Genomic DNA, 57,671 nt, shown 5'->3' with positions numbered 1-57,671 from the left:
TTGGGTAGTCCTTCAACATTGTCCAACGAATCGTACTATATGTTTTTGGTTCACCACCTTGCATATTGATACCTGCATAGAGATATAATGGGTCACGATGGATTTCCTTAGCTTTCTCTACTGAGTTCTTCAACAACCATGTACGATTCCAGTTATAGTTAAGGAATAATGAAGCAGCCTCACTACCAGCTTCACCAAATATATTCTTATTAGAATCTATCAGCCCTCTGTCAAAGAGGAGACTACCATTTTCGTGTGTACCATCGTACCAAATATTCTCGAAAATGGGGTTGAGCGGCTTCATCGCCCTATTCAGATTAACATGAAATTCCTTAATTGCTTTAGTAATCCTGCCACGGGTATAAGTCTCATAATACTCTGAGTTGTAACCGAAACCATCATAGCCAAAGTAATTCATATAGGCTGCTGCCTTGTTAGCATCAACTTTAGAGAGGGTTTCTAAAGCTGATTTCCAATTACCTGAAAGATTATCATTAGGGATACCTGCAACCGAAGATACAGGCACACCATTCTTATGAGCAACGTCAAGCAGCGCAGCTGGAATACGACCTAAGCCACAGTTCCAGTCACCCCAATGGGTAACGTAAGGCCACATTGAGAACACCTCGGAATCGAAGACACCATCAGGAAGAGCATTCTTGCTCGGTACGTTCCATGGCAACCAAGCAATAAGTCGCTTGTCATTCTCCACTGTAAGGTTCTGTCTCACCTGTGTATCAGCATTGCGGAAACGCATCTTTGGCTTCACACGAGAGATAAAGAAGTTGTCATCATCATTAATCTTTGGACTGGTTTTTGACCAATCCCTCAATTTTGAGGGGAACTGTTGTGACTCGAATCCCCACGAGATGTAGCCATCCTTTAGTTCCTGCGCCATAAGCGTAGAAGGAGCCAAGCAACAGCCCAAAAGGAGCAGATTTAATTTCTTCATAAATAATTTAAGTTTTACGTTTATTGATTAGGTTTTCTATTAAAGACTTGTTTTCCTATGCGTCATCATCCATTTTTTCATCAGAGAAGATGGATGAGGGCATCGGTTTGTACCATAAAATAGAATAAGGCTAACCAACTTGTAGTGTGCAAGTCAGTTAACCTTATTCCGTTTTTATTACTTGATTGCTATCTTCTGTGTGCGGATAACATTCTTATTCAACATCTTAACAAGGTAAACACCCGGTACTAACTCGTTTGTATTGAACGCCTTTGGCTGAACCATACTCTTGATAGTCTGACCATCAGCAGAGAAGATCCATGCACGCTCAACATTGCTAAAGTTAACCTTACCATCGGCAACTACAACTGAAGAAGCCGCGCCGGCATTAGCTGTCTCAATGTTAGTTGAACCACCTTCAAGCATCTCTGGCTGTTCAGCATTACCCTTATCGTGGGTGTCAACCTTACCAGGACGAGGCGTATTTGTACCTGTGATCTCTACGTCAAAATCGATAGCAAAGCCCTTATTGAACTTACCCGTTGGGGTCAAACCACCTTGGAACCATGCGTCACAGAATACGAGGCGAATACGACTCTTACCCGGTTTAGCATCCTGAGGAACGGTGAACTCGTATTCATTAAGTTTTTCTACCTGTTCAGGAACACCAGCACGAACCTTGCCGAAGAAGACTACACACTCACCAGACTCTGGCTTATCAGTAAGGTTATCAGGGTTAAACTGATGGTCACCATTAAAGTCCATCCATGCTTTACCCATGCAGTAACGGAGATCATCATGTGATCCGTCAGTATATTCAGTTGCTTTGTAACCCTTGATCTTCACCTTGACTTTTGCACCTTGAGCCACAACCAATTTCTGATCAGTTGCATCAACATAGTTGGTTTCATTACCAGCAGGACCAGAAGCAGTATAATTGATGTTCTCTGTACCGCCCTCTGTTTGGAACTGCTGAACGTAACGAATCTTCTTAGCAGTGGCAGCGCCAGCAGCAGAATTATCCAATTCAACTGTGCCGTAAGAATCATCTTTTGCCTTAGGGAGGTCTGCTTGATTAGCACGAGGTACTTCTTTCCATACTACCTTAGAGTATGTCTTGAGGTCAGTTCCTACTGAACGAACACCGATAAATGGCTTATCATTTTCGTTAGTAAACTGAATGTTAGGAACGAAAGTAGCCCACTGTGAAGTACGACCGATCTCTGAAACAGTTCCGTTCTGTCCATTCTTATAGAGAATCTCGAAGTGATCAATGTTTGCATCATCGTTATATACGATTGGAGCCGAGTCTGCTTCCTTATCGATACCCCATACAGCCTTTACAGAAAGAGAGGTCTTGGTCTCTTCTTTCACTTGGATGGTCAGATCCTTAACATTTGCTGGTGTGGCTGTCACGTCATCATTGATTTCGAGCTTACCAACAAGAACTTTATAGTTAGCATCTGGATTATTTACACGCAAACCGATACGATCAATCTTCTGATTAGTAGTGATATCATTCAGTTCTACACGCTTTTCTGTCCAATTACTATTCTCTGTTTTACCCAGTTCGTATGCTTTCCAAGCACCATTCACACGTACAATCAAGGAAAGTTTAGAGTCTGTTGTTCCCTCTTTACCAGTCTTAATAGCAACTTTAGCTACGACCTTACCCTTAGAAGGGGTGAGGTTAGTCTTATAGAGAACAACGTCTGTTGGACCTGCATTGCTTACACCTTTCAAGCTCAAGCAAGCACCACCTGTATAGGCATCTTCATTGGTCAAAGATGGTTGAATAGCTGTGCTTGCAGCCTCTGTACCTGCATTAACAACCAACCAACGATAGGTTGGAACAACATCCTGACTACTCATGTTATACCATGAGCCAGCTGTCTTCTTACCTTTATAATTATAAAGTTCGCCATTACCCATGTTGAAGTGAGTTGCAAAAGGTAGTTTTCCAGAAATGGCAGTACGCTCCGGAATCCATGATGCAAGACCCGCAAATGCGCTCAATGCAGGTGTGCCATTATGTGCCTCAACCTCATTACCAGTGTTTCTAATCTCTGGACGTAACAAAGGATTACGATTACCGCCAGAGAAAGCACGCTCTAAATATTCTTGATAATTAGACATACGTGACAAAGCATCACCACCAGTATTATAGCTCCAGAAGCGACTCTCTGCATGTTCACCCCATAGGCAAATACCACAACGCTTAGTATCTTCGTCCTTATTGAGGTCGTTCCAACGTCTGTTCATACTAACAATCCAGACACCAGCATATAGACCATCAGCAGAGCCCATGGTGCTCTCTGCCACTTTTACAGAGCTGCCCATTTGATAACTGAAGTCATTACCCGAATAGTTCAGCATCAATTCAGAGATACGGTTGTCAGGGTTAGTACCCCATATATAGTTAGAATTATGCGATGTCAGCATTGGGCTGGTAGTATAGTACATGATCTTGAAATCATTAAACCCTTCAGCCTTTGCAATCCTGTAAAGCTCCTTGTGGAAATCTACATTGACCTGCTCATTATAGGCATTCGTGCTTTCCCAGTTATAATTGATACCATCGAAACCGAGAAAGCGCATGCAGTTGATGATTGCATGTGTATAACGGAAGTTCCCATCGGCATTGCGTTTCTTGATGAAAGAAGCCCAACTATCAGCAGCTCCACCAGTCGTATGATCGAAGAACTTGATACCTGCAAAGATGCTTGTACCATTGCGGTGCGCAGCGTCAGCCCATGAACCTGGAGCCTGGAAAAGCCCGTAGTTCCATGCACCAAATAGGTTGGTATAGTTCCACATAGAGAAGTTATCATTCGCAAAAGTCTTTGATGGATAACCGCCGAGGTTCTTTCCTGCACCGCCGGGAATATTCATAAAGAGGTTACGCTTCTCGTATGTGTCTTTGATAAGACGGTCTTCACGTGACTCAATAGCACGTTTCTTCACGTGAGAACGAATGAATTCCACCTCGTCTTTAATGCCCCATTTCTGCAGATCAGCATCTGTTGGATACTTCTTATTTTGATCTATAAGCTCTGCAAAATGCTCTAATAAGACCTGATCGCTAAGCTTAGAAAGATCATAAACTTGCGTTGAAGCAGTTGGAGACGTTTGTGCATTAGCACCACCAACAGGTGCCATTGTCATCATGGCTGCAATGAGCCATGCACTAAGAGTAATTTTTTTATTCATATAATTTAGGCTTGGTTATTAGCTTTCTATAATTTGGTTCCCAGCAGAGAGCCGATTCATGCTCTCTGCTAAGACGTTGTTTCAAGATAACGATACGATTAGAAGTTAGGAGTCTACTTATCCCAGAAGAGGCGAGTTGCCATCTTATCAGGACCACCCAAGGCAGGAATACCAGTGTTGTCAACATCCTGCTTGGTAGCAATATCACTTGTTCCAGGGAATGGCAAACGGCGCATGATGTCACCAGGAAGCAAACTACCGTCAGCCTCATCAATGTTAAGAACAGGCAACATACGTGGGAAGCCAGTACGACGAAGGTCTACCCATGCCTCGAAACCATTAGGATATGTGGCAAGATACTTCTGTGTGATAATCTTCTCAAGTTTGGTTTCTTGAGAGTCACCATCATTCCACTTCACACCAACATGGATAGGAGAAGCAGCGTCAGGGGTATCACCCGTAGGATCCTTATAGACGTAAGCAACAGGATTCTCTTGCTCCATGTACTTATGAATCCATGCGTCATACCAGTTGACACCATGCTGACCAGCAGGTCCTTCACCGTCATTCGACTTCATTTCTGGGTCTTCGCAGTTACCATGAAGAATACCTTCCTCATAGAAGTGCTGTGGTGTTCCGCCCATGTTCCAACCACGAAGTGCACCTTCAGCACGTAAGAAGCAAACCTCTGCATACTTCATAAGATAAAGCGGAGCAGTGGTGAAGTATTGTTCATTCAACTTACTGAATGCGATGTATTGGTTCTCATCGTAACCTTGTCCTTCACCTGGGTGTGTACCTGTACGTATACCACAAATACGAGTATTTGCTGGTGTCGTCTCACCCGTCTTGTTGTTCTTAATTACGTTATCGTTCTTCTTAAAGAGGTATTTCAACCATGGGTGATCGAAGGTCTTTAAGGTTATCTCCATCGTTGCACTCATACGGGCATCACCCCAATTCTCTACTCCTGGCAATGGATGACTGAATCCCATCACACCCGGACGGATAGAAACACTTTGAGACTCATTCTCAATGACACCATCAGTAACAGCCTCTTCCGCTAACTTCTGTGCACGAACTGGGTCGCTCTTTACCATGTGCATGGCAATACGGAGCTTCAAAGAGTTTGCGTAACGAGCCCACTCTTTCAATGTTCCGTCAGCAGTTCCACCATTGTTCATTACTACGAAGCGTTCAACGAATGCGTCCTTAATCTTCTGCTTATAAGCTTCTGGCTTCTGATCGAAGTAGTGGAAGCAAGCAACAGCGGTGTCAAGGTTGGCAATAACATCATTGTAAACATCCTCCACCTTATTATATGTATAAGGACCAACCTGTAAGTTCGTCTTCAACTCACGATAGGGCATTGGACCATAAACGTCAGCAACTTCTACAGCTTGCTGATTGAAAAGTGTCAAGTAAGCAGCCTTCAGCTCTGGAATAGCATTGATTTTCTCGTTATTCAAGATAGGTACAAGACTCGTCTTCATCTCTGTGAATGAACCCCATGCACCCCCATAACACTTCTGGTCAATAGCGTATGATGATGCTAAACGAATCTTAGAGTACTGGAAGAAGGTGTGTGGAACGACAGAATACTCAGCATAGTTGTCAACACCGAGAGAATACTGGTATTGATAAGCATGTGGACCTGGGTTCTCACCATTCTTACCTCCACGCATAGAGAACTGTCCACCAACACCTGCATCAAGCAAATCTTGCATAGCAGTCAATGCTGCACCAGCAGCCGCTGCATCAGTAGCTTGACGGAAAGGAATCTTATCCACATCACCACGGCTGGTAACTTTCTCAACGTTCTTAGTTGTTGAGTTGAACTCATCACCAGGGTTATCATAGTCGAGGCATGACTGTAAACCGAATGTAGGCAATGCCATCGCCATGAGTACGATTATATGTTTACTTTTCATTACTTTATTCTTTAGATTGTTAGTTTATTGATTTTCCTTATCTATAGAGAGTAGGAGTAAAGAGAGAAAGTACACGTAAAGGATAACATCTCTAATCCCTTCGGTTATCAAAGAAGTTTCGCAATCAGCACTATTATCTTAACTTCTTTCACTCCCTTTCGCCCCTTTAACTCCTAAAAACTCTTCTTCTCTCTTAGAAATTAGCCTTCACAGAGAAACCGAATGAACGTGATGATGGCATATTGAAGCTCTCAAATGCTCCGAGACCATTCTGTGTAGAGAGTGATACATCTGGGTCTGTTGGTGCATCCTTATACAGGAAGAACAGGTTACGAGCAATGAATGAGAGTGTCAAGTTGCGGTTCATACCGAAAACATCACGGAAGGTGTAACCCAATGATAGCTCACGGAGACGGAAGTTAGTACCACTATAGAGGTAGCTTGATGGGTTGCTTGAAGCACCCAACGCCTGATAGTAAGCCTGTATTGGAACAATGCGACCACTACCATCATTCAGTACCATTCCCGGAACGTTACCATAGTCTTTAGCAACAATATTGTTCTTCTCTGCTGCTAAACGTGCATCTGCTGTACGCTGTGAAGCACCGATGTAATCAAGATAAGACTCTGTCAATGAGAACACCTTACCGCCGATACGACCATTGATAAGTACTGAGAGCTGGAAGTCCTTATAGTTAAATGTGTTTGTCCAACCCATCTGCCACTTAGAATTCATATTACCGAGATAACGGTCATTAGAGCCTGTCTTATCAAATGTTGGCTCACCCTTAGCCGTCAAGACGATGTGACCATTGGCATCACGCATAAAGTCGCCAGCGTAAATATCACCAATAGAGCCACCCTTCTGATAAACAACTTTAGCCTCACCTACTGTCTGCTGATACTTACGAGAGGTTCCATCCTTATCGTAACCCGTCTCAAGAATCTTGTTATCATTGAATGAGAGGTTGTAAGAAGTACGCCAACGCAAGTCCTTACCGAGCTTGAAGTCGTAACCGATGGTGGTTTCAAAACCTGTATTACGAACCTTTGCAGAGTTCAACAATTCAGTGTTACCACCAAGAGAACCCAACTCCATATATAGATGTCTTACCACCGTATTATAGAAGGTGAAGTCGAAACTCAAACGATTATTGAGGAATAATGACTCAATACCCGTCTCGAAAGAACCCGTCTCCTCTGGTACTGGAGCGAAGTCAAGCAACTTGTTACCAGAAAGCGCACCTGTCTGAAGGTTACGAGTCATAGCACCGTATGCCTTATTTGGTATAGAGTTACCTACTGAAGAGTAAGATACACGATATTTCAAGAAGTTAATCCAATCTGGCAACTTAACCAACTGGCTAACAATAGCATTCGCACCGATACCAAAGTAACCGTAGTTATCAGTGTTGATCTTACCTAACTGCTTGAAGTAACGGAACGGACGATACCAGTCACGACGATAAGAAGCATCGAGATAGATCGTCTCTTTCCAACCTAATTGCGTAGTGAAGAGGTAAGAACGATCCCAGTTAGAACTCTTTGATGTACTGGTTGCGCCATAGCCACCGGCACTCGTTTCAAAGTAGTTAACCATAGTTGGGAGCTTACGCATCAAGCGATCATAATAGGTTGCAACAACGTCTGTACTCTTTGTTTCACCCTTGATGGTATGACCAACGAAACCTGCTGTTGCAGAAACAGAGTAGTCTCCGAAGGCTTTATTATATGATAAAAGGTAATCGGTATAGAACTCTGTTGTCTTCTCATCTGAATCCCAAAGGCGACCGTAGTCTTCCATTGATGCTGGTAAGAAGGTAGTTGCATAACGTGTAGCGTGGTTCTTGAAGCGAAGTTGACTGTAGTTGACACGTGCCTGGAAGGTCAAACCATCATAGATATCAACATTTGCTTGCAATGTACCAAAGAGGCGGCTCTCCTTCTGCTGACTGTTACCCATGTTCAACAACCAGTATGGGTTATTGTTTGGATGTGAGAGGAATGCCCATTCCTGCTGTGGACCTGTTAAGGTTGTACGCTGTCCTGCAGCCCAAGTAAAGTTTTTACCATCCAACTTATAATATGATGATGGATTAGACAACCACTTTCCTTCTGCATTTACATAATGGTCGCGATAATATTCCATATCGATATTCTGTGGTGCAGTGTACAAGTGATACAATGGGTTACCAACCGTACCACCACCCGGACGGTTTCTTGTCTTCGTCTCAGTATAGTTCATTGAAGCATCGATGTGAAGACGCTTAAAGAAGTTATAAGTCTGTCGGAAGCTGATAGAATTACGATTGTAGGAGTTGTTACGCATCATACCTGTTGCATGACTATTGGCTACTGAAACATAGGTACGTGATGTCTCTGTTCCTCCTGATAGTGAGATTGAATTGTTAGTGGTTACACCTGTACGGAAGAAGTTGTCTACATCATTTACAGTGCGATTACGCAAGTGTACGTCATGACGGCGTGCCATGATGGGTGCCCCCGTCATAGCATCGGTACCAATCTGCTCTGGTTCATAACCTACCCAACGATCGTCTAATGGAGAACGAACGATGAGATCGTTATCAGCACGGTCTGCCACTTTACCTCCCCAGTTATTCAATGACAATGCACCTGTTGCTGGGTCGTATGTTGAACCGTATGTCTTTTGAATCTTTGGTGTCAATAGTGGAGAATCGAAAGTGATGTTAGAGGTAACATTGATATCCACCTTTCCTTCACGACCACGCTTCGTTGTAATCATGACAACACCATTGGCTGCACGCGAACCATACAACGCAGCAGCATTAGCACCCTTGAGGACGTTGATTGACTCGATATCATCTGGGTTAATCAATGATAATGGGTCAGAACCTTCGGACATACCTGTTGAACCGAAGCCTTCACCACTCATACCCTGCTGACCACGAATACCATTACTCATTGGCACACCATCAACAACGATCAATGGCGAACTGTTACCAAGGATAGAACGGTTACCACGAAGAACGATCTTCGATGCACCACCGGCACCACCAGCACTTGGTGTAATCGTGATACCAGCTACCTTACCTTCAAGAGAGTTTGCGGCATTAGGATCCTGTACCTTCATAAGATCCTCAGCCTTCACTTGCTGGGTTGCATAAGTAAGTGATTTCTCCTTTCTCATAATACCCATTGCAGTCACAACCACCTCATTCATGGTGTTAGTCTCTTCTTTCATGGATACGTTAAGGGTTGACTTACCAGCCACAGGGATGGTCTGCGCAGTGTAACCAATGTACGAGAAGACGAGCTTGGCATTAGGTGTTGTGTTGAGAACGAAGTTACCATCAATGTCGGTAACAGTACCATTTGTGGTACCCTCAACCATTACGGTTGCACCAATAAGTGGTTCACCCGCAGAGTCAACAACTTTACCTGTTACTTTGTGATTACCATTCTGTTGCACTGACTGCACAGAGGTTGCTTGAACAGTACTGCTGTTAGCATAAACATTCGTTGAAGCCAACGACAGAGCACATGCAAAAGCAGCTGAGAAATACAGGTGCTTCTGCTTTGATTCTTTAAAGAATTTCATTAGGTTTAGGCTTTTAAACATTATTATTTAATATTCCTTTTCAAATGCTCAAATGGAGGATTCAAACACTTTCGTAGTTTATCTACATTTGTGTCTGATTCTATTACACCTTATATATATAAGGGATTTCACTGATTCAGATTATCCACTTATATTTTAAATACGGAACTTTTCGTCTTAGGTCTTGTTCACGTTAGGTTGTTATTAGGGTTACTTATCACTCTCCCATCACTCTGTAATCATACTCACAACGACTTATTTGTACATAATAACAGACTGACAATCAAAGAGATACTCATAACATCACCTTGTATAGTATAGGTTTGTTAATCCTCACGAGTACAAAATTAAGAAAATAATGGTAATAACAACACACTTTCCTTAGCTATTTAACTATTATAAGTATTTTTAACTATACAAGAGCATACAACTAATAAGCTGCTTACATATCCACTCCTCTACCCTATCAAAACACAAACTAAATTTAAATTTAAGTTGCTGTCACTTTTAACATTTACTGTAACTAACTCATTACTAAGCTTTTGCTATACTCAAAAGGGTGACAGGAGTGACAGCAAAAAAGAAAAAGAAGAATCAGTCCAAAATCCCTCACAGCCTCACCCCCAACCCCTCTCCGAATGGAGAGGGGAGTGAAGAGTACCATTAACAACAGAACAAACTACTCGTCCACCTGCCCACTCGTGAACTTGTCAACTTACTCCAACAACTCATCTACTTGTCAACTCGTGAACTTGTCAACTTACTCCAACAACTCATCCACTTGTCAACTCGTTCACTCGTCGACTTGACCAACAACTCATCCACCCGTCTACTCATGAACTTGTCAACTTACTCCAACAACTCGTCTACTTGTCAACTCGTTCACTCGTCGACTTGACCAACAACTCATCCACTTGTCTACTCATGAACTTGTCAACTCGTGGACTTGTCGACTTACACACTCATCAACTTACACACAAACCTTTATAAAAAAGAAGTAAAATTTGGTTGTTTGTTTTTTTTGCTGTATCTTTGCACTCGCAAGACCGCCGATATGGCTCAGTTGGTAGAGCAACGCATTCGTAATGCGTAGGTCCCCGGTTCGAGTCCGGGTATCGGCTCCATTGCGGAATTAGCATATCGGTAGTGCACGGGCTTCCCAAGCCTGAGAGGCGGGTTCGATTCCCGTATTCCGCTCAACCCTTTTCTCCACTGGAAAACATCAATCCGCAAGAATTTTACTTATTGTCAGCTTATATAGCAAAAAAGTGTTATTTATATCAGACAATCAATTTGTTTGATATAAACGGATCGTTTATCTCTTACAAAAGATATAGATGATAATAACGATAGAAGAAGTATCTAATTTTAGTTTCAGGCATCACAAAGAGGAGAAAGAATAGTATTTAAGCATACAAAAAGAGGAATCCTATAAAATAGGATTCCTCTTTGTGCGCCCTTAGGGACTCGAACCCTAGACCCACTGATTAAGAGTCAGTTGCTCTACCAGCTGAGCTAAGGGCGCATGCTAAGCGATAGTTCTGGGTCAAAAAACTATTAGTTGTGCGCCCTTAGGGACTCGAACCCTAGACCCACTGATTAAGAGTCAGTTGCTCTACCAGCTGAGCTAAGGGCGCTCATTTCGCTTTTGCGAGTGCAAAGGTATTGTTTTTTAATGAACTGACCAAACTTTTTTGATTTTTTTTTTGACGTTAGCTGTGATAGAGAAGACTAATGTTAAAACCTCCCCCACCCCTCCCAAGGAGGGGAGAAGAAGCCTCACCCCCGCCCCCTCTCCGAATGGAGAGGGGAGTGAATAGTACTGGTTGCAAACAAAGGGGGCGTTTCCTTGATGTGAAGAAAGCCTCTCCTTGATACGAAGAGACGCCCTCTTCATTGCAAGGAAACGCCCTCGTCAAATTGAAGAAGGCGTTTCTTTAATTAAAGATAATGCCAACCTGTAGGGACAGACGCCCTCGTCTGGAAACCCCACCCAGCCTCCCCCAAGGGGAGGAGCGCCTAACGGTAACCTATTTGAATGGTTCTTTCTATCCAAAGGGATGCCACAAAGTAGGGACAGACGCCCTCGTCTATCCGCCAAAGCACAGCAAATAAAAAGCCTCCCCAAGCCCCTCCGAAGGAGGGGATGTTGCCTAACGGGATGCCATATAAGGGTAAATGGGCGGACAGACAAGGGCGTCTGTCCCTACTTTGTGGGGAAGCTTCTGGTTAAAGAGGGCGTTTCTTTAATTTTAAGATCTTGTTACCAATGTTTCTGTAGAGTATTAGCTTGAATACAAGTGGTAGTATTCACGACCCTCTCCATTCGGAGAGGAGATGGGAGTGAGGCTGTATATAGTAGGGAATAAGGCTGTAGCAGGATGAGACTTGTGCACCTTCTCTATTTGAAACATGTGTTCGCACACATGTAAGATGTCATAAAAAAGTACTCGATAAGTTTGTTAGTTACAATTTAAATACATATCTTTGCAGTGTTATCCTGAACACAATCTTTTACCTTTTAGGAATGACTAATACCTATTAGACTGTAAGCGATCACCTGAGAAGGCCATCGCTTTTTTGTTGTCCATAGGTTATGACTTATCCTAAAGTAGCTCCCCTCCTTTCCTACAGATTGTAAAATAATATCCAAAAGGAGCCTTGTCCTGTTGGATGTGTAGTCACAAAGTAGGGACAGATGCCCTCGTCTGTCCGCTCTAACATTCCACGTTACATTACAAGCAGACTCCCTTATGCGGACAGACGAGGGCGTCTGTCCCTACAGGTTCTCCATTGTTTCCAACAGAACAAACAACTTGTTAACTCGTCAACTATCCACTCGTCAACTCTACCTAATCATAATTTTGAATTGTGAATTATGAATTTTGAATTAAAGAAGAGCCTATCCTAACTGGTTACCGTTAGGCGCTCCTCCCCTTGGGGGAGGCTGGGTGGGGTAACTTAAAACCTATTGCATCTCTCGAAGAAACCAATCTCCTCGAGTTCTTTCTGCATACGTGCTTCCTCTTCATCGGTCATGTTTTGGAAGGGAACACGGTTCGGTCCGAGGTCGAAACCGAGCAGTTTCATGATGCGCTTACCGCCTACGATGTTACCACGGAAGTGACAGATAACATTGATCACTGCCTGTGAGAAGTTCTGTTTCTCACGTGCTGTCTCGATGTCGCCAGCGTTCCATGCCTCGATGATACCCGTCAGCTCGCGCCCGTTATAGTTCGTTGTACCACCAATGCCACCACGTGCTCCACCCTGAGCAAGGCTTGGGAGGATTGTTTCGTCTTGACCATGAAGCATGTCATACTTACCTTCTTTATACAAACGACACTGATTGTACTCATAGAGACTCTCGAAGGTGTACTTGATTCCTGCAAAGTTTTCTATGCGTCCATCAACGGCTTTCAACAAGTCAAGCATAGGCAAGAAGGCTCCGTTGAAGGCTGGGATGTGATAATAATAGAACGGTAAGGAAGGGGCAGCCGAAGCGATGGTTTCGCAATACTTCACCAACTCCTCGATACGACCAATCTTAGGGAATGGAGGTGCCATTGCGCCTATTCCCCATGCACCAATGCGCTCGGCATGCTTTGCCAACTTAACACTCTCACGCAGACAACAGCTCCCCACGTGTACGATAACCTTAAACCCTTCGGGCGCTACTTGCACCCATTTCTCAGCTAATTGCTTACGTTCTTCGGTCGTAAGCATGTATCCTTCGCCTGAAGAACCATTGATGAATACACCTTTCAAACCATTCTTCTGCAACATAGCTGCATACTTCTCGATAGGTTCGAGATTGACATCGCCATTCGCATGAAAGGGTGTGAATGGTGCGTCGATAAGTCCAATAATCTTTTCCATAACTATATTTTAATGTATTACTATTCCATATTGTCTGTCGTTGGTCGTAGGCAAGAAAGCTGCAAGATAAGGGCTACAACCACGATAGCTCCTAACAGCATAAAGCCCAATCCGAGGTTTCCTCCATCTTTCCACTTGCCTAACACTTGTGTAACAGCAGCCCCGGCAAAGACGCCCGTCATGTTCATTATACCATAGGCAGTGCTTCGATACTTTGAAGAAATGAACTGGCAGAGGATCGGCATATTGTTCGCATCAAAGATACCATAGCCCACTCCGAAGCATAAACCAGCCCCGACGACAGCGACGAGACTGTGTCCAAAGCCCAAGAGGATCAATGCTGGGACTGTCAAACCAAGCCCAATAGCACTCGTATAGACTCTTCCACGGATGTTGCGCTGCACCCATCTGTCGGAAACGACACCTCCGAGAATGACGCCAATAAAGGACGATACGGCAATAGTAATCGTCGACAATGGACCCGCATTAGCCATCGGTATGTTCAAACTATCGGCAAAGAGCGTTGGTAACCAGTTCTTCGTTGCCCATCCGGGGAGGCTGGGTACGGCGAAATAGAACAATATTATCCAGAATGCCCACGTTGAGAAGACCACAGATAAGCCTCGGAATGGATTACGCGAGGGCTTTTCACCATTTGCGGCGGGCGTTTTCTGCGCATGTTTCGGATTCTCTTTGAGTAAGAGAAGGAGTACGATTGAATAGACAACACCGATAACGCCGAACCAATGGAATGCCGCATTCCATGAGAGCATGGCTGCGAGTGTGGCACCAAAGCCGCCTATCGCCTGTCCAACATAGAGTCCGGTCATGTGGATTCCGATAGCTAATGAGCGCGACTTACCCTCATGCCAGTCGGCAATTAACGACAGGGCGGAAGGGATATAGAGTGCTTCACTAATGCCCATAAAGGCTCTTAGCCAGTAAAGCTGCGTGAAGTTGTGAGCGTAACCCATAAGGAATGTGACCGCAGACCATACGAATATGCTACCGACAACGAGCCACTTACGGCTCATCCTGTCGGCTATAATACCTGCAAAGGGGCTTACGATGCCATAGATCCAAAGGAAGACTGCCATCAAAGCACCGAATGCTTCGGCTTGATTCAACTCACTGATGTCGGCTTTCATAGCCTCTTGCATGGTGGACAACATCTGTCGGTCCATGTAATTCAAGAGTGCTACGAACCATAAGAGGGCGACAAGCACCCAGGGATAATACTTCTTCATTGATAGGTTTTTACCCTATTCTCCATCCATCGTAACAATTTTCAAGGATGGAAGAAAGGGATTTTGTTATATTAAAATTAGGTTTCTTCTTATTTTATCTCACGTTCGTGTGGAGCTTGTTCGGGGTATTTTATAATCTGATTGCTCCTTACACGGGGTTTTAACTCACCTCCGATGACAAAGACACCATCATCGGTTTTGACCATGGCAGCACCCGCACGTGCTGTTTCCGTATGTTTCGACAATACTTGCCAACCACCCTCATTATATAATAAGGTGTAAGGGTTGAACTGATACCACGCTATCGGGTGAGAGAGATAGTCGGGTTGTGGATGATTGACAGCCGACAGGAAGATGTCTTTGTTTACTCCGCCCGTAACTAAGAGATGGTCGTCTGCAATGTTGATAGCTGCTCCGCCACCCACAAAGAGGGCTTCGCCAGCCTCATCCTTAGGGCTATCGAGCTTTTTCCAAGTGCCGCTCTCTTCATCAAAGAGATAGCCATCCATAGCCAACTGTGCCTCTTTCTCGCTTGTAGCAGGGGCAAATCCACCGAAAAGACAGAGTTTTCTTTCGCCTAAAGAACCGGCTACCGGCTGTACACGAGGTAGCCCGGGGAAGGGTTGGATGTCCTTCCATCCACGGTTGAGATGGTCTAAGTCGAGGCATAACACACGATTGCTTGCCTTTCCATCTACCATTCCGCCAACGATATATAGGTGTCGACCGACGAGTGCGCCAGCCATATTATCCACCTTGCAAGGCATAGAGGGGAGGGCTGTCACACGTGCTTGACCATCCTTAGCGAGCGTAATGCGATAGACACCATGCTTGCTTCCGCTCTCGTTCTGACCGCCTGCTATGATCATTCCGTCCGCACATGACACGGCAACACCATAAGCTATTGGCTCGGGCAGGGAGCCTATCTGCGTCCATGTCAGCTGGTCGCCTGTGGTGGAACATGCGCTGTATATACCTTTATAAAACTTCTTCTTGCTGTCGGGAGCGAGCGTGTTAACAGGGAAATTGCAGCCTCCTGCCATCACAATATACGCTCCTATATGTCCTGCGAAACAGGCTGATACACCTTGTTCGATACCCGTTTCGGTCGTAGGAAATCCTTTCATCTGTGTCAAACTATCGGTTGTGAACGCATTTGCAGATAGTCCCGATAGTAACGATAAACTACTCATTATTAGGTTCTTAATATTCATTATTTAGGTTGAAGGGGTCATTTAGCAAAAAAGCCGTCGCCCCCTACGGAACGACGGCTTATATATCTAAGTGCAAGCAATGCGCTTACTTATTGATTGCAGCTACTCCTGGAAGCACCTTACCCTCGATTGCCTCGAGCATAGCACCACCACCAGTAGATACGTAAGAAACCTTATCTGCAAGTCCAAACTTATTGACTGCAGCTACAGAGTCACCACCACCAACGAGTGAGTAAGCACCGTTCTCTTGTGTTGCCTGTGCTACGGTCTTAGCGATCTCGCCTGTTCCTTTAGCAAAGTTCTCCAACTCGAACACACCTACAGGACCATTCCAAAGGATGGTCTTAGAGCTTAGGATGATCTTCTTCCAAGCCTCAATGCTCTCTTCAGAAGCGTCCATTCCCTCCCACTCATCAGGTATCTGATCAATTGGGAATACCTTACGTTCAGTGTCATTAGAGAACTCTTTGCCACAAACAGTAGCCACTGACAATGAGAGGTTAACGCCCTTCTCCTTCGCAGCAGCTATCACATTCAATGCCTCTGGCATAAGGTCATCCTCGTGAAGAGACTTACCGATCTTACCGCCCTGAGCCTTGATAAAGGTGTAACCCATACCTCCGCCGATGATAAGATTGTCCACTTTGTCAAGGAGATTCTTGATTACTCCGAGCTTAGAACTTACCTTTGAACCACCGATGATGGCTGTGAATGGGTGCTTAGCATTACGTAGGACGTTATCGATGGCAGTAACTTCCTTCTCCATAAGGAAGCCCAACATCTTATGGTCAGCATCGAAGTAATCAGCGATAACAGCTGTTGATGCGTGCTTGCGATGGGCTGTTCCAAAGGCGTCATTAACGTACACGTCAGCGTAAGAAGCAAGTTTCTTTGCAAAGTTCTGCTGGCGTTCTTTCATCTCAGCCTTGGCTGCGTCATACTCAGGAGTGCCCTTTTCAACACCTACTGGCTTACCTTCCTCTTCTGGATAGTAGCGTAGGTTCTCCAACAAGAGAGCCTCACCTGGCTTCAAGGCAGCTGCCTCTGCATCAGCATTACCAGCGTCCTTAGCGAACTTAACATCAACTCCTAAGGCATCGCTAACGTTCTTAACGATCTGACTCAATGATAGTTCAGGTTTAACCTTACCCTTTGGTTTACCCATGTGGCTCATCATGATGAGGGCACCACCATCCTCCAACACCTTCTTCAAGGTAGGAAGAGCACCGCGGATACGTGTGTCGTCTGTTACATGTCCATGCTCATCTAATGGCACATTGAAGTCTACGCGGACGATAGCCTTATGTCCGGCGAAGTTGAAATCATTAATTTTCATCTCTTTATATATACTTTTTAATGTGATTACTAACCTACCGCAAAAATACTACTTTTCGATGAATTAGGGAAGAGATTAGTATCTTTTTTGTAATTTTGCACGTATGGTTTACCCTTAATCGGGTATTTTGTAAAGCGCAGTTAGCACTGGGCTGTATTGTTATTGATTAATTCGTTGGATATGAAAGATTCTGTTATTATTGTGAGTGGAGGCCTTGATTCCATCACCTTATTATATGACAAGGCGGAGACAATAGCCTTAGCTATATCGTTTGATTACGGTCAGAACCATGGTAAGAAGGAGTTACCTTATGCAGAATACCACTGTCAGAAGCTGGGCATACCACACATAACTATACCCTTAACGTTCATGCACCAATACTTCAAGAGTTCGCTACTTGAAGGTGCAGAAGCCATCCCCGAGGGGCATTATGAGGAAGAGAACATGAAGTCGACAGTGGTTCCTTTCCGCAACGGAATCATGTTGGCGATTGCTACGGGTATAGCGGAAAGCCACGAACTAAAGCGTGTTTATATTGCAAATCATGGTGGCGACCACACGATCTACCCTGATTGTCGACCCGAGTTTATCGATGCCATGGATAAGGCAACATCGGCTGGCACCTTCGTTGATGTGCGTGTCGAGGCTCCTTACACGAACCTTTCTAAGGCTGACATCGTGCGCCGTGGCACTGCTCTTGGCATCGATTACGCCAAGACATGGAGCTGTTATAAGGGTTCAGAGATACACTGCGGCAAGTGCGGAACATGCGTGGAACGCAAGGAGGCATTCGCTGATGCTGGTGTTGATGACCCTACGGAATATGAGAACTAAAACTCTACTGTCACCCTACCATTAATCTGTCGACCCGTAAGAAAGTTCGGTACGGCATATTGCTGACCGCTTATGTCGGTCACCCAATAGTATGAATTGACATTGTTGATACCGAATAGGTTTAAGCAATCAAGCCCTAACCAGACATTCTTGAAGACGGAGTTTCTACGATTATCAGAACCTATCAAACGGTAACTCATACCTATATCGGCTCGCTTATAGGCTGGTGCTCGGAAGGAATTGTTCTCTAATTCTTGGTGAGGAGCAGCAAAGGGAAGACCGTCCGCATAGGCTAACTTGAGTGACATACGCCATCTCGTCGTACCCGGGAAATAGTCTGTGAAGTATAGATTCAGTGCATATCGTTGATCGGTCGGGAGCGGTATGCTCTTTCCGTTCAGACGCATTCTTGTGTTCATAACACTTAGTGTCAACCATGAATCAGTACCAGGAACAAACTCGCCAAAGAGCTTTAGATCTAATCCTGTTGCATGTCCCGTGGCTTGCTGATCACCATAGTATGTGACTTTCACATTGTCTACTGAATAAGGTACGAGGCGTGACAAGGCTTTGTAATAGGCTTCGGCTGTGAACTTAAACGGTCTGCCCATCATCTCAAAACGATAGGACATCGATGCCAAGGCATGGATAGATCGCTGCGAACGAATCCTTTCGTTCAAGGTTGCATAGGTAACACCATTGATCATGGAAGTGTCTCGCAGTTCCTTATAGAACGGTGCTTGATAATACAAACCACCTGCTATTCGGAAGCTAAGATTGCGATTCCAGCCCGGAGTAATGGTAAGGGAAGCACGTGGGGAAACGATGCTCTCGCCATTAAACGACCAATGGGCGAAACGCACACCATAGTTTAACGTGAAGAGCGTTGGCACTGAATCACGTGTTTGGAAGTTCCATGTGTCTTGCAGATAGGCTTCTGTTCGCTTAGCATTCAGCTCGTTCTTCGCCCGAAGCGCATATATCATGCGAAGATCCCGACCGGTATGTGGCACGTTATAACCAGCCGAATCACGATACTCATACTCGGTAGAGTTCTCTCGAACTTGCTCTATCTTGTAAGTCAGTCCACCGTCAATCTTGTGTTTACCCATTCGATGTTGTAGCATTAACTTGAGGCTCTTCACGTTCGCTTTCAGGTAATCGCGCGAGTGCTGCATATAGGTTCCCACGCCCAGATTCTCCGATGTCTCGGTCTGCGTAAGCCAGTATTGTCCCTGTATATCATACCGTTCCTGCTCCTTTGTTGAGAATGCCGACGCCAAGAGCGATACGTCTGTTCGAGGCGAGAGATGGCGTGTGATGGAGAGAGAACCAAAGTAAGTGCGGAAGAGATCCTTCTCTTGTCCATCGAAGTAAACACGGAACTTCTTCACATTCTGCAGTGTTCCGAAGTTCGTTTCACGGTCTTCTGGTTGGAAGTTATAGTGGTTGTCCGATATATTTCCTATAAAGTCTATCTGCCAACGCTTGCTGGGCTGCCATGAAAGATAGGTTTGATAATCCAAGAACGAGGGCTTATATTCACCCTTAGTCTGCAACGATCCGAGTAGATAACGGTTCGTTTTATAACGCACACCATTAGTCCAAGTGAACTTCTTTGACGCTATTCCAAGGTACGCACTGGCTCCAAGTAAGGAGGCAGTGAGGCTCGCTTCGGTTCGTTTCGGACGCTTATAAGTGATGTCAAGGGCTGAACTCATCTTGTCACCATACTTTGCTTCAAAGCCACCAGTTGAGAAGCCGACACTCTGAACCATGTCAGGATTTATGATAGACAAGCCCTCCTGCTGCCCACTGCGTACCAGGAAGGGGCGATAGACCTCAATGTTATTGATATAGACAGAGTTCTCATCGAACGTACCACCACGCACATTGTATTGCGAGGAGAGCTCGGAATGAGTGGAGACACCCGCTTGCGTCTGCACCATCTCTTCGACTGCGTTGCCCGTAGCAGAGGGTCCCTGCTTCATCTTCTCGACGTCGAGTTCCTCGGTCGTACCATGTTGCTTGGTCTTACCCTCTACTACCACCTCCTGCATCTCATTGTCATCAAGGAGTTGAACGAGCAGCGTCTGCTTCCCTTGTGGGCGTCGGAGCACCCGCTCCTTACTCTTATAACCAATCATCGAAAAGCGTACTTTCACCGAATCCTCGCTGTGTAACTGCATGTGAAATTCGCCTTTTAGGTTCGTCATAGCCAACTTTCCTTGCGAAACAACCATCACGGACGCTAATTCAATGGGGTTTCCATCTTTGTCAGACACCTTTCCTTGCAGCGTAAAAGACTGACCGATAGCTACCTGCGTAACCATCAGGAAGAACACAAATAATATACTTGTTTTCAGACACTTACCTACCATAACGACTATATAACGTCCCTCCTGCCTTGTTTATTGTTATGGGCTTGCAATTAAAAGACCCTCTTTTATAATTTAAAATTCAAAGTTCATAATTCAAATTAAAGCCTCCCCAAGCCCCTCCAAAGGAGGGGATGTCTTCCCCAAAGGTCTTGCTTAACTTCTAAAGTGTGGTTGGTATGAGTGGACGAGTGGACTGGTTGACAAGTAAACAAGTTGTTTGTTCTGTGGAAAACAATACTATCTACTCCCCTCTCCATTGGGAGAGGGGGCGGGGGTGAGGCTTCTCTTAACACAGATTACACGGATGGCACGAAGCCTAAAGGCGACACAGAGTTCCTTACGGAACATGGGAATCCACAGAGGCAGATGCCCATGTGCAATTCAAAATTCAAAGTTCATAATTCAAAATTATGATTAGTTCTGTTGTTGAAAAGCACCAATAAGTTCTTTGCTAATACATTTTTAACACAGATTACACGGATGGCACGAAGCCTAAAAGGGACACAGAGTTCCTAAAGGAACATGGGAATGAAACCCCTCCCAGCCTCCCCCAAGGGGAGGAGTGCCTAACGGGAGCGAGTTAGGGGAGACTCTTGTTTAATTCAAAATGCAAAGTTCAAAATTCAAAATTGTGATTAGCTCTGTTGTTGAAAAGCATCAATAAGTTCTTTGCTAAGGTATTTTTAACACGGAATACACGGATAGCACGAAGCCTGAAAGCGACACAGAGTTCCTAAAGGAACATGGGAATCCACAGAAGCTGACGCCTACGTGTAATTCAAAATTTATAATTCACAATTCAAAAGTGTGATTAGGTAGAGTTGACGAGTGGATAGTTGACAAGTTAACAAGTTGTTTGTTCTGTTGGAAACTATGGAGAACCTGTAGGGACAGACTCCCTCGTCTGTCCGACAAAACACAGCCAAGAAAAGCCTCCCCAAGCCCCTCCGAAGGAGGGGATGTTGCCTAACGGGATACCATATAAGGGTAAATGGGCGGACAGACGAGGGCGTCTGTCCCTACAGGTTCTCCATAGTTTCCAACAGAACAAACAACTTGTTAACTTGTCAACTATCCACTCGTCAACTCATACCAACCACACTTTAGAAGTTAAGCAAGACCTTTGGGGAGGACATCCCCTCCTTCGGAGGGGCTTGGGGAGGCTTTAATTTGAATTATGAATTTTGAATTTAAGGAGCATGTTCATTCTGTCTAAAAACACGCTGATATATGAATCTTTTTGTTACCTTTGCAGCATATAACAATAGATGGTCTGTTTAGCAAACCACGATAGATTAATGATATAAATACAAAAGAATGAAACCTACATTATTACTTCTTGCGGCTGGAATGGGAAGCCGCTACGGTGGTCTCAAGCAGCTCGATGAGCTCGGACCCAATGGTGAAACCATCATGGACTACTCTATTTACGATGCCATTCAGGCTGGTTTTGGCAAGATAGTATTCGTCATTCGTAAGGACTTCGAGGACCAGTTTCGCAAGCAGGTACTATCTAAGTATGAAGGACATATCCCTGCCGAGTTAGTCTTCCAAAGCCTTGATGCACTGCCAGAGGGCTTCTCTGTACCTGAAGGACGTGAGAAACCATGGGGCACCAATCATGCTGTTTTGATGGCAAAGGATGTTATCAAGGAGCCTTTCTGCGTCATCAACTGCGACGATTTCTACAATCGTGACTGCTTCAAGGTCATTGGTAAGTTCCTTGCCGACCTCCCCGAAGGTGCTAAGAATCAGTATGCTATGGTTGGATTCCGCGTTGGTAACACCCTTAGCGATAATGGAACTGTGGCGCGCGGTATCTGTTCTACGAATGCAGAGGGTAACCTCACAACGGTTGTGGAACGCACCGAGATTGAGCGTCGTGACGGCGAAGTGAAGTACAAGGATGAGCAGGGCGAATGGGTGGCAGTGAGCGATAACACCCCTGTCTCTATGAATGTATGGGGCTTCACACCTGATTACTTCGATTATAGCGAGGCTTATTTCAAGGAGTTCTTATCGGATCCGAAGAACATAGAAAACAAGAAGGCGGAGTACTTCATACCGCTGATGGTGAACAAACTCATCAACGATGGCACTGCAACGGTGAAGGTGCTCGACACGACGAGCAAGTGGTTTGGCGTTACATACGCTGCCGATCGCGAGAGTGTCGTTGCGAAGATTCAGTCGTTGATAGACGATGGTACTTACCCAGCTAAGCTATTTTAAATAATGAGGACATCGAGGATGTGTGAATCATGCAAGCTACAGGAGGCACGCATCCTCATGTCTAATAGATTCTTTCTATCCGAGTCTTACTCCTCGAGATAAGGCTCTTTTCACCCCAATCCATCTAAAAGAAGAACAACACACAATGGATTTAAACCTATTAAAAGAGGAGGAACTCACCTCGTTGCGGCAGTTGCTTACCACTGCAAAAAATATTGTTATCTGTGCTCACAGAGCTCCCGACGGCGATGCCATGGGCTCTTCTCTGGCATGGATGGACTATCTGAATGGGACAGGAAAAACCAACGTGAAGGTGTGTATGCCTGATGCTACACCCGATTTCTTACATTGGTTGCCGGGTAGCAACACTGTCATTCGTTATGACCGACGCCCTCGTGAGGTGGAGCGAATCTTTAAAGAGGCTGATCTGGTGTGTTGTCTCGATTTCAACCAGCCCTCCCGTGTGGATGCAATGCAGGAGGCATTGGAATCGTCCGAAGCCCCTCGTTTACTCATCGACCACCACTTGGACCCTGATGAAGGGTGTGCGCTGGCTATCTCCCGACCGGATATGTCGAGCACAAGTGAGATTGTTTTCCGCCTCATCTGTCAGTTAGGTGGATTCGAGACGATGACCCGTCAGTGTGCTGAATGTATATATTGCGGTATGATGACAGACACCGGTGGCTTCACTTATAACTCTTCCCGACCAGAGATCTACTATATTATTGGACAGCTACTAACGAAGAGGATTGATAAAGATGAGATTTATAACCGAGTGTTCCACAACTATTCTACGAACGCACTGCGCCTCCGCTCGCATATAATTCTCAATAAGATGAAGGTCGTTGAGGAGTTACATGCAGCTTATTTCACCGTTACGAAGGAGGATATGAGGCAATTCCACTTTATCAAAGGGGACATGGAAGGACTTGTAAATGTCCCTCAACAGATTAAAGGACTTAAACTCAGCATATCGTTGAGAGAAGATACTGAGAAACAAAACACCGTCTTGGTGAGCCTAAGGTCATGTAACGGGTTCCATTGTCAGCCCATGGCTACGAAGTTCTTCAATGGTGGTGGACATGCAGATGCAGCCGGTGGCAAACTGAATTGTACGCTCGAAGAGGCGGAACAGGTGGTTATCAAGGCGCTTCTCTATTATAAAGATCAATTAAAAACAAAGGTATTATGAACTTGTTAGAACTATCACAAAAGCGCTTTTCAGTACGTAAATTCACTGACGAGCCAGTGTCGGAAGCGGACTTAAAGTATATCCTTGAAGTGACACGCATGGCTCCTTCGGCAGTGAACAAACAGCCTTGGAAGTTCGTTGTGGTCAAGTCTCCCGAGGCACGCAAGCGTTTGCAGGAATGTTACGCACGTGAGTGGATCAATTCAGCACCGCTTTACATCATTTGTATGAAGGCTGTGGATGCCTGTTGGGTACGCCCCCAAGATGGCAAGTCACACGGAGATATTGATGTAGCCATTGCCACCGAGCACCTCTGTTTGGCTGCTGCTGAACGGGGATTGGGCAGCTGCTGGGTTTGTAACTATAAGGTGGCGAAACTCGCCGAACTCTTCCCTCGCCCTGGATATGAAGCTATTGCGGTGATTCCTATTGGTCACATCGCCCCTGACTGTCCGATGAATGAAAAGAAACGGAAGCCTTTGGAGGAGATTACGGAGACGATTTAATTCGTCTCCTCACACTTCCTACCTTATTTAGCAACTTACACCTTATTATATATATGCGCTTTATTGGAAACCTTCTGTGGTGGCTCTTCGGTGGTCTGGAGGCTGCCATCGGTTACTTCACGGGGAGTCTTGCCATGGCATTAACCATCGTTGGGATCCCTGTCGCTATACAAACTTTCAAGCTCGGATTGCTTTGTTTATGGCCGTTCGGGGCTGAGGTGCATAACACCGACAATACTTTCGGGTGCCTCACCCTGCCCCTTAACATCCTTTGGATTATCTTCGGTGGCTTGTGGGCATGGCTTTGTCATGTCTTTTTCGGGCTTCTCTTGGGGATAACCATTATAGGGATTCCCTTCGCAAAGCAGCACTTTAAGATGGCTGGATTATGCCTTGCTCCATTCGGAAAGGATGTTACATTGAACTTATAAAAAACTCTTTATAATTCTTGGTGGAGCCACGAAAAGTCAGTAACTTTGGCGAAAAACATAGGAGGTAACGCCCATGATTACGATAGATAACTTCAACCAAGAATACACGGATCCGATAGAGGAGCAACGAATACGCCATTTCGTTTGCATGGAAATGGGGCGTCGTATCCACCGATATATCAAGGCTATGCGCGGAAGTAAGCAACAGATGTTGCGCTTCGAAGAGCATTTAAAGGACTTATCGTTGGAGGAGAAAGAGGCAGCCATTGCCCATTACATCGACTTGAATCGCAAGGTTATCAAGGGATTAGACATGAAGATCGTCCTTGCTCGTGCTATGGCGAACTATTCCGACACCTTTGCTTATCTTGTAACGTTGGTCAATGACAAGCGAAAGATGGTCAGATACTTGAACTTGATACGTGAGATTTACATCAAGTATCACGAGGTCATCGAGCGCAACGGACGCTTTGGAATCCTTGACTATAGGGGTCGCATACTCGTAGAACCTAAGTATGAGTTCCTCCGCACATGCTATGTTTATGTAGACGACTTGCGTACCATGCCGCTTATCGCACAACTGGACGGTAAGTTGGGACTGATCCTCCCTGATGGAAAAGACACCATCGTCGCACCTTTCATATATGACAGTATATCGCTAAGAGACGAACCGCCGTACTTCGAGGCACGCATCGGTGACCGAGAGGTATTGCTTGATACGGACGGAAAGGAGTACTCCAAGGATTGATCGTAACCCTTAATTCCACTCGTCCCCACAAACAACTGAAGGCGTCAGAAGTTCGATTAACAGAACTTCTGACGCCTTCATGCGTATTGTCTAATGCTCTTTTTTAGATCTTCTTCAGCAAGTTTGCCAATCCATCAAGCTGACTTTGCCATAGACTTATCTTATCGTTGACCTTCTGAACATCAAGGTTTTGATTCAAATCGGGCGTATCACGCTCTTGTTTCAACAAATAGATGTACTGGCTAACAAGCTCCATTTTAGCTTGAACTGTCTTCTTCTTAGGGTAACCACGCTTGTCCACCTCACGTTGATATTGTGCAGATATATCGTTAATCTTGCGTCCTACCTCTACATACTGGCTCAACCACTGCTGGTAAACAGGGTTTACAGTCTTGTTTTCTAATGGTGTTTTGTTATCCGAACTGCCCACTGGCTCATAAGTGCTCTGCGCCATTACCATTGTAGGAAGGGCTATCAGAGCCATTACCAATAACTTTTTAACTCTCATAATCTTATTCTTTTAAAATCAAAAATACGCTGCAAATATAAGCGAAAAGCCACAAAGAACCAAAGTTTTTTCGTACTTTTGCACAATTCCCAACCATGCTTAAACTTCTTTTAAGCATGTCCATTGTGTAGAGATAAGATTTATTAAGGTTATGAAAAAGTATATCGAGGTAAAAGGAGCACGGGTGAATAACCTCAAAAACATTGATGTTAAGATTCCTCAAGGCGATTTCGTCGCTATCACGGGAGTGTCGGGTTCGGGCAAATCGTCCCTTGCCTTTGATACACTCTACGCCGAGGGACAACGCAGATACGTAGAGAGCTTGTCGGCATACGCACGTCAGTTCCTTGGGAGAATGGCGAAGCCTGAGGTCGACTTCATCAAAGGCTTGCCCCCAGCAATAGCCATTGAGCAGAAGGTAATAGCACGTAATCCACGTTCAACGGTGGGTACTTCGACTGAAATCTACGAATACCTCCGTCTGCTTTACGCTCGTATCGGACGCACCTACAGCCCTATTTCGGGCGAAGAGGTGAAGCATCACACCGTTGATGACGTCATCGAATGTGTAAAAACATATCCTGAAGGGACGAAGTTCTGCATTCTCTCGCCTCTACATGTAGTCGAAGGGCGGTCGCAGGAGGCACAACTGGAGATGGAAATGCAGGAGGGTTATTCTCGTATCTACGTCAATGGAGAGTTCATTCGCATAGAGGATTGGCTTGAAGAACACCCTGTAAATGAGACTGATAACTCTTCTGAGGATAAGAAAAAACCATCGGATGAGAAAGAGAAAGCCGAAATCTACCTTGTAATAGACCGTATGTCGGTGGAGAACTCAAAGGATGCTATCTCTCGATTAACCGACTCTTGCGAGACAGCCTTCTATGAGGGAGACGGCACACTACGCCTGATGATACTGCCCGCAAAGCTCACTTACACCTTTTCTACACGTTTCGAAGCAGACGGGATACGCTTTGAAGAACCCAACGACAATATGTTTTCGTTCAATTCACCGCTTGGTGCGTGCCCAACCTGTGAGGGTTTTGGCTCCGTGATAGGCATTGATGAGAAGTTAGTCATACCTGATTCGGGGTTGTCAGTGTATGATGGTTGCGTGCAATGTTGGCATGGTGACAAGATGGAAGCATGGAAGGAAGAGTTCTGCCGACGTGCTGCTCAAGACGACTTCCCCATCTTTAAACCTTACTTCGAGCTTTCGAAGCAAGAGAAGGAGTGCCTATGGAAGGGACTGCCAAGCGATCGGAAGAAGGATATACACGACCGTGTCTGCATTGATTCATTCTTCCAAATGGTCAAAGAGAACCAATATAAGATTCAATACCGCGTCATGATGAGTCGTTACAGAGGGAAGACTGTATGCCCAGAGTGCCGTGGAACGCGATTAAAAAAGGAGGCTTCGTGGGTGAAGATAGGCGGTCGTGCCATCACAGACCTCGTTGATATGCCTATAGTTGAGCTTAAGCAATGGTTTGACAAACTGCAACTTACGGAACACGAAAAGGAAGTTAGCAAGCGACTTATCACTGAAATCACCCACAGATTACAGTTCCTTTTGGACGTAGGATTGGGTTACTTGACCCTAAATCGCCAATCGAATACGTTGAGTGGAGGTGAGAGTCAGCGCATTAACCTCACCACCTCGCTTGGATCCTCGCTCGTTGGATCGTTGTATATACTTGATGAACCGTCCATCGGACTGCATAGTCGCGATACTGACAGGCTCATCCACGTACTCAAGGAGCTGCAGGCTCTGGGCAACACGGTGATAGTTGTGGAGCATGATGAGGAGATTATGCGGGCGGCAAATTACTTAATTGACGTGGGACCAGACGCTGGCAGACTCGGAGGTGAGATTGTTTTCCAAGGCAAAGTGTCGGATATTAAGCACCTTGACCCCACCGGTAAGGACAAAGCAGGCAATGCCGAATCGAAGAAACTACTGTCGGAATACCCGAAATCACATACTATTCAATATCTTACGGGGGCTGAAACGATCCCCACTCCAACCTCTCGTCGCCCTTGGAATATGGCTATCGAACTGAAAGGAGCACGCATGAACAACCTCAAGGGCATAAATGTTCGATTCCCATTGAACGTCCTCACGGTTGTAACAGGGGTGAGTGGCAGTGGAAAGTCATCGCTCGTCAAGGGCATACTCTACCCTGCCATGAAGCGCAGACTGGATGAGGTTGCCGAAGTCCCGGGCGAGTATTCAAGTCTTGGAGGCGACTGGAAGCAGATAAAACACGTGGAGTTTGTCGATCAAAACTCCATCGGTAAGAGTACAAGATCTAATCCGGCGACCTACGTGAAGGCGTATGATGAGATCAGAAAGCTATTTGCTGAACAGCCATTAGCCAAACAGATGGGCTTCAGCCCACAGTTCTTTTCGTTCAACATAGACGGTGGTAGATGCGAAGAATGCAAGGGAGCGGGTGTCATAACGGTTGAGATGCAGTTCATGGCAGACCTTGTTTTGGAGTGTGAAGCCTGTCACGGGCAACGCTTCAAACGTGAGATTCTTGACGTGCAGTTCCATGGTAAGAACATCAATGACGTGCTGAATATGACTGTATCGGAGGCTATTCAGTTCTTTACGGAGCATAAGCGGCGCGCGATAGTGAATAAGTTAAAGCCCTTGGAGGATGTTGGTTTGGGGTATATCAAGCTCGGTCAGAACTCGTCCACGCTGTCGGGTGGTGAAAACCAACGTGTGAAATTGGCTTATTTCATTGGTCAGGAGCAAAAGGATCCCACGCTCTTTATCTTCGACGAACCGACTACTGGACTTCATTTCCACGACATCAAGCGATTGCTCAAAGCCTTCCATGCACTCATCGAACGCGGTCACAGCATTATAGTCATCGAACATAACCTTGACATCATCAAGTGTGCTGACCACGTCATCGACCTTGGTCCCGAAGGAGGAGACAAAGGCGGTCGCCTCGTGATAGCTGGTACTCCCGAGGAAGTAGCCAACTGCAAGGAAAGTCTTACAGGTCAGTACTTGGGGAGAGGGAGCCTTTCTTTAATTCAAAATTCATAATTCACAATTCAAAATTATGATTACTTCTGTTTGAAATAAGGGTTTGCTGGAATGCTCATGTCATATAGTTTCAGGGTAGCGAGGCTGTACCTCGTTAGCAGGAATAGTGGGGGTGCAAATGAAGAGGGCGTTTCTTTCATGCAAAGAAAGCCTCTCTTCGATGTGAAGAGACGCCCTCTTTAATGCGAAGGAACGCCCTCTTTGAATGAAGGGATGTCTCTCCAAGCTATCTCCCGTTAGGCACTCCTCCCCTTGGGGGAGGCTGGGAGGGGTTATTCCATTCGGAGAGGGGGCGGGGGTGAGGCTGTAAAAGGGCGGGGGTGAGGCTGCTTCTCCCTCTTTCGGAGGGGCTTGGGGAGGCTTTATAACATTCTTAATTCATCATTTATGAGACTTTTTCACCTTATTGTATTAGGCTTTTTAACGTTGCAATCGCAGGCTCAAACGAACATTGCGGATTATCTCACTCTACCGCAACCAAAGCGAGAGACACGTGCAGTATGGCTCACCACACTATCGAATTTGGACTGGCCTAAGACTTACGCAACGTCGAAAGAGAATATAGAAAAGCAAAAGCAAGAGCTGAGAGACATACTCGATAGCTATCAAAAGGCGCATATCAATACCGTATTACTACAAGCGCGTGTGCGTGCAGCGACTATTTATCCATCCGAGATAGAGCCTTGGGATCATTGTATCACAGGTGTGGAAGGGCGTGCGCCGGGCTTCGGTTATGACCCATTAGCCTTTGCTATCGATGAATGTCACCGCCGTGGCATAGAGATTCATGCGTGGATTGCCACCATACCAGTGGGTATGAAGAACACACTGGGCTGTCGGACCATTATAAAAAGGGGCTTCCGTGTGCGCAACTATTCCACTGGTTCGTATTTAGACCCAGCCGACCCGGCTGTGCCGGGCTACCTTGCTCGCATCTGCGGAGAGATTACGAGGAAGTATGACATTGATGGTATCAACCTCGATTACATACGTTATCCCGATGGATGGCCGCTCCCTTCGTATCGAAATGGCGATACCCCCGAGGCGAGAAGGGCGCATATAACAGCGATTGTGCGGGCTATTCACGATGAAGTGAAGGCTATCAAGCCATGGGTGAAGATGTCATGTTCGCCCATCGGGAAGTACTCTGACTTGAGTAGATACAGCTCAAAGAACTTCAATGCACGTGATCGTGTGGCACAAGAAGCGCAAGAGTGGTTACGAGAAGGTCTAATGGATCAACTCTATCCTATGCAATACTTCCGTGGCGAGAACTACTTTCCTTTCATCGCAGACTGGGTGGAGAACCGATACAGCAGGGACGTTGTTACGGGCTTGGGAACGTACTTCCTCGACCCACGACAGGGCAACTGGCGATTGTCGGATATGACTCGACAGATGTACGTCAGTCGTTCCTTGGGTATGGGACACGCTCATTTCCGTTCTTACTTCCTCACTTCTAACCAACAAGGAATCTATGATTTTGAATGTAGATTCAACTCTTCTCTTGCCTTGCCACCCGTCACGAAGGGGGGACGAGCAGTATCGGCTCCAACGACAGAGGCGATGTCGCCACTCGTAGAATATGGTTCCGAACGAGGGATGACAATGCGTTGGAAGGGCAATGCACCTTATTATAATATATATGCCAGTAGGTCTTATCCTGTCGACATACGCAATGCACGTAATCTTTTATACGCCCGTTTCAGAGGTAACCAGTTGCACTTCTCCAATGTCAACGAGGGTCTTTACTTTGCCGTGACAGCGATGGACAGATACGGAAACGAGAGTCCCGCTCTTCAGGAACTGTCGTCTCAACCCTCTCAACACAAAGCCCCCTTGCTCGCAACCGATGGTCAATCGGTCACCTTACCACCGATGGTGAAGCAGGCAGACATCGTGCAGTATGAACTGCGGAGCATGCAGGGTGTCACTCTCCTCCATCTCCCGAATCCCACAAACAGGCATTCCTCCCTCAACATTTCCTCCCTCTCTCCCGGTATGTATCAGCTCTTTGGCATTACAAAGAAGCGTAGGGAGTATTGCATAGGATGTCTGGCAAAGAAGGACAAGTAGTCCTTCTTTAATTCATAATTCATAATTCACAATTCAAAATTATGATTAGTTCTGTTGTTGAAAAGCACCAATAAGTTCTTTGCTATGGCATTTTTGACACAGATTACACGGAAGACACAAAGCCTAAAGGCGACACAGAGTTCCTAAAGGAACATGGGAATCCACAGAAGCTCACGCCCTTGTCTAATTCAAAATTCAAAGTTCATAATTCAAAATTATGATTAGGTAGAGTTGACGAGTTGATAGTTGACAAGTTAACAAGTTGTTTGTTCTGTTGGAAAAGTGGTACTATCTACTCCCCTCTCCATTACTTCCCTTCGGTCTGTGACCGTTGGTTCGGAGAGGGGGTGAGGCTTCTCCTTTTCCCCTTGGAGAGGCTGGGCGAGGCTTTACTTCTTGATATTTGCCTCCTGAAGACCGTACTTCTTCTTCTTATCAATGACGATAAGAACGAGCGAAACAACGATGGCTGCAACACCACAAGAGGTGAAGAACGCTTCCATGGAGAAGTAGCTTGGGTCGTTCTTATTGAATGATCCAACTGCCATTGGAACTAAACTCAAACCGATATTCTGTATGTAGAAGATGATTGCATACGCTGAACCGAGGAGCTTCATAGGGATGATCTTAGGTACACTTGGCCACATCGCAGATGGCACCAAAGAGAATGCTACACCCAAAACAAGCATGATTACAACTGCAAACCAGCCCACTGGGAGGATGTGAATCATAAAGATGAAGTGTACACAGGTGAGCATTGTACTACCAATGAGCATAAGAGTTGCACCCTTACCAATGCGGTCGTAAAGCGTTCCGAACAATGGGGTGAGGAGGATGGTACCGAATGGTATCAATCCTGGGAGCACTCCAGCAAAGGTGTCGGAAACGTTATAATTGGCAATCATCAGCTTTGTTGCAAACTTTAGGAATGGGAATACTCCACTGTAGAAGAGCAGACATAGAGCTGTAATACACCAGAAACCTGGGTTGGAGAAGATAAACTTCAAGTCGGAGAAGTGGAACCCTTCATCCTCGCTATCTGCCGTATTCTGTCCCTCAACTGCCTCTGTTGACGCATCGAGTTTCTTATCCATTACGGTGTAAACAATGAATGCAAGCAAACCAATGATGAGTAGAACGAGACCAAGAAGGACTGGCGCACTAACGTGACCGCCCATCGCTTTGGCAAAAGGTAACGAACCCATCATGGCACCGGCAGTACCAAGACGAGCCAAAGCTACCTGTATTCCCATCGCAAGAGCAAGTTCGTGACCAGTGAACCACTTAGTGATTACCTTTGAAACTGTGATTCCGCAGATCTCACAACCCACACCGAATATAGCGTAACCAAGCGATGCTACGGCCGCAGACATTGGTAAGCTGAAGTTGAAAGCACTGATAGAGAAGACGCTATCACCAAAGTCGGTGCTAACGCCGAAGTACTTAATTGCAACACCGGCGACCATCAACGAGCATGCCATAACACCTGTGAATCGGATGCCCATCTTGTCTAATATGATGCCACCGAAGAACAACATGAGTAGGAAGACATTGATAAGTCCATAACTACCAGCGAAGAATCCGTAGTTACTTGACGTCCAACCGAGTCCGCCCTGAGCCTTTGGAGTCTCCAAGAGTGCCTCCAATGGCGACATTACATCAGTGAGGAAGTACCCCATCATCATAGTAAATGCAACTATAATCAGGGCTGTCCAACGGGCTTTAGGACTGTCACTGAGCTTTCTTTGAATTGTTTCTACCATTATAATTGATTGTTTTGTTTTTTCTTGATTATTATCTTTTGTATTTCTCATGAGTGCTAGTTTCCTAGAAGTTCTAGGTATCTTAAAAACAATTAGGATACCTAGAACCAGTCCTCCTCATGCTTATTTCTTCTTCAACCAGCGGTCGAGCCAATTAAAGAAGGTACGCTGCCAGAGGATACCATTTTGTGGTTTCAACACCCAGTGATTCTCATCTGGGAAGAGCAAGAGCTCTGCTGGGATGCCACGCAATCGAGCGGCATTAAATGCGCCCATGCCTTGGTTGGCATTAATACGATAGTCTTTTTCACCATGGATACATAGTATCGGGGTGTCCCATTTATCAACGTTTAGATGTGGAGAGTTGGCGTATGTGCGTTGAGCAGACGCACTCTTGTCCTTGTTCCAATACGCATCATCATACTCCCAGTTGCTGAACCAAGCCTCTTCAGTGTCCGTGTACATGCTCTCAAGATTGAATGCTCCATCGTGAGCAATCAAACACTTGAATCGCTTGTTGTGTATTCCTGCAAGGTAGTAAACCGAGAATCCACCGAAAGAAGCACCTACTGCGGCTAAGTTATCCTTGTCAACAAAGGGCAAATTCTGCGCTGCGTCGTCAATAGACGATAGGTAATCACGCATGCACTGACCCGTCCAATCGGTACTCACTTGTTCGTTCCATTCACTGCCATAACCCGGTAGTCCGCGACGGTTCGGGGCTATTACTACATAGCCATTAGCCGCCATGATCTGTAGATTCCAGCGGTAACTCCAGAACTGAGAGACGGGACTTTGAGGTCCACCCTCGCAGAACAAGAGAGTTGGATAACGCTTGTTAGGATCGAAGTGAGGCGGTGTAATGACCCATTCCTGTAACTTCTTTCCGTCTGAAGTAGCGACCCAGCGATCTTTAACCTCGCCTAAAGCGAGTTGGTCGAAGATGTGTTTATTCTCGAAAGTAAGCTGTGTCTGTTGGCTATCCGCATTGCCTTTTGAGGGCGTGATAGCGTAGATTTCATTCGGTTGAGATATGCTCTGTCTAATACCTAAGAGCTGTTTATTACCTAACAGAGCGATACTTACATAGTTGTGGTCGCCCTTTGTTAGTTGACGAACAGCCCCCTTGAGGTTGGTCTGATAGACATTAACGGTTGCATGCCATACTCCGATGAAGTATAAAGACTTAGAGTCAGCACTCCAAGTATAGTCATCTACATTCGAGTCGAAGCTCTCTGTAACATAAGTCTTGCGTCCTGTTGCCAGTTCGTAGACGCAGAGTCGATTGCGATCACTCTCATATCCATTGCGTTTCATGCTCTGCCAAGCAATGTATTTGCCGTCAGGTGAGAACTTAGGGTTGACATCATAGCCTACATTAAAGTCTCCTGACTGATGGTTGACAGCCTGATCTCGCATGCTCTTTGTCGCATCAATCTTAGGTTCAACATAGTCGGCTGGCTTGCAGAGATTGGTTGTCTTACCCGTTTCCACATTATATATATATATGTCGGCATCGGTAGAAATAGCATATTGAGTGCCCTCCTTCTTACGACAAGTATAGGCAACTGACTTTGAATCAGTGCTCCAGTCAATCTGTTCTATCCCTCCGAAAGGCGCCATCGGACTCTCATACGGCTCACCCTCAAGTATGTCCTTGCCTGCATCCACGCCATTAGCAGTGACGTTGGCAACGAATGGGTGAGCATTAGAAGTTACGTAGTGATCCCAATGGCGATAGTTCATATCAGTGATTAACATACCTGTTGCCTTTGGAAGATCATCTGGATTTTCCTTGATAGTGCCGTGATAAGGAATGCTCTTGACCAATACCACGCGCTTCTTGTCAGGTGAGAATCGGAAGCCTTCGATGGCTATGTCAGAGTGAGTCAATTGATGTCTATTACTGCCATCGATCGACATTGTCCATAGCTGACCATCGGTTAGGAAAGCAAGAGTCTGGTTGTCCAACCATGCCACATCACCCTCACTTCGAGCCGAAGTAGTCAGTAGTTTGTCATTCTTACCATCGGCATCCATGATGCGAATCACTTGATGTCCTCGATTCTCTTTAACACTGTAGTAGCCTACCTGGTAAGCGATCTTCTTGCCATCAGGAGAGGCTTGTGCCGACCCGATTCTACCCATAGCCCAAAGGGCTTCAGGCGTCATCAGGTCGCTTTTCAGCGTGATGTTGCTACGTCCGATATTGACTTCCTGTGCCTGAGACACAGTCCCCGTCATCATCAACGCAGCTGTCATTGCGACCGTTAAGTTCCTGTTCATAGTTATAGACCTTTCTTTTGTTTGTTTAAATCGTCCTGTTTCTTACGCATTTCCTCTTGCTGTTTCTGCTGCATCTCTTGTAATGCTTGCATACGAGCAAAGAGACCGCTCGACTTCTTCGGATTGTTTTTTGCTTCCTTCCTATGCGCCTCGAGGATTGCTAAGAGCTTCTCGTCATTGGTCGTCTTACGCAATGTCCACATGATAGCAGCCGAGAAGAAGAGGGAGACGAAATAGTAGAAGTTCAGTCCAGAAGAGTAGTTATTGAACATAAAGAAGAAGAAGAGTGGCATCGCAAACATCATGTATTGCATCATTTTCATTTGGTCTGCTTGCTGTCCAACCATCTGATCTTTCTGTTGTTGCATTGTGAACCAAGAGTAGAGAAGATTGGCTCCGCAGAATAGAATACACGTCAGTGAGAGGTGGTCACCGATAAGCCATAAGTCGCTATTCCACGACCAGATTGGGTCGTAAGTACTGAGATCCTTCATCCAAAGGAAGCTCTCTCCACGCAATTGGATGGCGTTTGGTACGAAGTTGAACATCGCAATCCAAATAGGCATTTGGATAAGCATTGGCAAGCAACCAGATAATGGACTCACACCATACTCGGCGTATTTTTGCATCATAGCTTGCTGTTTCTGCATTTGATCTTCAGGCTTATTAAACTGCTTAGTAGCCTCATCGAGCTTTGGTTTCAGCACCCTCATCTTAGCCGAACTCATATAACTCTTCTTCACCATTGGGTATGTGATGAGCTTTAATAATAAGGTGATAAGGATGAGCACAACGCCCATTGGGAACACTTTACTTAGCCAATCGAAGACGTAAAGAGTGAACCATCGGTTGATAATACGGAACAGTGGCCACCCGAGATAGACGAGTCTCTGCATGTCAAGGTCTTTCCCGAAGCGACTCTCCTTTTCGACTGATTGCAATAGACGGAAGTCGTTCGGACCGAAGTAGAACTCAAATTCTGATGCCTTCCTACCCGTTGGATCGAATCCAGCCTTCATGTTGGCAGCATATTGCTTGAGGTATTTTGTCCCTTTCTCAAGCGGTGTACTCTTGAGCTGTGCACCTGTTGCAAAGTTGTCTTTAGCGATCATCACTGCTGAAAAGAACTGATTCTTGAAAGCCACCCAGTCCATTGGCTCCTCTGTAGTCTCCTCTTTCTCGGAGGTCTCACTGAGGTAGTCTGTACTGCCATCGTGCTTCTTGTAGGTCAGAGTAGCATATCTGTTCTCAAACATAAAGCCACGTTCTTGCTGTCTACACCTATCCTCCCAGTTGATATCCATTTGGTTATAATTAGGTGCAAACATACCACTCATGCCTTCAGCCTGCAATGACATGTGAAGGAGATAATCCTTTCCAAGGGTATAGTTCAGCGTCAAGGTCTTACCCTTTCCAGCCTCAGCAGTAAGCGTAACGGTGCTATCGGTGACATTAGAAGGCGTAAAGTAAAGATCCTTTGTTTCGATGTTTGAGGTCTTAGCAGACAGCATGAAGTTAAGGTTCTGATCGTTCCCACTGAATAAAGTAAGGTCTTTCTGATCCTTAGAACCATCCTTTACATCGATGTCATGACCTACATAGTTCTTGATAACTACCTTACGAACAACACCGCCCTTAGTCGATAGGGTCAACTCCACCTTACCGTTCTTTAGTGTGATATCTTGCGCCTTTCCATTCAGTGCCGAATGAAAGAGAGCAGTAGTATCAGTGGCAGCCTGCGCCTTCTGCTGCGCCAGTTTTGCTGCTTGCAGTTGCTGACTTTGAGCTTTCTTAGCCGCTGCTATCGAATCGAGAAGAGCCTCTTTTTGTTGTTGTTCAAGCTGCTCTTTAGATGGTTGTTGCCACCATGCAAAACCAAAAAGTACTAGGGCTATAAGGATAAACCCAGTAATAGTTTTCTTATCCATTTATTGTTTTTTCTGATTGTCTATAGATGCTTTTACGAATGAGAGGAACAATGGGTGGGGGTGAAGAACCGTCGATTGATACTCTGGATGGAACTGAGTTCCGATGTACCAACGTAGTCCCGATACCTCAACGATTTCGACTAACTCACTCTCAGGATTGTGTCCGACGCACTGCATACCATGCTTTTCAAACTCTTTCTCATAGTCGTTGTTAAATTCATAACGGTGACGATGGCGTTCCTGAATATGCTCTTTTTTATAAATATCAAATGTCTTTGAACCCTGACGAAGCACACACTCGTAAGCTCCCAAACGCATAGTTCCACCCATGTTGGTTATGTTCTTCTGCTCCTCCATGATGTCAATAACGTTGTGCGGAGTCTTTCCGTCAATCTCACGAGAGTTCGCATCCTTATATCCGAGGACGTTACGTGCGAACTCAATAACCATCATCTGCATACCAAGACAGATTCCGAACGTTGGGATGTCATGGGTTCGTGTGTAATGAGCAGCTACGATCTTACCTTCGATACCACGCTGTCCAAAGCCCGGACAAATCACTATTCCGTCCTGTCCCTTTAGCTTTTCTGCAACGTTATCTTCAGTTATCTCTTCTGAAGAAATGAATGTTATAACGGTCTTGTGATCGTTATATACACCTGCTTGAAGCAGTCCTTCACGAATACTCTTATATGCATCTTGCAGATCATATTTGCCCACGAGACCAATATGTACTTCTTTCTTCGCCTTGCGCTGACGGTCAAGAAACTCCTTCCAAGGACCTAAGCCCGGTGTAGGACCAACCTCCTCGCCACACTTACGGAGTATTGCTGCATCCAAACCTTGCTTCTGCATGTTGATAGGAACATCATAAATGCTGGGCAGATCCTCGCTTTGAACAACGCAATCCATGTCTACGTTACAGAAAGCAGCTACCTTCTTACGAATGTCATCATCGAGGTGCTTCTCTGTACGAAGCACGAGGATATCAGGCTGAATACCCACACTCTGCAACTCTTTCACACTATGTTGTGTGGGCTTAGTCTTCAACTCGCCCGCTGCACGGAGGTAGGGCACGTATGTCAAATGGAGGTTGATAGCACGCTTGCCGAGTTCCCATTTCATCTGACGAATAGCCTCCAAGAATGGTGCCGACTCAATATCTCCGATCGTACCACCAATCTCTGTAATCACAAAGTCATAGTGATACTTCTTGCCAAGGAGCTTGATATTCCGCTTAATCTCGTCTGTTATGTGTGGAACAACTTGTATGGTCTTACCGAGATAATCGCCCCGACGCTCCTTATCAATGACACTCTTGTAGATACGACCAGTGGTCATTGAGTTTGCCTTAGTGGTCTGTATGCCTGTAAAACGCTCATAGTGACCGAGGTCGAGATCGGTTTCCATACCATCAACAGTTACGTAGCACTCCCCATGCTCGTATGGGTTTAGCGTTCCCGGGTCGATGTTTATGTACGGATCAAACTTCTGGATGGTGATGTTGTAACCCCTTGCTTGCAGGAGCTTACCGATAGATGACGATATAATACCTTTCCCTAAAGAGGAAACGACACCGCCCGTTACGAAGATATACTTTGTTTCAGCCACGATTATGAATGTTTAATTATTGTCTAAACTACCTATGTTTTATAATTACATACTAATGTGCAAAGATACTACTTTTCTATGAATTAGCCCGCTTATAATAATGTTTTTTAGACAAAGCGAGGGGCTTTTATCATCGTACATGCTATTCGCTGTAATTCAAAATTAAAGCCTCTCCCCCATCCCCTCTCCGAATGGAGAGGGGCGTGAGTAGTACTATTTGCTAGCAAGGTAGCAATAGAAAGAGATAGAGATAATGATGTTTTAAAATGGAAGGAACGCCTTCTTTCAATCAAAGAGGGCGTTCCGTCGCATCGAAGAGAGGCTTCCTTCACATCAAGGAAACGCCCTCTTTGTTTGCAAACAGTACTGTTCACTCCCCTCTCCATTCGGAGAGGGGGCGGGGGTGAGGCTTCTCTTGAATTAGACAAGAGCCTCCACACGCAAACACTTGGTGGTTGATTCGGTGAGGCGGAAGTGGTGATTGATACGCTGACCGACTACCCATAAGATTGTCCCCGTGGCATCTTGCAAGACAAGTTGCGTGCGCTTCTCAAAGCGATTACGCTTCCGATTGGTTAAGAAGTCGCTTACTAATTGCGTTCCCTGCATACCCAATGGGGTGAAACGATCGCCCACCTCTGTTCGACGAAGGGTCAAAGGGAAACGGATGGAGGCTGCATCTAAGTCGATGATATTCGCATCCTTCGAGAAAGAAAGGGGTGTTTGTGGGTTGCGAAAAGACGTCGTTAGTCGGATAGAAGTATGTTCATCATAGATATAACGCCCCGTTTCAGGAATGACGAGTGGGCGTGGAATATCGTGTTCAAGCGGTAGAACGAGCAGAGAATGCCGATTGTGCGTAAGCTCATAAGCCGTTGACTCCCATAGTTGCCCCGTCTTTTCGTCTGCAAGTTCGGCTACTTCTGTAATCTGAGAAGTAGTAAATCCGAGTGGTTTCAACACATAGAAAAGAAGATAAGAAGGCGCAGGGAATTGCCGAACAACCTGTAAATCAAGAGCAAAAGGAACATTCTCTTCGGGTCTGAAAGGACGTTTGAAAGATATTTCCTGACTATTCCTAAGAGGCTTGACAGCCGATTGTAACGCCTGCAATAAAGATTCTTCTACAATCTTATCTACATCCATCAAGTGCCGAGCCGTTGTAAGAATAGCATCGTTAACAGACGGGTTGATGGCTGCTAACTGGGGTAAAATATTCAATCGGAGTTTGTTTCTTACAACGTCATCAACGAGGTTTGTACTGTCAGTAACATACGAGATAGCTTGCTGATGGAGGTATTCTTCTATCTCCTTACGGCTCACGCAGAGCAGAGGACGCACGATATCGCCCTTCTTCGGACGGATTCCAAGCATACCGCTAAGCCCCGTTCCACGCACAAGATTGATGAGTATAGTCTCAACGGAATCCTCTTGATGATGCCCAACACATATCGCATCAGCCCCAAGAGCCTCTTTCAACTGAAAGAAGTAATGATAACGCAGTTCACGTGCAGCCATCTCTATGCTCACTTTATGCACCTCGGCATAGATCAAAGTATCAAAGTGAGCAATGTGAAGAGGTATGTTTAATTGTTTACACAGGCTCTGGCAATACTCCTCATCACGATTGCTTTCATCGCCACGGAGGTGGAAATTGCAATGAACAGCGTCTGTCTCATAACCTAACTGGCGCATTGTCAACAGCAGGGCGACGCTATCAGCACCGCCCGAAAGGGCTACAAGGCAATGAGCCTTAGGCTTTAAGAGCTGTTCCGAGGCTATGTAACGCTTGATCTTATTCAACATATAGCACCAAGCCCTTCAAGTATTCGCCTTCAGGATGATATATATTGATGGGGTGATCGGCTGGTTGATGAAGCTGATGGAGTATCCGCACCTTTCGACCCGCTTGTGCGGCAGCTGTGAAAACAGCCTGTCTGAAGTTGTCTTTAGTCACTACCTGCGAGCAACTGAACGTAAAGAGAATACCGCCAGAGCGTATCTTTTCAAAGCCTTTCACATTAAGACGTGTATAGCCACGAAGCCCGTTCTTCAATGCTTGTCGGTGTTTGGCAAAGGCCGGGGGATCGAGTATAATGAGGTCATACTTGCCTTCGTTGTCATCAAGATACTTAAAGGCATCCTCGCAGAAAGCCGCATGTCTCGTGTCTTCGGGGAAGTTTATTTCGATGTTCTTGTTGGTTAGTTCGATGGCTTTCGCCGAACTATCGACAGAATGAACACACTTAGCTCCACCGCGCATAGCGTACACTGAGAATCCACCCGTGTAACAGAACATATTGAGAACACTGCGTCCTTGGGCATAGTATTCCAATAAACTGCGGTTCTCCCGTTGGTCAATAAAGAAGCCAGTCTTCTGTCCTTTCAACCAATCAATATGGAACTTTAAACCATTCTCTATCGCTATGTTGTTATCCGTCTGACCATAGATAAACCCGTTCTCCTGCCCTAAGTCGGCTTTAAAGGGTAAGGTGGTCTCACTCTTGTAATAGATACTATCGAGTTGATTTCCCATCACTTTCACCAGTGCGCGAGCAATGACTTCACGACAGACGTGCATCCCGACAGAGTGAGCCTGCATAACAGCTGTTGTGCCATATACGTCTATTACAAGTCCGGGAAGGTTGTCGCCTTCACCATGAACGAGGCGGTATGTGGTATTGGGATAGCCCTCCTTGCCTTCACCCGACTGACGAATTACACCGATGGCATTGCGTACCTGCAAGGCAGCAGAGAGCCTGCTCTCCCAGAACTCATCGTCAATCTCGATATCATGGAATGATAAAACACGTACAGAGATAGAGCCTATTTGGAAGTGACCAACAGCTATGAAGTGGTTGTCATGGGTCATCACTCGGACGATATCTCCCTCTTCCAATCCTTCATCTATTCGACTGATTGCACCCGAGAAGATCCATGGATGGAAACGAAGCAGGCTGTCTTCCTTTCCTCGCTTCAAGTATATTTGCTTATACATAAGTGTTTTTTCGTTTTAAATTCCTTTCATCTTACAATCAATAAAAGGCTTGCACACAGACTTATTCAGCCTTGTGTGAAGCCTCAACAGGGGTTGCTGATTCCGGAGTGGGTACAACAACTAATTGGTAATCGCCCGTCTCCTTCATCTCATGCAGGCGTTCATAGAGTTTGATGCAAGTCCAAGCATCGGTGGAAGCATAGAGTTTCTGCTTATCATTCAACACCTCATTCTCCCAGTTGGAGAGCTGTTGACGCTTGGTAATACGCTCGTGGAAAACGTTAGCATATAGTTTCTGAAGACTCATGTCTTCGATTCCTAACGACTTAACATAGTCTTGTAAGTCAATAAAATAGCCCGGTTTGAAGTTGGCGCGTTGGTGAAGCATGAGCATATCATCGCTTAGTGAGAGTCCAACCTTGGGCACCGTGGTATCTTCCAAGAACCGCTTTATGCAATCAGGAAGCCCCATGTAGTTCAGACGAAAGAGGAAACACACCTCATGATCACATGCTTGTAAGAGCGCAACCTTGCGTCGGTGCCCCTTTTTGAACACTGGTCTTGTTTCCGTGTCGACGCCTATAATATCTCTGGAGAGCAAGTAGTCTACTGCTTTCTCAGCCTCCGTCTCATTGAGAATGACAACAATTCGACCGGGAAAGGTCACTCTTGGTAATTGAGATATCCTACTTTTATCGAACTTATTATATATTACTTTATTCATTTCCAATACTCAACTGACTTGCAAAAGTATAAAAAAAGTATTAAAACCTGTACTTATGTGGCATGAAATTATTACTTTTGCAAGGATAAAACATTGATAAGATAAATGGCAAAGAAGAAATCCGAACGCAAGAGCAAGACGTTCACTGAGGCACTGGGACTCGATAATATCATTAATGACAAGACGGGGTTTGTGGTCGGACTCATACTTTTGTGCGTTGCTATATTCATCTGCATTGCTTTCTTCAGTTACTTTTCTACGGGACAGGCAGACCAGAGTTTGGTTGTAGATATGCGTCCCGGAGAGGTTCAGAATAGTGCTCGTGAGTTCCAGAACTACTGCGGTTCTATCGGAGCATTGCTTTCTTACGGTCTTATCTCACGTTGTTTCGGTATTCCGGCATTCCTTATTCCCGCCTTCATAGCACTTTGTGGCGTTCGAATGATGGGTGCTTACAAGAAGATAAGTTTGTTGAAATGGTTTCTCGGAATGGCTCTTATGATGGTATGGGGGTCTGTTACGTTTGCCAAGTTCCTAACTCCTTTGATGGGAGATCAGGTCTTTAACCCTGGAGGAGACCATGGCGCATTCTGCGTGCAATATATGGAGAACCTTATAGGAGCACCCGGTTTGGTGTCGTTATTAGTGATAGTTATGATCGCATACCTTACCTATTTGACCGCAGAAACTATCACCATCGTACGCAAACTACTGAATCCTGTGGGCTACATACGTAATAAGGTGAAGTTCACGGTGGTGCATGATCATTTCCACGGAGGTACTGACAATGAGCAAGAAGATGATGAGGTCATGCCGAATGAGGCGTTGGATGATGAGGAGGAAACGATCGATCCAACTCTTGCAGAGCCTATCGACTTATCAACCACAGCCTCTGGTGTGGAGCGACTCCCCGATTCGTTCCCTGACATAAAAGCCCCTTCTGCAAAGAAGAAGACCGATAAGCAGGATGACAAACCGGGCTTTGATGTGGAAGACACACATAAGACCGAGGAGGCAAAAGGGAACACTGTTGCCAATGAAGAATTACTCTTAACGCCTATAAACCCACGTGAGCCCTTCACGAATTGGAAGTTCCCTACACTCGACCTGTTGAAGCAGTACGACTCAGATAACAAGACTAACTATGTGAGCCATGATGAGTTAGAAGCGAACAAAGACCGCATTATAAAGGTTCTAAGCGACTTCGGCGTACAGATCCGAAGCATACGTGCAACGGTAGGACCCACTATCACGCTCTATGAAATTACTCCCGCGCAGGGCATACGCATATCTAAAATAAAGAACTTAGAGGACGATATCGCCCTAAGTCTTGCTGCCATCGGTATAAGAATCATAGCTCCTATGCCGGGAAAGGGCACCATTGGCATTGAAGTTCCTAATGCGAAACCTAACATAGTATCGATGTTCTCCATCCTAAACTCTAAGAAGTTCCAAGAGTCGAAGATGGAGTTACCAATTGCATTAGGCAAGACGATCACCAATGATGTGTACATGGTCGACCTCGCGAAGATACCTCATCTACTCGTAGCGGGCGCTACTGGACAAGGAAAGTCCGTTGGTTTGAATGCTATCATCACTTCGCTCTTATACAAGAAACACCCGAATGAATTGAAGATAGTGCTTGTTGACCCTAAAAAAGTTGAGTTCAGCGTGTACTCCCCAATAGCTAAACCATTCATGGCAGCCGTTGAGGAGAACGAAGAAGAGCCTATTATCACTGACGTACAGAAGGTTGTTAAGACGCTGAAAGGGCTTTGTGTGCTCATGGATGAGCGTTACGATAAACTCAAGGCAGCTCGTGTTCGTAACATAAAGGAATATAATCAGAAGTATCTGAACCATCACCTCAATCCCGAGGAAGGGCATGAATACATGCCATACATCGTTGTTATCATTGATGAGTTCGGTGACTTGATCCTCACGGCAGGTAAGGAAGTGGAGATGCCAATCACTCGTATCGCCCAATTAGCACGTGCCGTTGGTATCCACATGATTATTGCTACACAGCGACCAACGACCTCTATCATCACAGGTAACATCAAGGCGAACTTCCCGGGACGCATTGCTTTCCGCGTAGGAGCGATGATGGACTCTCGAATTATCCTCGATCGACCGGGTGCACAACAGCTTGTTGGACGTGGAGATATGCTTTATCTCAACGGAGCCGACCCTGTTCGTGTGCAGTGCGCATTTGTAGATACACCTGAAGTAGAGAGTATCTCGAAGTTTATCGCTAATCAGCTGGGACCTGTGGCACCATTGGAAATACCAGAGCCATTGTCTGATGACGAGGCAGCTGGCGGTGGTTCGCTCGATACCCACAGCCTCGATCCGCTCTTCGAAGAGGCTGCTCGCGCCATTGTTGTCAATCAACAAGGATCAACGAGTATGATTCAACGTCGCTTCTCTATCGGTTACAACCGTGCCGGAAGACTGATGGATCAGATGGAGAAAGCCGGTATCGTGGGGGCTGCGAAAGGCTCTAAACCACGTGAGGTACTGATCAGTGACGAGGTAAGCCTCGATAATCTCATGGCAACACTACGTGGGTAACAGTCACTGAAAAACAACTTTAAGAAGAAAGAAACACGTCGATTAAAACAATACGACAATGAAACAAATTAAGTATCTACTATTATTTGTAGCCATCCTGATGGCTAACAGCACCTTTGCACAGAGTGCGGCAAAGGCTAAGGAATGCCTCGATAAGGCAACTGCGATCGTCTCTAACCAGAGCGGAATCACGGCTCGTTTCACACTGTCAAGCCCCAGCACGGGTCGCACCAGCGGTTCTATCTCTGTCAAAGGGGCTAAGTTTGTTGCCACAACGCCGCAAGCTACGATTTGGTTTAACGGCAAGACGCAATGGACTTACATGAAGTCTACGAACGAGGTAAACGTTTCTAACCCTACAGAGAGTCAACGAGTAGCCATGAACCCATACGCTTTGATGACCATGTACCGCCAAGGTTACAACCTCTCAATGACGTCTCAAGGTGGCTCATACGTCGTTCACATGAAGTCTACTAACGCTAAACGCAGTGTGTCAGAGGCTTTTGTAACCGTTAGCAAGGGCTATCAGTTGCAGGGAATAAAGATGAAGCAAGGAGGGAAATGGACTACTATTAAGGTTAGTTCTATCCAACGCAAGAGTCTGTCGGATGGCATTTTTAACTTCAATAAGAAGCACTGCCCGAGTGCAGAAGTTGTCGATTTAAGGTAGTATATCATCTCTCTTCAAGTCTTATTCATCGATAAACAAGAATACAGGAAGAGCCGAAGATGACTTATTGGGAGACCCTTCTAACCATTCACCAACACTTCTCTCTCGCTGTAAAACGCATTAAACAAAGGAGAGCCAACCGCATAGCAAGGTATATCTACTATGTGGTGAGGTTCTTTGCCTATGGTTATATTGCGTGGGGCGGATGGCAACTTGCGACCATGGCAACGCAGGATGGTTATGGTGGCTACCGTCTTATCTTCGTTCTCCTACCTCTTTTTCTCATCATTGATTACCTCTTTCGATGTGCTACCACACGTCAGGAGTTTCTCCGATTACGCCCTTATCTCCTCTTACCCCTACCTCGTTATGCTTGTGCCGACTATCTCATCTTTCGTCAAATAGCACAACCAAGCAACCTATTCTTACTCCTTATCGCCGTTCCCTTTGGTCTCCACACGTTGACACCCGCTTTCGGAACGATGGAGATAGTAGGGTATATCATTGGTTTCTACGTACTTAGTCTCATCAACGGACAGTTTTATCAACTCTCGCAAACGCTCATTTCGCGCCATATCGCCTATTGGCTCCTGCCCATAGTGGTTTATCCTCTCCTCTTTATTCCCTTCTTCTTCGTCCCATCCATCGATGCCCTCTTCGAATGGGCAGCCCTCTTTGCACAATTAGTAATGCGGGGGAACATCGCTTTTTATCTACTAACTCTCCTCTTACTCACCTTTCTCTTTGCCCTAAACAGGCGTGTTGTCCTGCGTCATATCTATTATGAAGCATATACAATAACGGCTCAGAAGAAGACAAAACGCCGTGTTCTATCGCTCAACTTCTTGGAACATTTCGAAGAGTTAAGCGAATACTTGAAATTGGAAGTGCGTTTCATCCAGCGTAACAAACGTATGCGTCGAGCCTTCATCGGCAACACCTGCTTTATAATCTTCTATTTGTTCTTGACGTCCTACAGCTCGGATGCGAGTTCCGCAACGTCCGATTCTATCCTCCTCTATTGTTTCTCTACCTACGGCATAGCCTTTCTTACCCCCTTGATGTGCTATGATGGCAACTATTTCGAGTGCCTCGTCATGCTGCCAAACAGCCTATATCAACTCTTATTAGCCAAGTATTATTTCTATTCTGCGCTCCTCCTCATCCCCGTTCTGTGCTCTGTTCCGGCAGTGATTGTGGGTAGTGTGAGTGCATGGACAGTCCTTGCTTTCCTCCTTTATACCGCTGGATTCACTTATAGGATACTCTTTCAAATGGCTATATATAATAAGGTGTCATTCCCAATGAATGCCTCGCACTCTGCCAGCCGTTCGAACACGAAGATTCCTTACATGCAATACCTCATGCCATTCATAGTGCTCGGTCTGCCCGTGCCTATCATCATCTTAGGAAGAAACCTCAATCTCGAGCATCTCTCCAACCTCCTTCTTTCCCTCATCGGATTACCCTTTATCCTCACACACCGCCACTGGCTCCGACAGATCAACCGCCGAATGGAGGAACAGCAGTACGACCAGATCGCCGGCTTCCGAGGCTGTTAGACAGAAGAGGAGAAGCCTCACCCCCGCCCCCTCTCCGAATGGAGAGGGGAGTAGATAGTATTATTTACAAACAAAGAGGGCGTTTCTTCACATCGAAGAAACGCCCTTTTCATTGCAAGGAAACGCCCTCTTCAAATTGAGAAGGGCGTTCCCTTTGTTTTTAGTTCTGCTGTTCCAGCTAACGAGGCATAGCCTCGCTACACTCCGACTATACACCACTTCGTATGCAAACAACTCCGTTTACGCCCCTCTCCATTCGGAGAGGGGACGGGGGTGAGGCTGCTTTTCCAACAGAACAAACAACTCGTTTACTTGTCAACCAGTCCACTCGTCAACTCATACCAACCACACTTTAGAAGTTAAGCAAGACCTTTGGGGAGGACATCCCCTCCTTCGGAGGGGCTTGGGGAGGCTTTAATTTGAATTTTGAACTTTGAATTTTGAATTAAACAAGAGTCTCCCCTAACTCGCTCCCGTTAGGCACTCCTCCCCTTGGGGGAGGCTGGGAGGGGTTTCATTCCCATGTTCCTTTAGGAACTCTGTGTTGCCTTCAGGCTTCGTGCCATCCGTGTATTCCGTGTTAAAAATGCCCCAGCAAAGAACTTATTGATGCTTTTCAACAACAGAACTAATCATAATTTTGAATTTTGGACTTTGAATTTTGAATTAAAGAAAAGGGCTTTGGGGAGACCTTTTATGATTCCTCTCAACCAGAAATACAGCTCTTCTTGTAGTCGGAAGAGGAGCCAAGAACGGCGGAAAGGATGGTAGCCAAACTTGCGACGGAGGCTGGGGCGGACAAGAGAAAGGTTGATTGTTGCCCACACATGATGCATGATGTCCAGTCCACGACGGCGGTCGGATGGGGAGAGCGAACGGCGATGACGATAGTAAAAGAAGTAGAGTCCCACGAGATTCAACCATCGTTCGGTCTCGTAAAGAGCAAGGATTTCATCGGAAACATGCAAGTCGAGCAGCTGACGACGCATACTCTCATTGGCAAGGAGATAATCGAAACGGCGCACACTCACCGCATGCGTGACTGAAGCAACTTGTTGCCTGTAATAATAGATGCCCTCACAAAGAGCTATGCGACGCGATTTGTAATAATGTATTCGAGTAGTGTTATCATCACTATATGCCCTTTGCGACTCGTCGTATGGGTATGCTTTGTGTATCTCACGATGCACAACATAGCACCCATGTATAGCCCATGTGAGACTCTTTCGGAAGCCTTCTTCACCTGTCATCGTGGTGAATTGGGGCATAGGATAATCCTTTGTATGCCCGTCTGGATAGGTATAAACGAGGTGAAAGAGAACCGAATCAACCTCCTTTTCGTCGAATGCTTTAACCACAGAAGACAGTGCATCCAAAGACAACCAGTCATCACTATCCACAAAAGCGATATACTCGCCCGTTGCACGTGATAGTCCAACGTTGCGTGCGTGAGCCTGTCCTTTATTTTCATCAAGACTTATGACCTGCACACGTGGGTCTTTCATGGCATATTGTCGCAGTATTTTTAAGGAAGAATCAGTCGATGCATCATCCACACAAATCACCTCAATGTCATGCAATGATTGGTTAAGAAGCGAGTTAAGGCAGGCTGGCAGATAGTCAGCTGTGTTATAAACCGCAACGAGAACACTTACTTTTGGTGTCATTTCAAGCCTTTTTTCTGAGTTTATGGGTTAATGTTGTCCATAGGTCGGTCTTACTCCTTAACACCCGAACGGACGCTATCGCACTCACGAGGCAAAGCCCACTTGCCACGCACCAACGCCATTGCCAGAGTTCAGAACGCACGCAGAAGAAGGTGAGAATACCCAATGTAAACTGGAAAGCAGTGAGTTTCACGACATCAGCCGATAGTCGATAACGATAGTTGCGAGCCATATAAACATAGACAATGAGCAGGTGGAGCGTACCAGCGAGGGCTATTCCTATACCCGCGCCAGTGATTCCCCACTTGTTGAAACACGTGAGGAGCAATGCTACTAACAATAGATCGTAAGTCGATTCGAGGATGAGATAAGCTCGAGAAGCGCCCTTTGCCAAACTAATATACTCCATCGGCAAGCGCACGGCACGCACATACATAGCCAAGACGAGCACTTGTGCCATGCCAAGAGCGGGTAGGAACCGCCCTGAATAGAGCACTTCAAGGAGCTGCGGAAGCAACAGAAGGAAGAGAGCAAGCAGTGGGGAAACGAGCAAAAGGGTTACTTCAATCTGGCGATTGACGGTCTGACGGAAAGTAAACGACAGCTGATTGACCCCCGAGAGACGTGGGAAATAATCGGTTTCCATGGCAGAGAAGATCATTCCAGCATATACCATTGTCATCATATAAGCGGCATTATAGAAGCCGACAGTCGCTGTATTGGCTACGTTGTTGAGGTAACTTCGGATGATGAAGTCGGCTCCTGAACCCAATACACCAGCCAGTACGAACGCCACACCGAGCCGAATCATTCCTAAGCCAGCACCCAAATCGGAACGTGAAAAGGATAGTTTGAACGGATAGAGACGCCAAGAAGCACTGAGGGTGAGCACCACTTGCACCAAAGCAGCAAGCAGTAAAGAGGGGACGATGGCACGCTCTCCGAAGAAGTAATATAATGGGATGGTGAGCAAGGAAGTGCCGAGAACATTATAAACGGATAGTTCTGCCAGCTGTCGGAGGCGTCGGACGGCTTTCAAAATAGCCATTTCACCATTTGTGATAGCCGTCAATGCGATGATAGGAGAGAGTAAGATGAAATCGAAAGTATAACCATTCCACGAAAAGGAATAGTGACTCAACAACGGACTCAAGGCTATGCAGACCACCATTCCGAGCACAGCTGTAAGCAAACTCCACGACCGCACGATACGAATATCAGCCTGCAAACGTTCGTCCTCACCATTGTCATAATCGCTGGAGAGGCTTCGCACGGCACTTATCGCTATGCCGAAGTTGGTGGAATCACTAACTAATCGTATCGAAGAGTTGAATAATGAGATGAGACCAACACCTTGTGGACCTAACAACAAAGCCACGATTTTGTTGCGGATAATGCCTATCAGCACATTAAGTCCTTGTACACCACCAAACAAGCTGATATACTTCAAGACATGGAGATAACCATCGGTATTAGTGCTTTTTTTCATCTTCTATATGAACGGAAACCATTCTTTTTTATTATATTTGCACCAAATAATATTACATGTTACTGTCTATTATCATTCCAATCTATCGTGTTGAAGACACCATCCAACGCTGTTTGGAGAGTGTGCTCATGCAGTTGGACGATAGGATGGAACTGATTATCATTGACGATGGAAGCCCCGATGATTCGGCAAAGATAGCCTCGAGAATGATTCAAGGACGGGCGAATTGCACGCTTATTCATCAATCGAATCAAGGCTTATCGGCGGCTCGCAACACGGGACTGGAGCATGCGCAAGGGGAGTATGTGACCTTCATTGACTCTGACGACTTTATCCAAGAAGGTACGATAGAGGCGTTACTTGCAGTGCTGGATATGCACCCGGAATATGACATACTGGAGTATCCTGTGATGCAACATCACGGCAAGAAGCAATGCGAGAAGTTGCTTACTTTCTCTGAAAAGGCGTTCACCTCGGCTCGAGACTATTGGCTTGGTGGGGGCTACCGGCATACTTACGCATGTAATAAATACTATCGTCGACGGCTCTTCGAGGGCGTTCGCTATCCTGTTGGAAAGGCGTTTGAAGATGCTTACACATTGCCTTTCTTACTCGCAAAAGCGGGTGTGATAGGGACGACGGGACGGGGTCTTTATTATTACACAGATAACCCTCAAGGTATTACGGCACGTGCTGGAGGACAAGAGCTAACCCATCTTTTGGAGGCTCACTTGTGTCATCTCGCACAATGGGGGACGTTGACAGCAGCTTATTATGAGTCACTTTTGAACATTCAAATGGATGTTTATGAGGCAACGAAGGCTGCTCCAGTGCTCCCAGTACTCCCTTATAAGGGTACAACGAAACTATTGATTCTTCATTTAATAGGGCTTAAACGCTTATGTCAACTCAATCAATTTATACACAAAATGGGCTTACGAAACCGTTAGTTAGTTTCATCGTGACCTATCACAATGAGCCTCTTGAGATGCTTCGAGAGTGTATCAACAGTATTCTTGCGCTCTCGCTCGCTGAGACGGAACGCCAGATTATTGTCGTAGATGATGGCTCTGAACGCTCACCCATCGCTGAACTCATGGAGTTGTCATCGACTATCTATTATCTAAGACAGGACAATCAAGGATTGAGTCAGGCTCGAAATAGAGGCATAACATTGGCTGAAGGCGACTTTATTCAGTTCGTTGATGCTGACGACTATCTGCTTATTAGCCCTTACGAGCAGTGCCTTGACATCGCAAGATACAAGGATGCAGACATGGTGATGTTCTTTCCTTCGGACAAGCCAACGGCTACTCCAAGTCCAGACTGGACTGGTCCGGTGAGCGGAACGGACTATATGACGCATAACAACATACACGCCAGTGCCTGTGGATACCTCTTCCGCCGTTGCTGCCTACATGAGTTACGATTCCCAAAGGGCTTTGTGCATGAGGATGAAGAGTTCACCCCGCAGCTCATGTTACGCATTGAAAAACTTTACGTAAGCAACAACAAGGCTTATTACTATCGTCAGCACGAGGGTTCCATCACCCATTCTCGGGACTTGAAGAGCAAGTTGAAGCGTCTAACTGACTTCGAGAAGATCATCAACCGACTGAAGGATAAGGTGGAATACTTGCCTGTTAAGGATCGAATAGCTATGGAGCGGCGCATTGCGCAACTAACGATGGACTATCTATATAATGTTATTCGCCTCACTCATGACGCTGGTCACTTGGAGAAAATATTGCAACGACTGACCGACCAAGGGCTCTTCCCATTGCCAGAAAAGGACTACACGCGTAACTATAAACTGTTCCGAAGACTCATCAACACCGCTTGGGGACGTAAGATCTTGCTGTTGGCTTTGACGTTCAAGAGGTAGTCTTATATGATAATTCATTCATCCACAAAGTAGGGACAGACGCCCTCGTCTGTCCACCCCAACAATCGTTTCCACATCTAAAACACATTTATAGATCAATGAAAATCCTCCTCTTAGGCGAGTACAGCAATGTTCATAACACGCTGGCAATGGGTTTGCGCGCACTTGGACATCGAGTGACTGTGGTCTCAAATGGCGACTTTTGGAAGAATTATCCACGTGACATTGATGTGAGCCGACCAACGGGACGATTGGGAGGTGTGCGCCTCTTGGCAAAGATATACGCTCTTTTACCACGTTTGAGAGGCTATGATGTGGTGCAATTCATCAACCCTATCTTCTTTGAACTGCGTGCCGAACGCCTCTTCCACATCTTTCGTTACCTCAAAAAGCACAACAGAAAACTCTTTCTGGGGGCTTTCGGCATGGATTACTATTGGGTGCATACCTGTTCAACGACGATGCCCTTGCGGTATAGCGACTTCAATTTCGGTACGAAACTGCGCCAGAATGAAGAGGCAGTAAGCGAGCGGAAGGATTGGATTGGCACTGAGAAGGAACGCTTGAACCGCCTGATGGCAGCGGAATGTGACGGTATTATCACTGGACTCTACGAATACTGGTGTTGCTATCAGCCGTTTTTTTCCACAAAGACAACCTTTATTCCCTTTCCAATCGTTGTGGGGGACGAACCGAAGATAGCCCCTGAACCACCAAAACAATTAAATCTCTTTATCGGAATCAGTCGTAACCGGTCAGTGTATAAAGGCACGGATATCATGTTGCGAGCGGCTGAGAAGGTGAAAGCTGACTATCCCGATCGATTGAATCTAAAGGTTGTTACGGGCTTACCCTTCGATGAGTATGTGCGGACGATGCGTGGTTCTGATGCTATCATGGACCAACTCTACAGCTATACTCCATCAATGAATCCACTTGAAGCGATGGCACATGGCATTATATGTATTGGTGGGGGCGAACCCGAACACTATGCTCTTCTACACGAGACAACGCTCCGCCCGATTATTAATGTCCTCCCCTCGTATGAGAGTTGTGTGTCAGCTCTCACACACCTTGTCACCCATCTCGATCAAATCCCAGCCCTTCGTCACCAGAGTTACGCCTATGTTCGCAAGCACCATGACCATATCAAGGTAGCACGGGAGTATGTGGCGGTGTATGAGAGGGCTCTCAATACTTGATTCGGAAGTAGTCCAAGAGCTTTAATTGTGTGCCCAGATGGCTCATACTTATTAGCAAATTGCTTCACTGATATGTACCCCATACGCTGCTATCGACAAACTTTTAGATGTGAATTAGGCTACAAATACTGTGTTTTTTGCCGATACCGGCAAGGAAAGGGGGCGTTTCCTTTAATTCAAAATTCAAAGTTCACAATTCAAAATTGTGATTAGGTAGAGTTGACGAGTGGACGGGTTAACGAGTTAACAAGTTGTTTGTTCTGTGGGAAACAATACTATCTACTCCCCTCTCCACGAATTGGGAGAGAGAGTGAACACAACCATCTGCTAACAAAGAGGGCGTTTCCTTGATGTGAAGGAAGCCTCTCTTCGATGCGACGAAACGCCCTCTTCATATTGAAGAAGGCGTTTCTTTAATTAAAGATAATGCCAACCTGTAGGGACAGACGCCCTCGTCTGTCCGCCAGAACACAACCAGCGAAAGCCTCCCCAAGCCCCTCAAAAGGAGAAGATGTTGCCTGACGGGATGACACATAGGGGTAAATGGGCGGACAGACGAGGGCGTCTGTCCCTACATTGTGGTGCTCTATTCCACAGAACAAATAACTTGTTTACTTGTCAACCAGTCAACTCGTCAACTCGAACTAATCACAATTTTGAATTGCACGTGGGCGTCTGCTCTTTTCGTCCCTTTCGTTTCTTTTTTCCTTTCTGACATCAAAAAAGATACGAAAAAAGACTTTCATATAAAAAAATTAACCTATCTTTGGGGCGTTAGATATAATACTTCTGGGTTATAAATCATTGTTATTTGACACCAAAAAGCTATGATAATGCTTGCAAACAAAGGGTTTGATGAGTAATTGTTAATCTATATGGTCTCATGGAAATAACATGTTTGAACACCTTTAATAACACTTAGAAACAAAAGAAGACTTAATTTATTAAATACTTATGAATAGAAAGCTACTCCTGTGTTTGGGCATGCTCTTCCTTTGTATTAGCATGACTTTGGCACAAACCAAGATTACGGGTACGGTGGTGGCAGCCGATGATAACGAACCAGTTATTGGTGCAACTGTCACTGTGGTGGGTGCTAAGATGGCTACAGTCACCGATGTTGACGGTAAGTTCTCATTGACTACTGACGTCGCAAACCCACAAGTGACAGTGGCGTACATCGGTATGGTGTCGCAGACACTAAAGGCTTCCACGGACATGCACGTAGTATTGAAATCGAATGCAACAACCCTCAATGAGGTGGTTGTGACAGGTCTTACTCGCACCGACCGCCGCCTCTTCACGGGTGCTACCGATAAGTTGGATGCCGACAAAGCGCGCCTCAATGGTGTGGCAGACATCAGTCGCTCGCTTGAGGGACAGGCTGCCGGTGTATCAGTGCAGAACGTTAGCGGCACCTTTGGAACATCACCTAAAATACGCATTCGTGGTGCTACGTCCATCTATGGAAGTAGTAAACCGCTGTGGGTTGTGGATGGTGTTATCATGGAAGATGCGGCTAATGTGGGTGCTGACGATTTAGCTTCTGGTAATCCCGAGACGCTCATCTCTTCGGCAATCGCTGGTTTGAATGCCGACGATATAGAGAGTTTCCAAATCTTAAAGGACGGTTCCGCAACCTCTATCTATGGTGCTCGTGCGATGGCAGGTGTCATCGTTGTAACCACAAAGAAGGGTAAGCAGGGGCAGTCGCACATTAGTTATACGGGCGAGTTCACCACTCGCTTGGTGCCATCCTACAGCAATTTCGACATCTTAGATTCGAAGGAGCAGATGGGTATCTATCGTGAATTGGCGGACAAGGGATGGCTGAATCTCTCGGAAGTGCTCAATGGTAGCGAGTATGGTGTATATGGAAAAATGTATGAGCTCATCAATCATTACGATCGTACAACGGGGCAGTTTGCATTGGAGAATACGCCCGAAGCACGCAATCGTTATCTACAACGAGCAGAGTTCCGAAACACCAACTGGTTCAAAGAACTATTCTCTTCGAACATCATGCAGACCCATTCTGTGAGCTTCAGTGGCGGTACGCAGCGTTCAAACTACTATGCTTCGTTCAGCGCGCTACTTGATCCTGGATGGTACAAGCAGAGTAGTGTGAATCGTTATACACTCAACGTCAATCTCACGCAGCACCTCACTGATAAGCTCTCATTGAACCTTATCGGTGGAGCAGCTTATCGCAAGCAGCGTGCGCCAGGTACTCTTGGACAGGATGTAGACGTTGTGGGCGGTGAAGTGAAGCGTGATTTCGACATCAATCCATACTCTTATGCGAGCAACACATCACGTGTTTTGGATCCAAATGAGTATTACGTGGCAAACTATGCACCGTTTAATATCTTCCACGAGTTGGACAATAACTACATAGACTTGCATACTCTTGATGCGAGATTCCAGTTAGAATTGAAGTATAAACCTATCCATGACCTTGAGTTGTCAGTGTTAGGTGCATTCAAATACATGACATCTACGCAGGAACATAACATTAAGGACGATTCCAACCAAGCACTGGCTTATCGTGCAATGGGCAATGGTATCATCCGAGATGGCAATAAGTACTTGTACAAAGACCCATCGAATCCAAACAAACTACCGCAGACCGTGTTGCCATACGGCGGTCTTTACCATAAGGGGGACAACCGAATGAGCGACTACGACTTGCGTGCTACGGCTAATTATAACCACACTTTCGCTGATAAACACATAGTGAACTTGTTCGGAGGAATGGAGCTTAAGAGCATTGAAAGACAGCGTAATGCATCTGAAGGAGTGGGTTTGCGCTACAATGCGGGTATGGTTCCTTTCTACGTATATGAGTACTTTAAGCGCGCAATAGAGGCTGGCAACACCTATTACACCATAGTCCCAACCAATTCACGTAGCGTTGCTTTCTATAGCAATGCCACGTATAGTTACATGGGAAAATACGTCTTTAACGGTACTTTGCGATACGAAGGTTCTAACCAAATGGGACGTGATACGAAGGCAAGATGGATGCCTACATGGAACGTGTCGGGCGCTTGGAACGTGCATGAAGAGAGTTGGTTCAATAAGTTATCACCATTGAATAAACTTACGCTGCGTGCTTCTTATAGCCTTACGGGTACTCCCCCAGATGCCTCTTACAGCAATTCAACCGCCATCATAACGGCTTCTAATCCCTTTAGACTATTCTCCGAAGACCAAGAACCACAGCTTGAAATAAGCGAATTAGCCAATGCCAACCTCACATACGAGAAGAAGAACGAGTTGAACTTGGGCTTTGATGCATCGCTGTGGAATAATCGACTCGGTATCACGATGGACTATTATACACGCAAGAACTTCGATGAGATCGGTCCAATGGTTACTGCCGGGCTGGGCGGACAGATAATTCGTGCAGCCAACGTAGCCTCTATGAACTCAAGTGGTGTTGAGTTAAGTCTATCGTTAGTAGGCGTTAGGAACAAGTATTTCACATGGTCTACGAACTTCATCTATTCGTATGCTAAGACCAAGATCACTAAGCTCTTCAACCAAGGGAATGTAATGAGCTTAGTCAGTGGAAACGGCTTCGCTAAGCGCGGCTATCCTGCTCGTGCGTTGTTCTCAATACCCTTTGTGGGCATAAACGACGAGGGTATGCCTATGGTGCGCAATGAGAAAGGAGAGGTAACAACCGATGATATCAACTTCCAAGAGCGTACCCAGACCGACTTCCTCAAGTATGAAGGACCGACAGACCCGCCTCACACGGGTTCACTTGGCAACCTCTTCACGTATAAGGGCTTCACACTTAACGTCTTCGTTACCTATGCTTTCGGTAACGTTGTACGCCTCGATCCTAAGTTCCGAGGGCGTTATAATGATTTAGTCTCTATGACTAACGACTTCAAGAATCGCTGGATGAAACCTGGCGATGAGGTTGTTACGAATGTTCCAGGTATATTGTCAAAGAGCCAGTATATGGCAAATA

34 protein-coding genes and 4 tRNA genes (2 of these 38 running past the window's edge) are annotated in these 57,671 nt (G+C 45.8%); 17 read left to right on the top strand and 21 right to left on the bottom strand.

Annotated features, from left to right (window positions below; genetic code table 11):
* The 4 genes from D464_RS0105475 to D464_RS0105460 form a co-directional block, all read right to left on the bottom strand.
* Positions 1-952: the 5' portion of an endo-beta-N-acetylglucosaminidase gene (locus D464_RS0105475; RefSeq protein WP_018910507.1), read on the bottom strand. The gene continues 2,798 nt to the left of window position 1, outside the view; 952 of the gene's 3,750 nt are visible here — the first part of the coding sequence; the start codon lies at positions 950-952; the stop codon falls past the left edge of the window.
* A 177-nt stretch (positions 953-1,129) separates the two neighbouring features.
* Positions 1,130-4,162, bottom strand: a complete 3,033-nt coding sequence (locus tag D464_RS0105470) for a GEVED domain-containing protein (protein ID WP_018910506.1) — start codon at positions 4,160-4,162, stop codon at positions 1,130-1,132.
* Between the two features lie 113 nt (positions 4,163-4,275).
* Positions 4,276-6,093 (bottom strand): SusD/RagB family nutrient-binding outer membrane lipoprotein, encoded by a 1,818-nt coding sequence (locus D464_RS0105465; protein WP_026284645.1) that lies wholly within the window; start codon positions 6,091-6,093, stop codon positions 4,276-4,278.
* Between the two features lie 193 nt (positions 6,094-6,286).
* Positions 6,287-9,673, bottom strand: a complete 3,387-nt coding sequence (locus D464_RS0105460; RefSeq protein ID WP_024985881.1) for a SusC/RagA family TonB-linked outer membrane protein — start codon at positions 9,671-9,673, stop codon at positions 6,287-6,289.
* 1,048 nt (positions 9,674-10,721) lie between these two features.
* On the opposite strand from D464_RS0105460, the gene D464_RS0105455 reads away from it, so the two are divergent.
* Both D464_RS0105455 and D464_RS0105450 read left to right on the top strand, forming a co-directional pair.
* Positions 10,722-10,797, top strand: a tRNA-Thr gene (locus D464_RS0105455).
* A 2-nt stretch (positions 10,798-10,799) separates the two neighbouring features.
* A tRNA-Gly gene (locus tag D464_RS0105450) sits at positions 10,800-10,870 on the top strand.
* A 255-nt stretch (positions 10,871-11,125) separates the two neighbouring features.
* Here the strand turns inward: D464_RS0105450 and D464_RS0105445 are convergent.
* The 6 genes from D464_RS0105445 to D464_RS0105420 form a co-directional block, all read right to left on the bottom strand.
* Positions 11,126-11,198 (bottom strand) — tRNA-Lys (locus D464_RS0105445).
* Positions 11,199-11,237: 39 nt separating this feature from the next.
* Positions 11,238-11,310: transfer RNA gene (locus D464_RS0105440), tRNA-Lys, on the bottom strand.
* 1,324 nt (positions 11,311-12,634) lie between these two features.
* Complete coding sequence (locus tag D464_RS0105435; protein WP_018910503.1) at positions 12,635-13,552, bottom strand: dihydrodipicolinate synthase family protein; 918 nt, start codon at positions 13,550-13,552, stop codon at positions 12,635-12,637.
* 20 nt (positions 13,553-13,572) lie between these two features.
* Positions 13,573-14,799, bottom strand: a complete 1,227-nt coding sequence (locus tag D464_RS0105430; RefSeq protein ID WP_018910502.1) for an MFS transporter — start codon at positions 14,797-14,799, stop codon at positions 13,573-13,575.
* 89 nt (positions 14,800-14,888) lie between these two features.
* Entirely contained in the window at positions 14,889-16,013 is a 1,125-nt protein-coding gene (locus tag D464_RS0105425; protein ID WP_018910501.1) for a cyclically-permuted mutarotase family protein, read from the bottom strand.
* 85 nt (positions 16,014-16,098) lie between these two features.
* A complete protein-coding gene (locus tag D464_RS0105420; RefSeq protein WP_004384255.1) occupies positions 16,099-17,349 on the bottom strand; it encodes a phosphoglycerate kinase in 1,251 nt (416 codons plus the stop codon).
* Between the two features lie 180 nt (positions 17,350-17,529).
* On the opposite strand from D464_RS0105420, the gene queC reads away from it, so the two are divergent.
* Positions 17,530-18,183, top strand: a complete 654-nt coding sequence (queC, locus tag D464_RS0105415) for a 7-cyano-7-deazaguanine synthase QueC (RefSeq protein WP_018910500.1) — start codon at positions 17,530-17,532, stop codon at positions 18,181-18,183.
* Here the strand turns inward: queC and D464_RS0105410 are convergent.
* A complete protein-coding gene (locus tag D464_RS0105410; protein ID WP_244264087.1) occupies positions 18,180-20,516 on the bottom strand; it encodes a TonB-dependent receptor in 2,337 nt (778 codons plus the stop codon). The genes queC and D464_RS0105410 overlap by 4 nt on opposite strands.
* A 1,365-nt stretch (positions 20,517-21,881) precedes the next feature.
* Here D464_RS0105410 and D464_RS0105405 point away from each other — a divergent pair.
* The 5 genes from D464_RS0105405 (at position 21,882) to D464_RS0105385 (ending at position 25,673) form a co-directional block, all read left to right on the top strand.
* Positions 21,882-22,793 (top strand): glycosyltransferase family protein, encoded by a 912-nt coding sequence (locus D464_RS0105405; protein WP_018910498.1) that lies wholly within the window; start codon positions 21,882-21,884, stop codon positions 22,791-22,793.
* Between the two features lie 145 nt (positions 22,794-22,938).
* On the top strand, positions 22,939-23,988 hold the full coding sequence (locus D464_RS0105400; protein WP_018910497.1) for a DHH family phosphoesterase: 1,050 nt from the start codon (positions 22,939-22,941) through the stop codon (positions 23,986-23,988).
* Positions 23,985-24,494 carry a nitroreductase family protein gene (locus D464_RS0105395; protein WP_018910496.1) on the top strand — a complete coding sequence of 170 codons (510 nt, stop codon included), beginning with the start codon at positions 23,985-23,987 and terminating at the stop codon, positions 24,492-24,494. Before D464_RS0105400 ends, D464_RS0105395 begins: the two co-directional genes overlap by 4 nt.
* A 53-nt stretch (positions 24,495-24,547) precedes the next feature.
* Positions 24,548-24,925 (top strand): YccF domain-containing protein, encoded by a 378-nt coding sequence (locus tag D464_RS0105390; protein ID WP_004381718.1) that lies wholly within the window; start codon positions 24,548-24,550, stop codon positions 24,923-24,925.
* Positions 24,926-24,998: 73 nt separating this feature from the next.
* Positions 24,999-25,673 carry a hypothetical protein gene (locus D464_RS0105385; protein ID WP_018910495.1) on the top strand — a complete coding sequence of 225 codons (675 nt, stop codon included), beginning with the start codon at positions 24,999-25,001 and terminating at the stop codon, positions 25,671-25,673.
* A gap of 103 nt (positions 25,674-25,776) precedes the next feature.
* On the opposite strand, the gene D464_RS0105380 is transcribed toward D464_RS0105385, so the two are convergent.
* Positions 25,777-26,181, bottom strand: coding sequence for a hypothetical protein (locus tag D464_RS0105380; protein WP_018910494.1), 405 nt, complete (start codon positions 26,179-26,181; stop codon positions 25,777-25,779).
* 151 nt (positions 26,182-26,332) lie between these two features.
* Here D464_RS0105380 and uvrA point away from each other — a divergent pair, with 151 nt between their 5' ends.
* Positions 26,333-29,251, top strand: a complete 2,919-nt coding sequence (gene uvrA, locus D464_RS0105375) for an excinuclease ABC subunit UvrA (protein ID WP_018910493.1) — start codon at positions 26,333-26,335, stop codon at positions 29,249-29,251.
* Positions 29,252-29,638: 387 nt separating this feature from the next.
* The gene (locus tag D464_RS0105370; protein ID WP_018910492.1) at positions 29,639-31,327 is read left to right on the top strand and encodes a glycoside hydrolase family 10 protein; all 1,689 of its coding nucleotides are present in this window, start codon (positions 29,639-29,641) and stop codon (positions 31,325-31,327) included.
* A gap of 389 nt (positions 31,328-31,716) precedes the next feature.
* On the opposite strand, the gene D464_RS0105365 is transcribed toward D464_RS0105370, so the two are convergent.
* The 7 genes from D464_RS0105365 to D464_RS0105335 form a co-directional block, all read right to left on the bottom strand.
* Positions 31,717-33,141 carry an MFS transporter gene (locus D464_RS0105365; RefSeq protein ID WP_018910491.1) on the bottom strand — a complete coding sequence of 475 codons (1,425 nt, stop codon included), beginning with the start codon at positions 33,139-33,141 and terminating at the stop codon, positions 31,717-31,719.
* Positions 33,142-33,213: 72 nt separating this feature from the next.
* Positions 33,214-35,376 carry a S9 family peptidase gene (locus tag D464_RS0105360; RefSeq protein WP_018910490.1) on the bottom strand — a complete coding sequence of 721 codons (2,163 nt, stop codon included), beginning with the start codon at positions 35,374-35,376 and terminating at the stop codon, positions 33,214-33,216.
* Positions 35,377-35,378: 2 nt separating this feature from the next.
* Positions 35,379-37,304 carry a membrane protein insertase YidC gene (gene yidC, locus D464_RS0105355; protein ID WP_018910489.1) on the bottom strand — a complete coding sequence of 642 codons (1,926 nt, stop codon included), beginning with the start codon at positions 37,302-37,304 and terminating at the stop codon, positions 35,379-35,381.
* On the bottom strand, positions 37,305-38,915 hold the full coding sequence (locus D464_RS0105350; protein ID WP_018910488.1) for a CTP synthase: 1,611 nt from the start codon (positions 38,913-38,915) through the stop codon (positions 37,305-37,307). It lies immediately after the preceding gene.
* A gap of 420 nt (positions 38,916-39,335) precedes the next feature.
* Positions 39,336-40,721: a tRNA lysidine(34) synthetase TilS gene (gene tilS / locus D464_RS0105345; RefSeq protein WP_018910487.1), complete on the bottom strand. Its 1,386-nt coding sequence runs from the start codon at positions 40,719-40,721 to the stop codon at positions 39,336-39,338.
* Positions 40,711-41,913: a class I SAM-dependent rRNA methyltransferase gene (locus D464_RS0105340; RefSeq protein WP_018910486.1), complete on the bottom strand. Its 1,203-nt coding sequence runs from the start codon at positions 41,911-41,913 to the stop codon at positions 40,711-40,713. Before D464_RS0105340 ends, tilS begins: the two co-directional genes overlap by 11 nt.
* A gap of 61 nt (positions 41,914-41,974) precedes the next feature.
* Complete coding sequence (locus tag D464_RS0105335) at positions 41,975-42,637, bottom strand: 3'-5' exonuclease (protein WP_018910485.1); 663 nt, start codon at positions 42,635-42,637, stop codon at positions 41,975-41,977.
* 105 nt (positions 42,638-42,742) lie between these two features.
* Here D464_RS0105335 and D464_RS0105330 point away from each other — a divergent pair, with 105 nt between their 5' ends.
* Genes D464_RS0105330 through D464_RS0105320 form a run of 3 tightly spaced genes read left to right on the top strand, consistent with a single transcriptional unit; the run spans position 42,743 to position 47,443 of the window.
* Positions 42,743-45,211 carry an FtsK/SpoIIIE family DNA translocase gene (locus tag D464_RS0105330; protein ID WP_018910484.1) on the top strand — a complete coding sequence of 823 codons (2,469 nt, stop codon included), beginning with the start codon at positions 42,743-42,745 and terminating at the stop codon, positions 45,209-45,211.
* 58 nt (positions 45,212-45,269) lie between these two features.
* Entirely contained in the window at positions 45,270-45,881 is a 612-nt protein-coding gene (locus D464_RS0105325) for a LolA-like putative outer membrane lipoprotein chaperone (protein ID WP_018910483.1), read from the top strand.
* Positions 45,882-45,940: 59 nt separating this feature from the next.
* The gene (locus D464_RS0105320; protein WP_018910482.1) at positions 45,941-47,443 is read left to right on the top strand and encodes a DUF5687 family protein; all 1,503 of its coding nucleotides are present in this window, start codon (positions 45,941-45,943) and stop codon (positions 47,441-47,443) included.
* Positions 47,444-48,075: 632 nt separating this feature from the next.
* Here D464_RS0105320 and D464_RS0105315 read toward each other — a convergent pair.
* Positions 48,076-49,110, bottom strand: coding sequence for a glycosyltransferase family 2 protein (locus D464_RS0105315; protein ID WP_018910481.1), 1,035 nt, complete (start codon positions 49,108-49,110; stop codon positions 48,076-48,078).
* A 1-nt stretch (position 49,111) separates the two neighbouring features.
* Entirely contained in the window at positions 49,112-50,599 is a 1,488-nt protein-coding gene (locus D464_RS0105310; protein ID WP_018910480.1) for an oligosaccharide flippase family protein, read from the bottom strand.
* Positions 50,600-50,655: 56 nt separating this feature from the next.
* On the opposite strand from D464_RS0105310, the gene D464_RS0105305 reads away from it, so the two are divergent.
* The 4 genes from D464_RS0105305 to D464_RS0105290 form a co-directional block, all read left to right on the top strand.
* Entirely contained in the window at positions 50,656-51,549 is an 894-nt protein-coding gene (locus tag D464_RS0105305) for a glycosyltransferase family 2 protein (RefSeq protein ID WP_018910479.1), read from the top strand.
* Positions 51,501-52,484: a glycosyltransferase family 2 protein gene (locus D464_RS0105300; RefSeq protein ID WP_081618096.1), complete on the top strand. Its 984-nt coding sequence runs from the start codon at positions 51,501-51,503 to the stop codon at positions 52,482-52,484. Before D464_RS0105305 ends, D464_RS0105300 begins: the two co-directional genes overlap by 49 nt.
* A 98-nt stretch (positions 52,485-52,582) precedes the next feature.
* Positions 52,583-53,686 (top strand): glycosyltransferase family protein, encoded by a 1,104-nt coding sequence (locus D464_RS0105295; RefSeq protein ID WP_018910477.1) that lies wholly within the window; start codon positions 52,583-52,585, stop codon positions 53,684-53,686.
* 954 nt (positions 53,687-54,640) lie between these two features.
* Positions 54,641-57,671 carry the 5' portion of a SusC/RagA family TonB-linked outer membrane protein gene (locus D464_RS0105290; RefSeq protein WP_026284644.1) on the top strand. The gene runs 284 nt beyond the window's last position, so 3,031 of the gene's 3,315 nt are visible here — the first part of the coding sequence; it begins with the start codon at positions 54,641-54,643; its stop codon lies beyond the right edge, outside the window.

Source organism: Prevotella veroralis DSM 19559 = JCM 6290 (assembly GCF_000377625.1).
Lineage (GTDB): Bacteria > Bacteroidota > Bacteroidia > Bacteroidales > Bacteroidaceae > Prevotella > Prevotella veroralis.
The sequence above is the reverse complement of the archived record's forward strand: the minus strand, read 5'-3'. Positions and strand labels throughout refer to the sequence as shown.

Bases quoted from the DNA above. Each gene is read 5' to 3' on its own strand.
- D464_RS0105470 (WP_018910506.1), bottom strand. From the start codon at position 4,162: ATGAATAAAAAAATTACTCTTAGTGCATGGCTCATTGCAGCCATGATG.
- queC (WP_018910500.1), top strand. From the start codon at position 17,530: ATGAAAGATTCTGTTATTATTGTGAGTGGAGGCCTTGATTCCATCACC.
- D464_RS0105465 (WP_026284645.1), bottom strand. From the start codon at position 6,093: ATGAAAAGTAAACATATAATCGTACTCATGGCGATGGCATTGCCTACA.
- D464_RS0105330 (WP_018910484.1), top strand. From the start codon at position 42,743: ATGGCAAAGAAGAAATCCGAACGCAAGAGCAAGACGTTCACTGAGGCA.
- D464_RS0105460 (WP_024985881.1), bottom strand. From the start codon at position 9,673: ATGAAATTCTTTAAAGAATCAAAGCAGAAGCACCTGTATTTCTCAGCT.
- D464_RS0105325 (WP_018910483.1), top strand. From the start codon at position 45,270: ATGAAACAAATTAAGTATCTACTATTATTTGTAGCCATCCTGATGGCT.
- D464_RS0105365 (WP_018910491.1), bottom strand. From the start codon at position 33,141: ATGAGAAATACAAAAGATAATAATCAAGAAAAAACAAAACAATCAATT.
- D464_RS0105370 (WP_018910492.1), top strand. From the start codon at position 29,639: ATGAGACTTTTTCACCTTATTGTATTAGGCTTTTTAACGTTGCAATCG.
- D464_RS0105310 (WP_018910480.1), bottom strand. From the start codon at position 50,599: ATGAAAAAAAGCACTAATACCGATGGTTATCTCCATGTCTTGAAGTAT.
- D464_RS0105390 (WP_004381718.1), top strand. From the start codon at position 24,548: ATGCGCTTTATTGGAAACCTTCTGTGGTGGCTCTTCGGTGGTCTGGAG.
- D464_RS0105400 (WP_018910497.1), top strand. From the start codon at position 22,939: ATGGATTTAAACCTATTAAAAGAGGAGGAACTCACCTCGTTGCGGCAG.
- D464_RS0105420 (WP_004384255.1), bottom strand. From the start codon at position 17,349: ATGAAAATTAATGATTTCAACTTCGCCGGACATAAGGCTATCGTCCGC.
- D464_RS0105405 (WP_018910498.1), top strand. From the start codon at position 21,882: ATGAAACCTACATTATTACTTCTTGCGGCTGGAATGGGAAGCCGCTAC.
- tilS (WP_018910487.1), bottom strand. From the start codon at position 40,721: ATGTTGAATAAGATCAAGCGTTACATAGCCTCGGAACAGCTCTTAAAG.
- D464_RS0105425 (WP_018910501.1), bottom strand. From the start codon at position 16,013: ATGAATATTAAGAACCTAATAATGAGTAGTTTATCGTTACTATCGGGA.
- D464_RS0105335 (WP_018910485.1), bottom strand. From the start codon at position 42,637: ATGAATAAAGTAATATATAATAAGTTCGATAAAAGTAGGATATCTCAA.
- yidC (WP_018910489.1), bottom strand. From the start codon at position 37,304: ATGGATAAGAAAACTATTACTGGGTTTATCCTTATAGCCCTAGTACTT.
- D464_RS0105305 (WP_018910479.1), top strand. From the start codon at position 50,656: ATGTTACTGTCTATTATCATTCCAATCTATCGTGTTGAAGACACCATC.
- D464_RS0105435 (WP_018910503.1), bottom strand. From the start codon at position 13,552: ATGGAAAAGATTATTGGACTTATCGACGCACCATTCACACCCTTTCAT.
- D464_RS0105315 (WP_018910481.1), bottom strand. From the start codon at position 49,110: ATGACACCAAAAGTAAGTGTTCTCGTTGCGGTTTATAACACAGCTGAC.
- D464_RS0105410 (WP_244264087.1), bottom strand. From the start codon at position 20,516: ATGGTTACGCAGGTAGCTATCGGTCAGTCTTTTACGCTGCAAGGAAAG.
- D464_RS0105340 (WP_018910486.1), bottom strand. From the start codon at position 41,913: ATGTATAAGCAAATATACTTGAAGCGAGGAAAGGAAGACAGCCTGCTT.
- D464_RS0105380 (WP_018910494.1), bottom strand. From the start codon at position 26,181: ATGAGAGTTAAAAAGTTATTGGTAATGGCTCTGATAGCCCTTCCTACA.
- D464_RS0105295 (WP_018910477.1), top strand. From the start codon at position 52,583: ATGAAAATCCTCCTCTTAGGCGAGTACAGCAATGTTCATAACACGCTG.
- D464_RS0105430 (WP_018910502.1), bottom strand. From the start codon at position 14,799: ATGAAGAAGTATTATCCCTGGGTGCTTGTCGCCCTCTTATGGTTCGTA.
- D464_RS0105300 (WP_081618096.1), top strand. From the start codon at position 51,501: ATGTCAACTCAATCAATTTATACACAAAATGGGCTTACGAAACCGTTA.
- uvrA (WP_018910493.1), top strand. From the start codon at position 26,333: ATGAAAAAGTATATCGAGGTAAAAGGAGCACGGGTGAATAACCTCAAA.
- D464_RS0105320 (WP_018910482.1), top strand. From the start codon at position 45,941: ATGACTTATTGGGAGACCCTTCTAACCATTCACCAACACTTCTCTCTC.
- D464_RS0105360 (WP_018910490.1), bottom strand. From the start codon at position 35,376: ATGAACAGGAACTTAACGGTCGCAATGACAGCTGCGTTGATGATGACG.
- D464_RS0105395 (WP_018910496.1), top strand. From the start codon at position 23,985: ATGAACTTGTTAGAACTATCACAAAAGCGCTTTTCAGTACGTAAATTC.
- D464_RS0105385 (WP_018910495.1), top strand. From the start codon at position 24,999: ATGATTACGATAGATAACTTCAACCAAGAATACACGGATCCGATAGAG.